Raw genomic sequence first — 40,390 nt, forward strand, 5'->3', positions numbered from 1 at the left:
AGGTGCTGGCCAGCTTGAGGGTCAGGGTAAAGGGCCGGGACAGGTGCTCTTCGAGTTCGAACTCGACCACCGCGAAGGTGTCGTCCGGCAGGCTGCCGAGGCGGGCCGTGAACTGCAGGCCGGTGGGCTGAGACATGTGCTTCGTCCTTGATACATCGACGGTGGTTTCGCATATGACCATCCTGGCCAGCGGGTAGATTACTGGAGAACGGGAGCTAATGATGTAGGTAATCTCTGAAAACGACTATCAGAGACTTCCTAAAGCCAGCCCCCGTAGATGGCGCGCAGGAAATCCACCAGCCCCGGCAGCAGAGCCGAGGTGGCGAAGGCGGACAGGGCCATGGCCAGTCCTGAGAAGGCGCCCATCTCCGGGCTTACATGAAAGGCCCGGGCCGTCCCGATGCCATGGGCGGCAACCCCCATGGCAATGCCCTTCACGCGGTCATCGCGAATCCGCAGCAGGGCAAACAGGCGAGTGCCCATCAGGGCTCCGAGTATTCCCGTCACCACCACCAGCACCGCCGTCAGCGATGGGATCCCGCCGATCTGTTCGGAAATGCCCATGGCGACCGGAGCGGTCACGGATTTTGGCGCCAGTGACAGCTGGGTTTCCGGCGAGGCGCCGAACAGCCAGGCGATGGTTATCGAGCTCAATGCACCGACGACCACGCCGATCAGCAGGGCAACCACCACCGGAACAAGTACCGCCCGTAGCCGCGAGAACTGCTGGTACAGCGGCACCGCCAGGGCGACCGTCGCCGGACCCAGCAGGAAGTGGACGAACTGGCCGCCCTCAAAATAGTCCTCGTAGGAGGTGCCGGTCAGTTTGAGAAACGCGATCAGCATCAGGATCGCCGTAATCACCGGATTGAGCAGCGGGTTCTGGTGGGCCAGCATATAGATACGGTGCGCGGCCAGGTAGGCCACCAGGGTCACTGTCAGTCCCAGCAGGGGCGAGGCGGACAGGTAGACCCAGATTTTCGTCAGGTCCGTCTCAACCATCGCGGCGCGGCCTCCTTGCCAGGAGTCTTTGTGTGGCCAGCATGGCGCCGGCCGTTACGATCATGGTGATAGCGGTGCCGAGGACCAGCGACAGCGCAATCGGTAGCCACTCATCGAGGATGCGGCTGAAATACACCATCATGCCCACGCCGGCCGGCACGAACAGCAGGGACAGGTGACTGAGCAGGCCGTTAGCAGCCGTGTCCAGGGCGCCGCCGCTGCGCTTGCGGATCACCAGCGTCAGGAACAGCAGGACCATGCCCAGCACCGGGCCGGGAATCGGCAGGCCGAACAGGCGGACGGTAATTTCGCCCACCAACTGGTAAACCAGCAGGAGGGTGATGCCATTGAGGAATTGCATGCGGGGTCTCTTCCGGCAGACGGTCTGATACCCGCCTATGAAACCACTGCGGCCGAAGGATGTCACCCCGGCCCCTGATCGGAGCCTCAGGGGCCGGGGTGACGGAGAGGCTTAATCCTCGTCTTCCAGGTGACGCGGAGGAATGTGGAATTCCTCGACCACGGTGCCGTCGTCGACACTCTCCAGGTGCACGTCGAAGCCCCACAGGCGATGGACGTGACGGATCACCTCCACCGTACTGTCGCCCAGCGGCACACCGTCGACCGGCACATGGCGCAGGGTCAGTGAGCGGTCACCCCGCAGATCCACGTTCCACACCTGGATGTTGGGTTCCCGGTAACTGAGGTTGTATTGCCGGGCGAGTTTCTCCCGCAGGACGCGGTAGCCCATTTCGTCGTGGATGGCGGTAATGCGGTAGACGTCTTCGTCTTCATCGCTGGAAATGGCGAACAGCTTGAGGTCCCGCATCACCTTGGGCGACAGGAACTGCTGGATGAAGCTCTCGTCCTTGAAGTTCTTCATCGCGAAATGCAGCGTTTCCACCCAGTCGGAGCCGGCGATATCCGGGAACCATTGCCGGTCCTCGTCCGTCGGCTCCTCGCAGATGCGGCGCAGATCGGAATAGATGGAGAAGCCCAGGGTGTACGGGTTGATGCCCGAATACCAGGGGCTGTCGAACGGCGGCTGGTAGATGACCGCGGTGTGGCTCTGCAGGAATTCCAGCATGAAGCCGTCGGTGACCAGACCTTTCTCGTACATCCGGTGGAGCAGGGTGTAATGCCAGAAGCTGGCCCAGCCCTCGTTCATCACCTGGGTCTGACGCTGGGGATAGAAGTACTGGCCGATCTTGCGCACGATGCGGATCAGTTCCCGTTGCCAGGTTTCCAGCAGCGGCGCGTTCTTCTCGATAAAGTAGAGCAGGTTCTCCTGCGGCTCCGGCGGGTAGCGCTTGCGGCGGCGTTCGTCTTCATCGTCGTCACCGGCCATTCGGGGGATGGTCCGCCACAGGTCGTTGAGCTGGCGTTGCAGGTATTCCTCGCGTTCCTTCTGGCGGCGCTGTTCCTCGGCGGCGGATATCGGCGAGGGCCGCTTGTAGCGATCGACGCCGTAGTTCATCAGGGCATGGCAGGAGTCCAGGATCTGCTCCACCGCATCCACCCCATAACGCTCCTCGCACTCGGCGACGTAGTTACGGGCGAACACCAGGTAATCGATGATGGCGCTGGCATCGGTCCAGGTACGGAACAGGTAGTTGCCCTTGAAGAAGGAATTGTGACCGTAACAGGCGTGGGCGATGACCAGCGCCTGCATGGGCAGGGTGTTTTCCTCCATCAGGTAGGCGATGCAGGGATCGGAGTTGATCACGATCTCGTACGCCAGGCCCATCTGTCCGCGCTGGTAGCCCTTCGAGGTGTTCAGGAACTGCTTGCCGAACGACCAGTGATGGTAGCCCACCGGCATCCCCACCGAGCTGTAGGCGTCCATCATCTGCTCGGCGCTGATCACCTCGATCTGGTTGGGATAGGTATCCAGACCGAACTCCGCGGCGCACTTGGCGATTTCCTCGTCGTATTCGCGAATGAGATCGAACGTCCACTCGGACGTGGTCGATATCGGCTTGTTACCAACGGGCGGTTTTTCAGCGGTACCGGTCATGCGGCTTTCCTCTCGAACAACTGGCGGAAGACCGGGTAAATGTCCCCCGGATCCGCGATCTGCTGCATGGCGAAACTGTTCGGGTCCTGCTTGAGGATCTTCTCGTACTCGTACCACAGCATCTGGTGATCCTGCGGCGTGATTTCCACATAGGCGTAGTACTGCACCAGCGGCAGGATCTGCTCGGCCAGGATCTTGCCGCAAATGGGGGAGTCGTCGTTCCAGTTATCCCCATCCGACGCCTGCGCCGCGTAGATGTTCCATTCCGACGGCGAGTAGCGGGCGTCCACGATCTGCTTCATCAGCTTCAGCGCGCTGGAGACGATGGTCCCGCCGGTTTCCCGGGAGTAGAAGAACTCTTCCTCGTCCACTTCCTTGGCGCTGGTGTGGTGACGGATGAAGACGACTTCGATGCGCTTGTAGTTCTTCTTCAGGAACAGGTACAGCAAAATGAAGAAGCGCTTGGCGATGTCCTTGTGTACCTGCGTCATGGAGCCGGAGACGTCCATCAGGCAGAACATGACGGCGCTGGTGGCGGGCTTCGGCTTCTTGACGTGCTGGCGGTAGCGCAGGTCGATTTCGTCGATCCACGGAATGCGCCGGAGGTTGCCCTTGAGGCGTTTGATCTCCGCTTCCAGCGCATCGATCTGGTCCTGCGGACTAAACGCGGGATCCGGCTCGTTCGGATGAGCCTTGAGCTCGGCCAGTTGGGCTTCCAGTTCCCGCAGCTTGCGCTTGCGGGCTCCCCCCAATCCCAGCCGGCGGGCATGGGCGCCGCGCAGGGAGCGGACCACATCCAGCTTGGCCGGGATTCCCTGGGAGGTGAAGCCGGCCCGTTGGTACTTGAATGCCTCGGTGTCCTTCAGCTTCTTGCGGGCGAGGTTGGGCAATTCCAGGTCGTCGAACAGGAAGTCCAGGAACTCGTCCTGGGTGATCTGGAAGGCAAACTCGTCCATGCCTTCGCCGTCTGGACTGGCTCCGCCTTGTCCCTGGCCGCCACCGCCGCCCTGGGGTTTGGGCACGGTATCGCCGGCCACGAACTCCTTGTTGCCCGGATGCACCACCTCACGGTGGCCGCCCGTGCCGTGATGGAAAATGGGTTCGTCAATGTCCTTCGACGGGATGCTGACGTGCTCACCCCGTTCAATATCGGTAATCGACCGGCGTTGGACGGCATCCGCCACGGCTTTCTTGATGTGGTGGCGGTAACGGCGCAGGAAGCGTTCGCGGTTCACTGCGCTTTTGTTCTTGCCGTTCAGTCGGCGGTCGACGACATGAGTCATCCCCATAACACTCTCCAGTTCTCGGTGGAGGTCGTCCCTGAAGGCGCAAATTGCTGCGTTGCGCAGTGGTTGTGCGCAACCCCGGTCAGCTCAACTACCGGGCAGGTATGCCTCGCGTGTTGCGCGCTGGGCGCCTTGCACTTTGCACCTTCATGAACGCCCCGGACCTCGAGTCAATTCCAGGGAGCTTCACCTTTCCTTTTTGCTGACTCCCAACCTGGTTCAGGGTCGGGCCGCGGCTGCGGTTAAGCGGCGAGCGGCCGTTCCGTTACTGGGACTTCCTGACCCGCAGGTACCATTCGGCGAGCAGGCGGACCTGCTTCTCGGTGTACCCGCGTTCGACCATCCTTTCGACGAACTGTTTGTGTTTCTTCTGGTCTTCCTGCGAGGCCTTCGGGTTGAAGGAGATGACCGGAAGCAGGTCCTCGGTGTTGGAGAACATTTTCTTCTCGATCACGCTGCGCAGTTTTTCGTAGCTGAGCCAGGATGGGTTCTGGCCCTGGTTGTTGGCGCGTGCCCGCAGCACGAAGTTGACCACTTCGTTGCGGAAATCTTTCGGGTTGCTGATGCCGGCCGGCTTCTCGATCTTCTCCAACTCGTCGTTGATGGCGGAGCGGTTGAGGATCTCGCCGGTTTCCGGATCGCGGTATTCCTGGTCCTGGATCCAGAAGTCCGCATAGGTCACGTAGCGGTCGAACAGGTTCTGGCCATACTCGCTGTAGCTCTCCAGGTACGCGGTCTGGATTTCCTTGCCGATGAACTCGACGTAGTGCGGCGCCAGGTATTCCTTGATAAAGCGCAGGTAGCGTTCCTGCACCTCATTGGGGAACTGCTCCTGTTCGATCTGTTTCTCGAGGACATAGAGCAGGTGCACCGGGTTGGCCGCGATTTCCGTGGTGTCGAAGTTGAACACCTTGGACAGGATCTTGAAGGCGAAGCGGGTGGACAGGCCGTCCATGCCCTCGTTCACGCCGGCCGCATCCCGGTACTCCTGGATCGACTTGGCCTTGGGATCCGTGTCCTTGATGTTCTGGCCATCGTAGACCCGCATCTTGGAGAAGATGCTGGAGTTTTCCGGCTCTTTGAGGCGGGACAGCACCGTGAACTGGGCCAGCATGTCCAGGGTGTCCGGTGCGCATGGGGCGCCCTGCAGCGAACTGTGGCGCAACAGCTTGCGGTAGATGTCGATTTCCTCGGTGACCCGCACACAGTAGGGCACCTTGACGATGTAGACCCGGTCGAGGAACGCCTCATTGTGTTTGTTGTTGCGGAAGGTCTGCCATTCGGACTCATTGGAGTGGGCCAGGATGATGCCGTCGAACGGTACCGAGCCCATCCCTTCGGTGGTGTTGTAGTTGCCTTCCTGGGTGGCGGTCAGCAGCGGATGCAGGACCTTGATGGGCGCCTTGAACATCTCGACGAATTCCATCAGACCCTGGTTGGCCTTGCTCAGGCCGCCGGAGAAGCTGTAGGCGTCCGGGTCATCCTGGGAGAACTCTTCCAGCATGCGGATGTTGACCTTGCCCACCAGGGCGGAGATGTCCTGGTTGTTGTCGTCACCGGGCTCGGTCTTGGAAATGCCGATCTGATCCAGCACCGAGGGATAGCGCTTGACCACCTTGAACTGGCTGATGTCGCCGCCGAACTCATGCAGCCGCTTCACCGCCCAGGGCGACATAATGGGCTTTAGGTAGCGGGTGGGGATGCCGTATTCCTCTTCCAGAATAGCGCCGTCCTCGTCCGGGTCGAACAGCCCCAGGGGGGATTCGTTCACCGGTGAGCCCTTGATGGCGTAGAAGGGGACCTTCTGCATCAACTGCTTGAGCTTTTCAGCCAGGGAGGATTTGCCGCCCCCGACCGGACCCAGCAGATAAAGGATCTGTTTCTTCTCTTCCAGGCCCTGGGCCGCATGCTTGAAGAAGGAGACGATGTTTTCAACGGCGTCTTCCATGCCGTAGAACTCGTCGAATTCCGGGTAGCGCTTGATGACCTTGTTGGAAAAGATGCGGGACAGTCTCGGATCGCGAGAGGTGTCTATGTGTTCCGGTTCGCCGATCGCCATCAGCATCCGCTCGGCAGCAGTGGCGTATGCCGACTTGTCGCGTTTGCAGATCTCCAGGTATTCCTCAAGAGAGAATTCCTCCTCCTGAGTTGATTCATACCGGTCTTTGAAGTGCTGCAGAATGCTCATATAGGCCCCTCGCTCGCAATGTGGTCACACAACTACACGTATCAGTTCCCCGATTCAGATCGTCAGGCTTGCCTTATACCGGCGCCCAGTAGGTGGATGGAAACGTCAGGAAATGGGAATGTCGAACCCGAATGCGCCGGTCGTCGGATTCCGGCTCGACTGCTTTCAGCTTAGTTCAGCTTCTGCGCCTTTGACAGTTACGAAAGGTTTTTGTTTCAGGTTTATTGCTGAGTAAATTTGAAGCGTTATGTAAGCCACCTGAAGATAAACCGAACGCTACTCAGTTCATAGTAGTCCGGGATAAGTCCGTGCAGGATAGAACCTTTTAATAGCTTTGATAAGGATTGCCGGATGGAGTTCATTGATGCCATGGCGCGGCGACTGATTCCGAACCGGTACACGCTGCTGTGCGGTATTTCCATCGGCTATCCATCCGATCACAGGACCAACGGATTCCAGCCTGAAAAGCTGGGCGTGGACGCACTGACGATACCCATACCGTCATAAGTCGCCCACTTTCATCCCGTTCTGCCTTGCCTTCGTATACGGGTCGCTTAGACTTGAAAGCTGACGGCCCTGAAAACAACCAGATACTGGAACCCGCAAGGAGAGTGTCCGTGTCCCTCATTTCGCGTATTCGTCGTAGCCTGCCTGCGCTGCTGTTGCTCGTTGCCGGACCGGTGCTGGCCGCCGAACCGGTCGTGGTGTCCTCCAAGATCGACACCGAGGGCTCGGTGCTGGGGCAGATGATCCTGCAGAGCCTGGAACGGGCCGATATCCCCGTGGAAAACCGGATCCAGCTCGGGGCCACCAATATCGTGCGCAACGCCATCAAGGCCGGCGAGATCGACATCTATCCCGAGTACACCGGCAACGCCGCCTTCTTTTACGACAAGGCCGACAGCGACGTGTGGAACAAGGCCGACAAGGCCTATGACATGGCGAAGAAGCTGGACTATGACGCCGAGAAAATCGTCTGGCTGACCCCGGCCGACGCCAACAACACCTGGGCCATGAGCGTGCGCGGTGACCTGGCGCGCAAGGAGAACCTGGAAACCCTCGAAGACCTGGCCGCCTACATCAACCAGGGCGGTGCCTTCCGCTTTGCGGCCAGCGCCGAGTTCGTGGAGTCCCCCAGTGCACTGCCGGCGTTCCAGAAGGCCTATGGCTTCAAGCTGAAATCCAGCCAGTTGCTGATCCTGTCCGGCGGTAACACGGCCGCCACCATGCGCGCGGCGGCTCTCAACGATAATGACGTCAACGGCGCCATGACCTACGGCACGGACGGCGGCCTCAACGCCCTGGACCTGAAAGTGATGACCGACACCAAGGGCGTCCAGCCGGTGTACCAGCCGACGCCGATCATCCGCGAAGCGGTGCTCAAGGCCTATCCGCAGATCCGTGACATCCTCAAGCCGGTGTTCGAGTCCCTCGACCTGGAAACCCTGCAGCGCCTGAACGGTGAAGTGGCCGTCAACGGCGCACCGGCCGAGAAAGTTGCGCGGGATTACCTGGACTCCCTCGAACAGGATTGAGTTTGTCTTCCCTCGACGAACCGCCCAACCGGGTCATTACCGCACTGGGGCTGCTGGCCCTGGTGCTCGTATGGGTGCTGGACCTGGGCACGGTGCAGCCCAACCGTATCGTGTCCGGCACCGGGTATGGCCTGTTTGACGCCGCCGGCTGGTTCGGCGCCGTCACCGTCTCGGTCGGACTGTGCGCCTTGATGGCGCTGGCGATCCTGCCGCTGCGCCGGCGCTATGCCCTGCTCGGGGTACTGCTGACGCTGGCGCTGACGGCGTTGCCGGACCTACTGGTTGTCTTCACCTCCGCCCACCTTCCCAGGGAGTCCCCTTACGCCCGTACCGCGGTTGGCGCCGGGTTCTGGTCGCTGCTGTTCCTGCTCGTGCTGATGCTGATCGAGGTCGTGGGCCGGCTACGGCTGGGACGGCGTGGCCAGTTGGGCATCCTGGTGGTGATCCTGGCGGGTTGGGCCTTGCTCGTCCGCCAGGGCGGGCTCGACAGCTTATCCCTGATGCGCGAGTTCGAAAGCCGGCCCGACGAGTTCCTCCAGGCACTCCGGGCCCACCTCGCATTGGCGCTGGGTGCCGTAGCGATCAGCTTTGTGCTGGCGTTTGCCCTGGTGCTGAAAATGATGCGCTCGGAAGGCTGGCGCCGTCCGGTCTTCGGCGTGGTCAGCTTTCTGCAGACCATTCCCAGCCTGGCCCTGTTCGGCCTGCTGATTGCCCCGCTCAGCGCATTGACCGCGGCCTTTCCCGTTCTCCAGGGGCTGGGCATCCGCGGTATCGGTTGGGCACCGGCACTGCTGGCGCTGATCGCCTACAGCCTGCTGCCGATGGTGCGCAACACCTTTGTGGCTTTGACGGAAGTCCCCGAAGCGGTGATCGATGCGGGGCGGGGTATGGGCATGACCGAGCGTCAGCTGTTCCTGCAGGCGCGCCTGCCGCTGGCGATGCCGGTCATCATCGAGGGCGTTCGCATAACCACGATCCAGGCCATGGGGCTGACCGCCGTGGCGGCCCTGATTGGCGCCGGCGGTTTCGGCACCTTTATTTTCCAGGGGCTGGGGCAGGCGGCCATGGATCTGGTCCTGCTCGGCGCACTGCCGACGATTGGCCTGGCGCTCGCCGCCGACGTGGTGCTGTCTGCCCTCGCCACCGCCCTGCAACCCCGGCCCGCAGCCGTACTCCAGCATAAGAGGACATCCAGCGGATGATCGAACTGAAAAACGTCACCCGCCGATTCGGCCAGACCGTGGCCGTGGATCACATCGACCTGACGGTGGAAACCGGCGAAGTCTGTGTGTTGGTCGGCAGCTCGGGGTGCGGCAAATCCACCACCCTGCGCATGATCAACCGACTGCTGCCGACCAGCAGCGGTGAGATCCAGGTCGACGGCGAGGACATCGCCGGCATGGACCTGCAACGCCTGCGCCTGAATATGGGCTACGCCATCCAGGGCACCGGCCTGTTTCCACACTGGACGGTGGCCCGCAATATCGCGCTGGTGCCCAGGCTCCTGAAGTGGCCGAAGGCGCGTATCCAGGCCCGTGTCAGCGAGCTGCTGGAGATGCTGGATATGGATCCGGCCCGCTTTGCCGGTGCCTACCCCCAGCAACTGTCCGGTGGACAGGCCCAGCGGGTCGGTGTGGCGCGGGCACTGGCGGCGGATCCCAATATCCTGCTGATGGACGAGCCGTTCGGTGCGCTCGACGCCATCACCCGGGAGAACCTGCAGCTGGAGATGCTGCGCCTGCAGCGCCAGTTGAAGAAAACCACCGTCTTCGTCACCCACGATATCGACGAGGCCCTGCGACTCGCCACGCGGATTGCCGTCATGGACCAGGGCCGCATCATCCAGCACGACACGCCGGAAAACATCCTGCGCCGGCCGGCGTCGGACTTCGTGGAAAACCTGGTCGGCAGGCAGGATCGCGGGCTCAAGCTGATGGCCCTGCGGCCGGTACGGGACCTGATGACCCCCCATGACAAACCGCATCCCGCCGAGCCCGGCGCGGACGGCCTGAAGGAAGACGACAGCCTGCGTCTGGCCCTGTCGGTGATGCTCTGGCAGGACCTGCAGCAGGTGGCGGTTTTCGACCACCTGGGCAACGAAACCGGTGTCCTGTTACGCCAACGCCTGATCGAGGGAGGCGTGTGATGCGCACCTGGCGGACGCCGATCCTGTGGCTGGCTGTGCTGCTGGCCCTGGTGCTGGGTATGGAGGCGCTGGAACCCCTGTTCCGTCTGATCCAGCCGGATACGCAAGGCGTGATCTACCGGCGGGAGAGTTTTCTCTTTCTGCTGGGCAACCACGTCCTGCTGGTTCTGGTTTCAGCGACGATTGGCACCCTGGCCGCGGTCGCCGGCGGTATTTTTGCAACCCGGCCGTTGGGCCGGGACTTCCTGCCACTGGTCAGTCAGATCGCCTCCATCGGCCAGACGTTCCCCCCGGTGGCGGTCCTCGCGCTGGCGGTGCCGGTGCTGGGATTCGGGGAAGGGCCGACGCTGGTGGCGCTGGTGTTGTATGGTCTGCTGCCGGTGCTGCGCAACACCCTGGCGGGACTGGACGGTCTCGATCCCGCCGTCACCGAGGCAGCCCGGGGCATGGGCATGTCGGCCCGCCAGGTGCTGTTCCAGGTGGAAATCCCGCTGGCGGGTCGCGTGATCCTGGCGGGCATCCGCACGTCGGTCACCATCAACATCGCCACTGCGGCCATCGGCTCCACCATCGGCGCCCGCACCCTGGGGGATCCGGTGATCGCTGGATTGGTCAACGGCAATACCGCTTACGTGTTGCAGGGCGCGTTGCTGATCGGCCTACTGGCGCTGATGACGGACAGCCTGTTTGAAGCCCTGGAAAATGTTTGGGCGAGGCGGGTAGCGTCTCCACAGCCTGTTGCTTAGTGATAGCTGGGATCGAGAGCCCGTCTGGCCGGCTCAACGAGCTGCAAATTCCAGTACTTTCTGCTGATCCGTATGCAACACGACCTGGATATCGGCATCCGCCAGAGCTTTCCGGGTTTCTCTAAAGGCTTCTATCCGGATACTGGATGGCGATGCATCCTCCGGACCCTGTACCGGAAATAACACTGGTCCGTCGAGCAGATTCCGGTTTCTCAACTGTTCCACTTTCAGTTTCCAGCGACCGCCATGCTCAATAATGGCTGTGGAATCTGACTGGCCAAGGAACAGGGGCTTGATAATTCGGATTGCCTTTTCATTGCCCTGCTCGACAAACGGAAACGTTACCCCGTAAAGCTGATCCTCGATACGACGCTTGGTGAAGCGGCGTGCGAGATCACGCTGCTCAAGCAGCCTCCGGACCCCTTTCTCAAGAATCGTTTCCTGATACTCTTTGGTGACAAAGTTCCTGCCTACGTAATGATCGTATAGGTCCTGCAGGGTTTGTTCGGGATTTTCCGTCAACACGGCCCGCTGTTCACTGAATCGAATAATGGTTTCGCGAGGGCGAATCAGTTCCTGGAACAGCCCCTTATGGAAACCGTATTCCCGGCTGTCAGATTGGGAGATGGTGTCTCTGACCATATCCTGGACACGATGCAACTCCGCATCCAAGTTGGCCATGGTTTTGAGGTAGACCCCCCGGTCCATTTCTTCAAAGAACTGGGTAATCCGGGCGTGTTTGCGACGTAACAGCTTAAAACCCAGGTAACGGGTTTTGGGCGCCCACAGCAATATGCCAACGTTGGCGAACTCGCCCGTCTCGATGTATGGCATGAAACGCACGATGGCGTATTGGCACGCTAGCCGGGTCATTTCCAGTTCCAGAATGTATTGCTGTTAAAGCGTTGCAAGTGTTTGAGCATCGACGCGGGACGAAAATCCAATGGCATTGTCATTTCAGGGTCCCGGTACAGCCATTCCTCAGGGATAGATGCGACGATGCCATTCCAGTCTTTCAAGGCCTGCTCCATTTTCGAAGTATAGTGTTCTCGCTCGACCAAGTCATCGAACACGCCGGACATACTATCCCTGAACGCGTGGTAGCTGCAGAAATCATCCGCCTTGAATTCCGGGTCGAAGGATTGATTGTGATCGATGACGACCAGCTGCTGGGCCCGGGGCTCCCAAAACAGGTTTGGATTTCCGCCGTTCTCGGTGAGTTGGCGATCACCATTCGATATCCACCAATCAAATATCAGCAAGGAACGGCGTAGCTCAACGGGCACCCCGGATACCTGGGAATACGTCAGTTCAGTAATTCTTTGTTCTTTCGAACCAAAAGCTGGTCCTTGGCCTAACGCGACTGCATCGTCTGGTGAGAGTACCTCCAGCAGATCCTCGGGAACCTGTACAAGTCTGAAAGGGGCGATGGGAATGTCGAAAGCCAGGGCAAGGTTTCCGGAAATCCATTCGTTAATCTGACTGACACGGCCAGCGCCAAACCCCTTTACGAAATAGACTTCATCGTCGCTTCCCCGGCAGATGAAAGGCAGCGTCATGCCATGCTCGGATCGACGCAAGACCTCGACTATTTCGACAGCGGGCACATGTTGGTTGGGCAAGGCTTCCGGGTTCCTTTCCGAGCAGTAAAATCGACAAACCATTGTATTTTAAGGCTGGGCCATTCAATAACCGTAACTTATCTTTGCATCTCAGGGAAGCAGTTGCGGTATATGGTGAATGCGTTCCAGCGCCGGCAATCAGCGCCTATGATGGCGGGGTATTCAACCGATAGGGAGACCACCATGAAATACATCTTCGAAGTCCGTATCAAGGAAGGGCATACCGCCGAGGAATACGCAGATGCCTGGGTGCGCGCCAGTGAGTTGATCCAGCAGGCGCCGGGTGCGCGGGGCACCGAACTGCACCGGATGATCGGCGATCCCATGCGCCTGATCGCCATCGCCCAGTGGGACAGCAAGGCCAGCCGGGATGCAATGGAAGGTCAGCCCAACGAGGAGATCCGGGCCATCATCCACAGCGCGGCGCCGTTCGTGGAAATCCGGCGTATCGGTGAATTCGAGGACCCGGAATGGGTGGTCATGCCGGACAAGTCGAAAAATTGAACAGCAGTTCACGGTCAAACGGCTGATTGTGTGTACAGTTGCGATAGATTTCAACTGTGCTGGTAAGCCGTCCGGCTGGGCCGGCGATATCACAGGGATGCGACATGACCACCAGCTTCTGGGTGACCTTTGCTGAAATTCTTACGCTGCTGTTGCTCGCGCTGCTGTGCGGGCAGGTGTACCGGCTATGGCGTGCCGAGCACAAGGCGCTTACCCCCTTGCCGACGGCCCCGCCCGTGGTTCCCGACCTGTCCGGTCAACCGGACGCTGTCCTTGCGGACTACATCGGCGAGCTGATGGCCGGAACGCAGGAACCCGTACCCGGATACGCCCGACCGGAGCGGGCCCAGTTGACACGGGCAGTAGCGGAAACACACCCGAAACCGGCGCCCGGGAAACCGGAGGCCGCTGTCCGGCAGCCTGACTATCCTTCGGTGGCGGTCCTGCTGGCCCGTCGCTGCGATACCTCATCCGCCTGACCGGTCTGACCCGTTGGCACACCAGGCCCCGCCGCGCTGCTCCCGGTCTCGATCTCCATGACAGAATCGTCAGGTGGCGCAGGTTCAGGTTTGCACCTGTTTGTGGGTTACACTGAAAGCAAGGTCGTCGGCATCCCCTCCGTTGAGGGGCCGGCAAACGTCGACGTCAGACTGCGGAGGACGCCGAATGGAAATCAAGACGTTTGAGGACCTCATCGACTGGGCGCGTCAGCTTCATGCGCACCTGGCCCGCTCCCTCGGGGAGTCGGTCGATGGCAACCGGAACGAGCGTGCGAGCGCGTTGCTCAGCTACCTGTCCCAACACGAGTCGGAGCTGGAACGGATCACGGCGGAATTCGAGAAACAGGCGGATCCCAAGGTGATGAAGACCCGCCTGTATGATTTCTACAACCACAAGCCGTTCGACTCCTACCGCAAGCCGGATCACTATTACGCCAAACTCAGCTTCGACGAGATTGCGGTGGAGATCTTCTATTTCCACGATGAGCTGATGGCGCTATACCGGTCGCTGCTGCGCAAGGCGGAGTTGCGTGAAGTCGCGGATCTGGTGGAAGAGCTCCTGGAAATGGAGGAGAACGAATCCATGCGACTGGCACGCCAGGTGCGTAGCATGGATGACATCTGAGAACACCCGTCCGGCCGGCGCCCGTCTCACCAGGCTACGCTGCCGGTGAGGCGGGCCCGTCCATTCACCCCTGCACGCACCGGAAGGAGCGGGCATGGCCAGAGAGACTGCAGCAGCCACTGAACACACGGCCGACATCGATGCCCTGGTCGCCGCCCTGGAGGCGGTTATCGACGGCGAGGTCCGTTTCGAAATGGGCAGTCGTGCCCTGTACGCCACCGACGCCTCCAATTACCGCCAGGTCCCGACCGGCGTCGTCATTCCCCGTCACGAGCAGGATATCGAGCAGGCTGTGGCCATCGCCCGGCGGTTCGACGCGCCCATATTAATGCGCGGCGCCGGGACCAGCCTGGCCGGCCAGACCTGCAACGCCGCCGTGGTGCTGGATACCTCGAAGTACATGAACCGTGTGCTGGCGGTGGAGCCGGAAGATCGTACCGCGGTGATCCAGCCCGGTGTCGTCTGCGACGTCCTGCGGGACGCCGCCGAGCAGCACGGGCTGACCTTCGGGCCGGATCCCTCGACCCATACCCAGTGCACCCTGGGCGGCATGATCGGCAACAACTCCTGCGGGGCGCACTCGGTCATGGCGGGCAAGACCGACGACAACACCGAATCCCTGGATATCCTGACCTACGACGGCGTGCGCATGACGGTCGGCCCGACGTCCGAAGACGAATTGGCCGACATCATCCGCGCCGGCGGCCGCAAGGGCGAGATCTACCAGGCCCTGCGAGACCTCCGGGACCGCTACGCCGAGCACATCCGCAGCGGCTTTCCCGATATCCGCCGGCGGGTCTCCGGCTACAACCTGGACGCGCTATTGCCGGAGAACGGCTTTAATGTGGCCCGCGCACTGGTCGGCAGCGAAGGCACCTGTGCGGTGACCCTGTCTGCCCGGATGCGGTTGGTGGACAGCCCGCCACACCGGGTACTGGTGGTGCTGGGTTACGAGGATATCTGCCAGGCGGGCGACCAGGCGCCGGCGATCCTGAAAACCGGGCCGCTCTCGGTGGAAGGCCTCGACGAGCGCATTGTCGAGGACATGCGCAAGAAAGGTTGGGGGCTGCATGCCATCGAGGGCCTGCCGGACGGCAATGGCTGGATCCTGTCGGAATTCGGCGGGAATACCGTCGAAGAGGCGACCCGGGCGGCGCAGAAGGCCATCGATAGCCAGCAGGCGCACTGCGTCGACAGCAAGCTCTATACCGATCCTGACGAAGCCAACCGGGTCTGGAACGTGCGCAAGAGCGGGTCGGCGGCCACCAACGCGCTGCCCGGCGAGGACGAGAGCTACCCCGGTTGGGAGGACGCCGCGGTCGACCCGGAGCGGGTCGGCGACTACCTGCGTGACTTCCGCAGGCTGCTGGAAAAGTATGGCTATCGCTCTTCACTCTACGGGCACTTCGGCGATGGCTGCATCCACGGGCGGATGACCTTCGATCTTTCCAGCCATGAGGGCGTCGCCAAATGGCGCCGTTTTCTCGATGAAGCGGCCGACCTGGTGGTGGCCTATGGCGGCTCCCTGTCGGGCGAGCACGGCGACGGGCAGGCGCGGGCCGAGCTCTGGCCCAGGATGTTCAGCCCGCAACTGATGGACGCCTTCCGGGAATTCAAGACGATCTGGGACCCACAAGGCCGGCTCAACCCCCACAAGCTGATCGATCCCTACCGCATCGATGAGCACCTGCGAACCGGCCCCGAGCACGACCCCATCGAGCCGGAACCGTTGTACTTCAGCTTCCACCGGGACCAGGGCCGTTTCTCCTCCGCGGCGCATCGCTGTGTCGGCGTGGGCAAGTGCCGCAGCTATGCCGGGGGCACCATGTGCCCGAGTTACCGGGGCACCCAGGAAGAGAAACATTCCACCCGGGGCCGCGCGCGGCTACTGTTCGAGATGCTCCACGGCGACACGCTGGAGGGTGTCTGGGACAACGAGTCTGTGCATGAAGCCCTGGACCTCTGTCTCGCCTGCAAAGCCTGCCGGCAGGAGTGCCCGGTGCAGGTGGACATGGCCACCTACAAGGCCGAGTTCATGGCGCACTACTACGAACATCACCGGCGCCCAAGACAGGCCTGGACGCTGGGTATGATCCACGAGTGGTCCCGGCTGGCCGGCCGGGCGCCGCGCCTGTTCAATGGCCTCACGCGTGTGCCCGGGGCGGCAGCCATCGTCAGGCAATTGACGGGCATGACCCCGGAGCGGGATCTGCCGCGGTTTTCGCCACGGCCGTTTACGCGGGATTACCGATCGGACCCGATGTCGGGGCATCGCCCAGCCGTCATGCTGTGGCCTGACACGTTCAACAATTTCCTGCAATCCGACTGCCTGCGGTCAGCATCGCGGGTGTTGGAGCGACTGGGCTATGCCGTCCAGTTGCCGGGACGACCGGTCTGTTGCGGCCGGCCGCTATACGACCACGGCCTGCTCGAGCGTGCCCGCTGGCGCCTGAAGCAGGTGCTGGAAACCCTGGCGCCGGCGATCGAGGCCGGCATTCCGGTGGTGGGTCTGGAGCCCTCGTGCCTGAGCACCTTCCGCGAGGAACTGTTGAACTTCTTTCCGGACGACCGGCGGGCCCAGTGGCTGGCGCAGAACAGCTGGCTGTTCCCGGACTTCCTGGCGAAGCAGACCGATTTATCACTGCCGCAGCTCGACGGTCATGCCTGGGTACACGGCCACTGTCACCAGAAAGCGCTGGCCGGCATGGCGGGCACCCGCTCACTGCTCGAGGGGCTGGGCCTCGATGTGAGCCTGCCGGACAACGGCTGTTGCGGGATGGCCGGAGCCTTCGGTTTCGATGCCGACAAGTACCCGGTGTCCATGCGCATTGCCGAATCGGCGATGTTGCCGTCGCTCCGGCAGACATCGGCGGACACCGTCCTGGTCGCGGATGGTTTCAGCTGTCGCGAGCAGATCCGGCACGGCAGCGGACGCACGGTGCTGCACACCGCCCAGTTGCTGGACCGGGCGATGCAGGGCGGCGGCCAGTGACAGCTTCATGACCACCTGTCCCGCAGTCCGGGGGAGTGCCGCGGACGCAGTGAAAACGAACGGGCCTGCGCCCTGCTGCATGACCTGGCTGAAAACGGGGCGGAACCGGAGCTCGTCACCGCTGAACTCGCGCGCCAGGCCCGACGTTATGAACTGGCCTTGATGTGGGTGGTTACCGCATCCACCACATCGGGATGCCAGAGCAGGCGATGATGACCCAGTCCGCGGGTCTGGAATACGGCGGCGCCGGACCAGGCGGTTCGCACGCGCTCACTCTGGGCCGGCGGCACGTGCTGGTCATCGCTATCATAAACCACCAGCCCGTTGCCGGGTAAGCCGGGGGCCAGTTGCGGAAGCGACAGCTGGTTCCACAGGTCCTCGCCAAAACGTGCCTCCATCAGTTGGCGATGATCCCGCAACACGCCGGCAGGGATTCCCAGCCTGGCCCCCAGACCATTGACCACCGATGACAGGTCGGACGGCGGCGCCAGCAGCACCAGGTATTCGGCGCCGAGGCCCCGCGTCAGTGCCCGGGCGGCGGCCACGGCCCCCAGGGAGTGGGCCAGGATGGCCTGCACGGGCCCGCTGCCCAGGCCGACACGCCGAACCACCTCCGCCATTTCAAAAAGATCGGTCTGCGAGCCCTGGGCGCGACCGTGGCCCGGCGCATCGAACAGCACCACCCGGTAGCCGGCGGCCACTAATGGTTTGACGTAGGCACCGAACTGGATACCCGCGCCGGACCAGCCATGCACGCCCAGCACCGTCGGCCCTTCGCCCCAGCTGTAGACCGGAATCGTATTGCTAACGTGGTGGAGCTGGGTGTGACTGTCGGCTTCATCCAGCAGGTATTCGTAGCGGGAGGGCATTGGCAGTCGCGAAGGACGGAAGAATTGCCGGTTCACCAGGCGGGCGGCTCCGGCCGGAGAGACACGGGCGTAAAGCGAGAGGCCCAGTTGGCGCAGTTGGTGTTTCAGCGCTGGTTTGTCGGTTCGGGGCTTGTCAGGCAGACGGGTAACGGCCGGAAAGGTTTTGACGGGAAGGTTCATGTTAAGTGCTCCTGGCGGGATCCGCAGGGGATCTCAGTGGATGACAGGATCAGGGTACGGCTTGCCCGGGATCGTCAGGAGTGTCATATTTGACATATAAAATGCGAAATAGGTCATTGCGCCATGATCACGGTTGCCATCGTTGCCCAGCCCTATTGCCATGCCAGCGGTGTCCACGGCGTGATGGATTTCTTTGCCACAGCGAACTACTGCGGCCGCAGGACCTCCGAGCAGCCCCTGTTTGAATGCCACATCGTGACGGCGGACGATGAGCCGGTGCGGGGCTACAGCGGCGCGCTGGTGACGCCGACGACACGCCGCGAAGCCCTCAAGCCGGATCTGATCGTGGTGGGGTCCGCGTTGGAAGCGGTGGTGGTCGAGAGTTATGTCGAGCGCTCGCTGGCCCATGCCCGGCCCCTGTTCGACTGGCTGCGTTCGGCGTCGGACCAGGGCGCCCTCCTGGCAAGTGTCTGTACCGGCAGTTTCGTGCTTGCGGAGGCGGGGCTGCTGGAAGGCGTGGCCGCCACGACTCATTGGCGCGCAGCGGGCCTTTTCCGCCAGCGCTACCCGGGCGTGCGACTGGAAGTGGACCAGATCCTTGTGGATAACGGCCAGGTGATCTGCGCCGGTGGCGCGTCGGCGTTTTCCGACCTGTGCCTGTACCTGGTGGAGCGGCTCGCCTCGCCGGCGGTGGCGCTGGCCTGCAGCAAGCTGCTGGTGCTGGATAACCGGCGGATGGAGCAGACGCCCTACATGCGCTTCTACGGTCACAAGGCGCATCAGGACGCGTCGATCCTCAAGGCGCAGGCCTGGCTGGAAGCCCATTACGCGGAGCCGGTGGCCATCGACCAGGTGGCCGATATCGCCGCGCTGGGGCCGAGAACGTTCAAGCGACGCTTCAAGGACGCTACCGGGGAGCCCCCCATCGGCTACCTGCAGCAACTGCGGATCGAAGCCGCCAAGCATTTCCTGGAGTCGAGCCGGGACCAGACGGCACAGATCATCTGGCGGGTCGGCTACGAAGACGCCTCGTCCTTCCGCCGCCTGTTCAAACGTTCCGTCGGCTGCACGATGGAGCAATACCGAAAACGGTTCAGCTACGTGGTGCCCTCGACATTGGCGGCTGCCGGGTAGGGCTGGCGGCTTGGGATGGCCCAGGTGGGCTTGTACTGAAGATGGCGTCGGCCTAATCTTCCTGAACAGGCCAAGGGGAAGTTGCCTGCAACCGTGTCCGAAATGTCACCATGTCACCGTACATCCTCCACGGAAAAGGAGTGGTTGCCATGCCCGATGTTCCCGTTACATCCATTCTGGTTATCGCCTCAACATCCACAGCCGCCAATGCGGGATCCAACATGTTCCTGGAGGTTATGATCCCGCAGGTCGCAGCCTCCGAAGTCTCGCTGCCCGGCTCGCCGGGATCGACCCAGGTCATTACCATGCCGGCCTCCGGCACCAAGACGTTCAGCGAAATCACGCCGGCGGATATCACGCTCAGTACCGAACCACCAAATGAAGGGGATGCCTGGCTGCCGTCGGCGTTCTATGTTCTCGGCAAGGGGGATACCGGCGATTACGAAGTGATCTGCGCCATCCCGGTGTGGCCCACCGATGTCTGGCTGAGCGAGGATCCCAACGATCCCAATGCCTATTCGGCCGTGACGCTGGACCAGGTGTTGAGCCACGTGTGAGCCGGGCGCTCGTCCCGGCCTGTTGACCGATGCCGTTGCCGACGGCCGGCGTTAACGCCGGCTGTCGGTCATGCCTTGCGACGCAAACGGAATACGCTTTCGGATCCGTTGTTCAGCCCTTTGCGTTTGGCAAACGGGTGATCTTTCTCCAGCGGGTTGGTCAGGATGTGGTCGATCTCGAATTCATCGCCGAACAGGGCGTGAACCTCGTCCGGACTGACGTTGAACGGCGGGCCTTTCATCTCGCCCGGGTCGTAATCCAGGGTGATCAGCAGGATGGCAGCCTGATCCGGCAGGATGGCCTCGAGGTGTTCGGCATAGTCCCGGCGCATGGCCGGGGGCAGGGCGATGAGTGCTGCCCGGTCATAGACCAGACGCACGTGGCGGACATCGTCGGGGACCAACTGGAAGAAATCGCCGCACCAGAGTTGCAGCTCATCGTCGTGGATGTAGCGGGTGAAAGGTTGCGCCGGCAATACGCGGGCCTTGGCTCCGGCTTCCTCGAAGAAGTCCTTGCAGGCGATGGCACTCAGCTCGATGCCTATCACCGGATGCCCCCTGTCGTGCAGCCACCACAGGTCCTTTGATTTGCCACACAGGGGAACGAGGACCGTCTCGTTGCCGTGGTGGACCATTTCGGGCCAGTGCTCGTGAAGATAGCGGTTGACTGTCCCCTCGTGGAAACCGATTTCCTGGTTTTCCCAGCGGGCGTGCCAGAATTCATGCTCCATCGGCCAACCTCCTGCTTGTGATTTGCCAAACAGTATGGACCCGGATCGCGTCCGGTGTAAGTGGGTACCGGAACATTCAGATCAACGATCCGGTCAGGCGTTCCATGATTGGGTCTGCCACGAATGCTTCTGTCGTTTTTGTCATGATGGAGGACGTGAAGCCGACCTGGCGAGCGTGTAATCTGTTGGCAATACTGACATTTGCCGCCAGGGACACCTGCCTATGAAAGCCGTTTTCCTCGATGCCGCCACACTGGGTCACGATGTCGATCTCGCGCCGATCCGGGAGGCTGTCGACGAGTTGGTCCAGTACGAACAGACCTCGCCGGATCAGGTGGACGAGCGGATCGCGGGCTTCGATACCGTGATCACCAACAAGGTGGTGCTGGGTGAGGCAAACTTCGACGCTCATCCTGAAGTGCGCCATGTTGTGGTCACCGCTACGGGTACCAACAACATCGATCTGGAGGCGGCCAGGACACGTGGAATCAAGGTGGTCAATGCCATCCGCTACGGCCGCGCGTCCGTCGCCCAGCACACCATGACCCTGATCCTGGCGCTGGCCACGCGGCTGATCGACTACCACCAGGATGTCGGCGCGGGGTGCTGGGAGCAAAGTAGCCAGTTCTGCCTGATGGACCACCCCATCATGGAGCTGGAAGGCAAGACCCTGGGCATTGTCGGTTATGGTGACCTGGGGCAGGGGGTTGCCGAGCTGGCAAAGGCTTTCGGCATGAACATCCTGCTGGCCACCCGGCCGGGGCAGACGCCGGGCGAAGTGGACGGTTATCCCCGCATCCCACTGGACGACCTGTTGCCGAGGGTTGATGTGCTGTCCCTGCATTGCCTGCTGACTGAAGAGACCCGCAACCTGATCGATGCCGACGCGCTGTCGAACATGCAGACGCACGCGTTGCTGATAAACACCAGTCGCGGCGGCCTGGTGGACGAGAAGGCGCTGGCCGACGCCCTGCGCAAGGGCCGTATCGGCGGCGCCGGCTTCGACGTACTCACCGAGGAGCCGCCGGCCAATGGCAATGTGCTGCTGTCGCCGGACATTCCCAACCTCATCGTCACACCGCATTGCGCCTGGGCGAGCAAGGAGGCTCGCCAGCGAATGGTGCAGTTGACGGCGCAGAATCTGGAAGGGATCAGGAGTGGCTCCCAGTCGCGCTGGGTGGTGTGAAAGGGATTGGGAGGCGGCCCTGTCAAAGTCCGTTGGGTGATTTTTGCGCAAAATTTGCATTCAGACGCTAGACTTGGCAACACAGGACAGTATCGTAACGGAATCTCGGACGGGTCATCCTTTAACGCCGGATCTGTTACGCTGCCCGTTGAATGATGCAGTCAGGCCTTCGGTGCTGACGGACCACCACAGGAGAAACGCGTGTGAAGCGGATGATTTGGCCATTACTGGGTTGCTTGGTCGCCCCCTTCGTCCAGGCTGCTGGCGATCAGGTCCAAATGCGGACGCAAGTGGATACGGACTACACGCTCAGCGAATTCACCGGGTCTCGTGGTCACACTCTTTATTTGCCGCAGCAGTCCGGTGCCGATCTGGTCTGGCGGGAACGGAATACCAGCGGCGGTGTCTACATCGGGCCCCGGGTGGGAGCCTCGCACATGGCAGATCACGATGTCGACGATGCGACTCTCAGTTCGGCCCTCGGTGTCGAAGCGGGCTACCTGCAATCCCTGGCGCCTCTGGATCCACAGTTGAAAACGCTTCAATTTGGCCTTTATTTTCGTCAGATCTACTCGAACCTCCACAATCAACGGTCCATCAGCGCCGGCTCGGTTGGGCAGGATGTCGATGGCGACGGTCAGTCCGAACTGGGCCTGCAATTCCTCTGGCAGCCTGAATAGGGCTGCCGCCAATCCTGGGTCATTGCGGCTGTTGCTGGTGATGATCCGGGGTTGCGCCCCTGCGACGACACTCTACGCCGGTAACCTACCCCCACTTTAATCCTTCCGGAATGGCGCGGGTCTTGTGCGTCGCCCCATACACTGACTCCCTGGCGCACTCCGGGACGATAACGCCTGGCTTTGCGCTCCCATGACAATAACAAGACCGGTGTGTCCGGGCCTGCCCGCCACACCAAGGCGACTGTTGTGCCGGGGATGGTGCAAGACCTCCACTTGAGCCGTTCCGCGTTCGCGCAATGGATCGCCGGCTATCGGTGGAGTCAACCATGCGTATCGCAAGCATCCGTTTTTCCCGCGTCCTGCTTTTTTTCCTCAGCGCGCTCGCTCGAGAACTACCTGCTGCGACGTCTCGATTCGATGCGCGGCTGGAACCGTCGCCACTACCTCGTCCGGTCATTGGTTCGTGCAGTAACGAGAAGGCGTCCCCATGCGTCCGTTCGCTCCTTCCGCCCGGGGCCGTTCTCGGGTACTTTCATACTATCTCTGGGCGCCCACGGGATAACCGGGGGGCGTAGCGTAGACCTGGGTTGTTGGGCTTCCCGCGTCAGCCCAACATTGTATCTGTCCATAAAAAAGCCCCGGAGATCTTGCCGACTTCCGGGGCTTTTCAGTTACCCAACCAATCAGGTACGGCTGGTCACTTCCAAAAGGTGATAGCCAAATTGCGTCTTGATCGGCCCCTGAACCGTATTCACTTCACCGTTGAAGACCGCCTTGTCGAACTCCGGCACCATCTGGCCCGGGCCAAAGGAGCCCAGGTCGCCGCCGTTGCGGCCGGACGGGCAGTTGGAGTGGGCACGGGCGATTTCGGCAAAATCGGCGCCGTCTTCAATCTGCTTTTTCAGGTCGTTGCACTGGGCTTCGGTGTCGACGAGGATGTGGCGTGCGGTTGCTTGTGCCATGATGAGGTACCTTTTCTCGATCGTTGCTGGTTGAACCGGGAATGCTGCCGCGCCATGGCGCCAGTGGCAAGCGGTTTGTGAACCAATAACGTGGATTGGCTGTCTAGCAACCTGATAAATCGCCCATTTCCCGGAATCAACGCCGAAGGACCCGGATCACCCGAGCATGACGTTTTACTCGAGATCACACCGTTTGCTGGCGGCCCTGGCGCTGATCGGCCTGCTGTCCGGCTGCTCTGTGTTCCAGCAGCGGGACGAGATGGCCCGCTTCAACAGCGCCTATGACCGGGGCAACTACGGGCTGGCGGCCAGTGTCATGGCGGTCAGCGACAAGGGCGATTCCGAGAGCAAGCACGTGCTGCAATACCTCCACCGGGGCGAGGCCCTGCGACTGGAGGGGGATTATCAGCAGTCCATCGATGCCTTCGACCGCGCCGAAGCCGGCATGAAATACCTGGACACCGAAGGTTTCGCCTCGACCGCCTCGGAAAACGTCATGTCGGTGCTGGTCAATGAGTCCACCCGGGATTATCGCGCGCTGATGTCCGAAGCTATCCTTGTGAACACCTACAAGGCGCTGTCCTTCCTGGCATTGGGCAACGACGACTACGCCCGGGTCGAGTTCAACCGGGCGGACGATCGCACCCGCCGGGCGGTGGATTTCTTCTCCGAGGAAATTGCCGAACAGAAGCGAGCCCTGCAGAACGATCCGGTCAATGCCCGCACCGTCCAGCGCAGCATCGACAGCGGCAGCATGCGCTCCGTGATCCAGAGCAACTACGGCAATCCCTCGGCCTGGAGTGTGTACCCCGACTACATCGTGCCCGCCAGCACCTACCTTTATGGCCTCTACTTCCTGGCCAACGACGGCTCCGATGTCCAGCGTGCGGTGACGTCACTGCAGCGGGTATCGGACATGGCACCGGGTAATGCTACGGTGAAAGCCGACGCGGATCTCGCGGAGGGTCTGGCCTCGGGTAAACTGTCGCGCCAGGATCAGCCGGACCGGGTCTGGGTGGTGTATGAGAATGGCCTGGGACCGGTACTGGAGGAGGTCCGTTTCGACGTGCCGCTGTTCTATTCCTATCACGGCGAGCCCCAGGTGATCCTGACCGGCATTGCCCTGCCGCGTTACCGGGACCGGACTGCGGTCAGTGGTCACCTGAGCGCCAACGCGCAGGCGACGACGGCGGATTTTGCCCAGATGGGCAAAGTGATCCGGACCGAAATGCAGGAGCGGTTTCCCAGCATCCTGACCCGCGCCATTTCGGCGGCGGTGGTCAAGGGGCTGATCCAGCACAAGGCGAGTGAGTCGTTTGGCGTGGCGGGCCAACTCGGATCGATCATCTACACCCTGGCCACCACCCAGGCGGACCTGCGCGGCTGGCAAGCCATGCCCGATCACTGGGAAGTGGCCCGGCTGGAACGTCCGGCGGACGGGCGTGTCGAACTAACGGACACGTTGCGCGGGGATCTGGGAACGGTGAATGTCCCGGATCAACCCTACACCCTGATCTACGTGAAACGGCCTACCGCGGAAGGGCCGGCTACAGTAATGTTACTGGACCTGCAGGGAAAACGGCCGGGCGAATGCCTGCAAATGACCGGCGGTGGTACACCGGCCCGACCCTGTGCATCGTGACTGGAGGATCTCATGACACGAGTGAAAGCCCTGATAGGCGTGATCTGCCTGTCGTTGTTGATGGCGGCCTGCGCCCCGGTGCAGCCGAAACGGGAATACGTCCAGCGGGACGACCTGAAGGTGGACCCGGAAATTCGCCAGTCGGTCCAGGTCCAGGAGTTGCTGGACAAGCGGGTGAGCCTGCCCAATGGCGGTAGCCTGCTCCGCATCCAGTTCTCGGTCCAGGCCTATCAGGACACCGACATGGAATGGGCGGTCACCTGGTTCGACGAGGATGGCATGGTCGTGCCGGGCGTCGGCGAAGGTTACCGTCCGGTCCGCATCCTGCGGGACCAGACCCGCTTCTTTACCGCGACGGCGCCCCAGGAAAAGGCCGTCAGCTACCAGTTGCACCTGCGTGAGGACAGAGCACCATGACGTTGAATGGAACCAGAAGCCTGATGGTGGCCGCCGTAGCCTCGTTGATGCTGTCGGCCTGTGCCACGCATACCCGCTATGTGGATCCGGCCGCGGATGATGGTCCTGTCGCGATGACCCTGGATTACCGGGACTTCGAGCGGGCCGCCGACAACGCGGTGCAGGATCTGCTGTCCAGTGGCGCCGTGGATAACCCCTCCGGTGAGCGGTACATCATGGCGGTCAGCCGCATCACCAACGACACCATGCAGCGCATCGATACCGACCAGCTCACCAAGAAAATCCGCGTGGCCCTGCTGCGCTCCGGCAAGGTGGTCACCACCACCGCCGTGGGTGTGGACGGTGCCGAGGACCAGATGAACCAGCAGGCCCGGGAGCTGCGTAACAACGATGAATTCGACCAGTCCGGGGTGCAGCAGAAAGGCACCCTGAAAGCGCCGGACCTGAGCCTGTCGGGCAAGATCATCCAGCGCAATCACAAGGTTGAGGACGAGCAGCAGGTGGAATACTACTTCCAGCTCAGCCTGACCGATCTCAAGAGCGGCCTGGCCATCTGGGAAAACGAAACGCCGATCATCAAGCGCGGTCCCAACGACACCGTCGCCTGGTAACCGGCGACGTCTCAGGCAGTCTCGAGCGTAAAGCCCTGCTGGGGCAGGTGAATATTCACCGTCCCCACGCGGGGATGGTCGTGGGCGACGATCCAGCCCTGGCCGTCGTCCGCCACCAGGGTGCCGGTGACCGGAATGCGGCCGTAATCGTCCGGGGTGATGGTGACGGCCTGGCCAATGGCGGCATTTGCCTGTGATTCCGGCAGCGCGCGGGCCTGGCTCTTGTAGGCTTCGCGGATGGCGGTTTCGGCACTGATTGCCTCCTCGGTACCGTGCCCGAAGGCGCGCATACGATCCATCCAGGCCTTGACGCGGGGCGCGTTGTCCAGCACCGGTCTGCCTGCCAGGTCAACCACGAACCAGAGCCCGTGATACGCGGAAAAGTCGGCTACGCACGGTGTATCGCCAAACAGGAAGTCATGGGTCAGCCGGTGCTCCAGATCGGCCACATGCTCCGCCACCCGCTGCTTGGCCTGTTTCGGGTTCATCGCCCGCACCCGGGATTGCTTGCCCATGGCAATACGGTCCTTCAGGAAGCGGTAGGTGTGCAGGATGGACGTGCTGCGCACCAGCTTGAACAGCAGGCCGCCACCACTGGCAGAGATCACGCAGGCGAGAAAGACTTCCAGGTCCACCACCCGGACGAAGTCCTGAACCTCGGCCGGATTGTTGTCCAGCGCCAGCTCCGGCTTGCCGGCCAGGCGGGCGATTTCGCGGGTAATGGTGCGGGTATCGCAGAACACATCGGCGCCGATCTGGGCCACCGGAATCTTGCGGTAGCCGGAGGCCAGCGGTTCCAGTTCCGGTCGCGGGGGCATCTCCTGCACAGTGACGGATTGCCATTTCAAACCTGCGTAGCCCAGCATGGCCCGGATCTTTTCCGAGAATGGGGAGAGGGCATAGTGATGCAGGATCAAGTCTGGCATGGTGCACTCCGGGGAGGTGGCTTGGGTTGATGACATTACACAGGACCCAAACAGGAATCATCCGTTCCCGGGAGAGTTTGCCCTGATTTTTGAACGATTCGCTGTTTTTGGCCTCCATTCCCATACGTCCCGGTCATCGATGACCGGCCAAGCGAACGCGGCGTCGCACTTGTTCGAGTGCGCGCATCCACCAGGTAGAGGAGTGTGCTGATGTACATCGCCATGAACCGCTTCCGGATTGCCCCGGGCAAAGAGGAGGAATTCATCGAAATCTGGCGCAACCGGGAAACCCATCTCGACGAGGTGCCCGGTTTCAAGAGTTTCAATCTGCTGCAGGGGCCGAGCCACGAGGATCACACCCTGTTTTCCTCCCACAGCGTCTGGGAATCGGAAGAGGCCTTTATCAACTGGACCAAGTCCGAGGCCTTCCGCAAGGCGCACGCCAACGCCAAACCGGCGAAGGACATCTACCTGGGGCCGCCGCAGTTTGAAGGGTTCAAGTCGGTGCTGTGACCAGGGGTAGGGGATTTCGCCAGGGTCTGCGACGGCAATTCGCCGAACAGCTGCTTGTAGTCCGCCGAGAACTGACTGAGATGGTAGAAGCCGTTGTAACCCGCGGCGTCGGACACTGAATCGGAACCGCCGGTGCTGAGCATCCGCTTGACCCGGTTCAGGCGTGTGACCCGCAGGAACTGCAAGGGACTGATACCGAGGATGGACTCGAAGCTGTATTGCAGGGTCCGGCGGCTGACGCAGGCCAGTTCGCACAATTCCGCCATGGTCACCGGCAGGTCGCAGGCCTGCTCGACGTAATCCTTGATGCGCTCCACCACCGCCTTGCGGTGCAGATAGCTGGGCGGCACCGCGCCGTTCGGGGTTTCCCGCTCCAGGGTTTCCAGCAGGGCCATCATCAGCAGGTCGCGGTGAATGCAGCCGTCGATGCGCTCCGGAGTGGACTGCACGATCCGGCGGATCAGGTAGCGCACGTTCGTCAGCGTCTGTTCGGGCAGGCGCAGGCGGGCCACCTGACGGGCGTCCTCGGTGGAGATGTCGATGCCCTGGGCTGCGGCGGCGCTCATCAGGTCCTTCTCCCGCACCACGATCCCGAGCATGTCGAATGCGGCCGGTGTCACCAGTTCGAACTGGGTGCTGCCCGGCCGGCACAGGATGTCGGTCGCCTCCAGGCTCTGGCCGTTGACCCGGCAATCCTCCCAGTTGCTCGGAATACCGAACCAGATGGCATCGGGCCAGACCAGGCACTGCTGGCGCAGGGCGTGGCTGCTGTGTTCGTTGTAGACCTGCATGGCGCCCAGGTGCAGCTCGTCGATGCGGCCGTAGAAACGGCCGGGGCTGACCTGGTCGTATTGCTGGTCCCAGTTGGTCAGGTTGTCGGCCTGTTCATGGGCATCGTCGGTAATGGCGGTGCACCGAACCGGTGCGACCTTTTTTGTTTTATGGTGCACGATCACCTCCGGGGCTTCGCTGGCTGGTGTCCCTTAATACAAGTTCGCAGCATTTCAGAGCCTGTATCAGACTCTACGGCAAGGCGCGCTCCGCCGGGAATAGTGGCTCTATTGCCAAGGGGCGCAACGCCGTCGTAGTGCCTGATACAGGCTCCCGAAGGGCGAGCCATACGAAGCCCCTGGCGGTGTTGCGACTCTTGGCAAGGGCTACGGCCATTCCCGGCGAGCCGCGCCTTGCCAGGGACTTCGTATGGCACGCTGAAATGCTGCGAACTTGTATTAAGGGACACAACTAGCATGGTCTTCATTGCTCCCCTCCGCCACCGCGCCTTTATGCCTAATGACATAGCACTTTAGTGCCATTTCAACTTTGCCAAATTTCGATAACCCGCCTCCGGAGCCGGCGTTACCCTGAAATAACAGGCAAGTTCTGTTCCCCTGGCTCACGCGATCTTCGGGGAACTCACACACAGGACAACGCTATGCAACACACCTATTCCTACACGCTTGGCCCGCGGACCTGGCAGTTCCGGGACCTGGCCGACCTGATGGCCAAGGCCACGCCGGCCCGGTCCGGCGACCGTCTGGCGGGCGTCATGGCGGCTTCGGCCGAAGAGCGGGTCATCGCCCAGATGTGCCTGGCGGAGGTGCCGCTGAAGACGTTCCTGTCCGAGGCATTGGTGCCCTATGAAGACGACGAGATTACCCGGCTGATCCTGGACACCCATGACGCCGACGCCTTCGCACCGGTCAGTCACCTCACCGTGGGCGACTTCCGCAACTGGCTGCTGGGGGATGCCGCCTCCAGCGAGATGCTCACCCGCATCCGCCCCGGCCTGACGCCGGAGATGGTCGCCGCGGTCAGCAAGATCATGCGCAACCAGGACCTCATCCTCGTGGCCCGTAAGTGCCGGGTGGAGACCGCGTTCCGGGACACCATCGGCCTCTCGGGCCACTTGTCCACGCGGCTGCAGCCCAACCATCCCACCGACGACATGACCGGGATCGCCGCCAGCATTCTCGACGGTCTGCTCTACGGCAACGGCGATGCGGTCATCGGCATCAATCCGGCTACCGACAATGTGGCCCAGGCCACGAAGCTGATGCGGATGATGGATGAGGTCATCCGGAAATATGAGATTCCCACCCAGTCCTGCGTGCTGACCCACGTCACCAACACGCTGGAGGCGATCGAGCAGGGCGCGCCGGTGGACCTGGTGTTCCAGTCCATCGGCGGCACCGAGGCCACCAACCGCAGCTTCGGTTTCGGCCTGTCCACGCTGAAGGAGGCCCGTGACGCAGCCCTGGGGCTCAAGCGCGGCACCGTGGGCCAGAACGTCATGTACTTCGAGACCGGCCAGGGCAGCTCCCTGTCCGCCGATGCCCATCACGGTCTGGACCAGCAAACCTGCGAGGCTCGCGCCTACGCCGTGGCCCGGGCGTTCGATCCGCTGCTGGTGAACACGGTGGTGGGGTTCATTGGCCCCGAGTACCTGTTCGACGGCAAGGAAATCATCCGCGCCGGGCTGGAAGACCATTTCTGCGGCAAGCTGATGGGCGTGCCCATGGGCTGTGACATCTGCTACACCAACCACGCCGAAGCCGACCAGAACGACATGGACAACCTGCTGACCCTGCTGGGCGTGGCCGGTTGCACGTTCATCATGGGCATCCCGGGGTCGGACGACATCATGCTCAACTACCAGACCACCTCCTTCCACGACGCGCTCTACGCGCGCCGGGCCCTGGACCTGCGTCCGGCACCTGAATTCGAGGCCTGGCTGGAGACAATGGGCGTGTTCGACGACGTACGCCGCCACGAACCCAGCGCCGGCGTGCCCGGCCTGTTCGGACCCAGTCTCAAGGGCCTGACCGGTGGAGGTGCCGCATGAGCGATCAACCCAAGCCGCCCGTGATCGATAACCCCTGGCGCGTGCTGCGCCAGTACACCGACGCCCGCATCGGCCTAGGCCGCGCCGGCATCAGCCTGCCCACGTCCGAGATGCTCGAGTTCCAGTTGGCCCACGCGCGGGCCCGGGACGCGGTGCATTTCCCCCTGGACGTGGAACCGCTGCTGGCCGAACTCACCGCGCTGGAAGACAAGCACCTCACCGGGCTGCCGATGCGTCTGCACAGCCAGTCGGAGGACCGGTTCACCTACCTGCAGCGGCCGGATCTGGGGCGAAAGCTGTCCGAGGCCTCCCGCAACGAGGTGGCGGCTGCGGCAGACGATGCCGGTGAAGCCTTTGATCTGGCGCTGGTGGTGGTCGATGGCCTGTCGTCCTCCGCGGTGCAGAACAACGCCGTGCCGTTCATCCGCGCGTTCCTGGCGGATCTGGAGCGGGAACCGGTGGATCTCAAGCTGGCCCCCATCACCGTCGTGGAGCAGGGCCGCGTGGCCATCGGGGATGAGATCGGCGGAGCCCTGAATGCCCGGGCGGTGGCGGTCCTGATCGGGGAGCGCCCGGGGCTCAGTTCGCCGGACAGTCTCGGCGTGTACCTCACCTGGAATCCGCGGCCCGGCCTCAACGACGCCGACCGTAACTGCATTTCCAACGTGCGTCCGGCGGGGCTGCGATTTGAGTCCGCCAGTCAGCGCCTCCTCTACCTCGTGCGCGAGGCGTTCCGCCTCAAGCTGTCCGGGGTCGGTCTGAAGGATCGGACCGAAGAGGCGGCGGTGGTCGATGCGTCCTCTGATAACAAGAACTTCCTCACGAACTAAAAAATTAACGCTTCTCGGAGAATGATCATGACAACACCCCATGTAGATGACGATTACCTGGCCAAGCGCCAGCTCAAGAAGGGCTCGGCCGGCTGGATCCTGCTGGCGGGCCTGGGCGTGTCCTATGTGATTTCCGGCGACTTCGCCGGCTGGAACTTCGGTATTGGCGAGGCGGGCTGGGGCGGCTTTGCCATCGCCATGGTGCTGATGGCAGTGATGTACTTTGCGCTGGTGCTGTCACTGGCGGAGATGTCTGCGGCCATTCCCGCGGCCGGCGGCGGCTACAGTTTTGCCCGCCACGCCATGGGCGCGACCGGTGGCTACCTGACCGGCCTGGCCGTGTTGATCGAGTACGCGCTGGCGCCCGCCGCCATCGTGATCTTTATCGGCGCCGCGGTGGAAGAACTGCTCGGCGTCAACGGGCCCTGGGTCTACGCGCTGTTCTATGCGGTGTTCGTGGGCATTCACCTGGCCGGTGTGGGCGAGGCCCTCAAGGTGATGATGGTGATCAGCGGCCTGGCGGTGTTTGCCATTCTCGCCACGGCCGTCGCGCTGGTGGGTGACTTCGATGCCGCCAACCTGTTCGACATTGCGCCGTCGGCCGCTGCGGGCGCCAGCGATGTGCTGCCGTTTGGCTGGTACGGGGTCTGGGCGGCGCTGCCGTTCGCCATGTGGTTGTTCCTTGCCGTGGAAGGTGTTCCGCTGGCGGCCGAGGAGTCCAAGGATCCGACCCGCGACATGCCCCGCGGCATCATTGGCGCCATGATTTTCCTACTGTTCACGGCGGTTCTGGTGGTCTTCCTGCTGGCCGGGGCGTCCGGGGCCGAGATGATCGGCGCGAGTGGCGTGCCGCTGGTGGATGCGCTGAAGGCGACCGGGCAGGGCACACTGGCGACGGTGATCAACGTGCTGGGCCTGGCGGGTCTGATCGCGTCCTTCTTCTCGATCATTTTCGGCTACAGCCGACTGGTGTTTGCCCTGTCCCGGGCCGGCTACCTGCCCAAGGCCCTGTCGCTGACCAGCAAACGCAAGGCGCCGGTCTGGGCGCTGATTGTGCCGGGTCTGTTCGGCTTCCTGGTGTCGTTGACCGGGGAAGGCGACCTGATCCTGGGCATGGCCGTGGTGGGGGCCACCATCTCCTACGCGCTCATGGCGGGCAGCCACATCCTGCTGCGCCTGCATAAGCCGGATCTGGAACGCCCCTACAAGACACCGGGCGGCATGTTCACCTCCGGCATTGCGCTGGCGCTGTCCCTGGTGGCCATGACCGGTGTCTACGCGTTCGATCCGCGCGCCTTCAACTACACCATCGTGCTGTTCGTGATCGGTGCCGTGTACTTCTTCGTCTACGGCAAGAACCACCTGGTGGCCAAGACGGCGGAGGAAGAATTGGCGCTGGTCCTGGATGCCGAGCATGCGCTGGATGAAGAGGGTGAGGCGAGTCCGGAGGTGCGGGCGGCTCAGGCCTGAAGGGCAGTATGAACAAAAAGGCCGGCGGGGAAACCTGCCGGCCTTTTTGGTTGTAGAGCAACAGGTCGAAAGTACCGGTTTTCGAAAGTTCCGGGGATAGGTGGCTATTTCGTTAAGAATTGTAAGCTTGCCTTGCTTGCTATGTCCTTCGCTGATAAAAAGATTAAATTCTGTACATTAAGGCAGTGAAGGGTACAAGGATTGACCAACTCTTCTACTGAATCTGGCAATCAGGAAAGGTTATTGTCAGCTTCCTTATCGTTTTGCCGCTTTGCGCCGTAGAGTCTGAAAAGTTCCGTGATATGAGCTTTCAGGTCTCTCGGGAATACAGTGCTCAGGATTTGCACATCGATATTTCAGGGAATGAATGTGAATAATCTGTTTAAGAATGCCTTTGCCAAAGTTCTCTTTGTATTACTGACTCTGGGGGCTTCTGCGGCTTCGGCAGATTCATTTGACTGCGATGAAAATCACTGCAATTTGTTTGCTCATGGCACCTATCCAAATCTTGTTGTTGGTGAAGTGGCCGCAGTAGCCAGTGATAAAGAGGCGATTAAGGTTTTTCGGTGGGCGAAATCGCATGGCTATTGGCCGACACTCCCCGATGATGAATCAGCTTTCGTTAAGCTTGTACAGGTCATGTCCATTGCTGTGCCAAATGACGGCGAGACAACTGAGTTGACGCTGTTAATGTCTCGAGAGGAATTTGAGACAAGCGAAATTTATCCCGGTGATTTTGCGCGCTATACATCCCACCTTTTTGACGAACCCATGTCGGCCACATTCAAGAGTAAGACGGCTCGCCTGTACTGGGATTTGTTTGGTTGTATTGCCGTTCTCTGCCGCGCCGATGATAAAGATTGCCCGAATCGATACGCTCCCGGCGTCTACCGAGTCAAGGATGGCATCGGCCTTGATCCAGAAACCGGGAAGCCTTTGACGCCGGTCAGGAAGGTAGACCCCGAAACCTATTTCCCGTTGTAGTCGCAAAATTCGTAAATCGTGTATTGAATGCAGAAAGGACTCTGAATCATGAAGTGGATACTTCGCTCTTCCCTCTTGGGGTTGCTCATCGCTCTTCCCCTGTCGACCTACGGCAATACCGTAGACCAAGCCGATGCGCCGGAATCGTCAAGGTTTGGTGTCTTCTACGAGCCGCTGGTGGCATTCGATAAACCAAGCCCTGCTCAGCGCCAACTGCTGAATCAGGCTGTTGAGCGTTATCGAAAAGGCGGCGATCCTGCCGACATCAAATCACTGAGGTCTTATCTTGCGTTGTCGCCGGATAGTCCTTGGAAAGCGTCCTTGATGTTCAACATGGGTATTGCCAAGGAGCAGGCGGGCTACTACTCGGATGCCATAGAGTTGCTAGAGGGCGCCGTTCGCGCTGGTGAGTCTGCGGATCGTCGAAGTGAACAGGTGATTGCAGAGCGTGCCCTTGGCGAGCTGCTTGCGCTGCATACGAAATTCGGGCATCGGGAAAAGGTCGCTGAGCTTTTAAAGCGAGTTGATCAATCACCGGCATCAGCCTCTATTACTGAGTTGGTTGCCCAGGCCCGTTCCGGGCTGTGGGAAATGGACAATGTGCCTGAAGCGGTTTTGCGTTGCGGTATCGTTGCGCTTGATACGTTTTTGGCGAAACAGGGCGGGCGCGATCTTTTCTCCCCCACGTTGGACCAGTTCGATGCTGGACCAAGTGGCACGTCACTGGCCCAGCTCCAGTCGATTGCCCAAACCCAAGGTACCAAAACACGCGCGGTTCACCGTGATCCTGCAGCAGCGATCCCAGTGCCCTCTGTTATGCACCTGCGAGTGGGTCACTTCGCCACGGTCTTGGATGATAAAAAGGGCCGGTATCAAGTCTTTGACCCTGCCTTCAATAAGCTTCGATGGATGAAGAAAGCGGCTTTGGAAGCAGAATCAAGCGGCTATTTCCTGGTTGAAGATAATTCAAGTGAATGGAAAACGGTTCCTGCCCAAACCGCAGCCCAGGTTATGGGGGCAGGCAATACTTCAAGCAGCCAGCCCGACCAGTTGACAACGGATGACGTGACGGAGTGTGACGACCCATGTTCCGATAGCAAAGGCATGCCGCGTTATCGCGTTCACTCAATGCTCGTGAGCTTGAACATAATCGATACGCCGCTGAGTTATTCGCCGCCCGTCGGCCCCCAAATCGGGATGTCTCTCTCCTATATTCAACGCGCGGCCAACCAACCAGCGACGTATACGTTCAGCAACCTGGGGCCAAAGTGGACGTTTAACTGGCTGTCTTATGTTCAGGACGATCCCCAAAGCGCAGGCCGTCGTGTTCGCGCCTATTTGCCGGGTGGTGGCAGTCGGGATTACTCCGGTTACAGTTCCGGTTCCGGGGCTTTTGCCAGTGAGCAGCGTACCGGTGCCCGGCTTGTCATGACCTCGGCATCGCCGGTGACCTATGAGCGTCGCATGCCTGATGGTCGCGTTTATGTCTATGGGCACTCGGACGACAGCACCTACTATCCACGAAGAATCTTTCTCACTCAGGTCATTGATGCCCACGGCAATGCCGTTCAGCTCGAATATGACGAGCAGCAACGCCTCACAAAGATCACGGATGCAATTGGCAGGAGCAGCGAGCTTCAATACAAGGAGCCTGAGAATCCTTTACTGATCTCGGGTGTCACAGATCCTTTTGGACGCTCCACCGCATTTGAGTATGACGATAGCGGTCGCCTGGCCAGCATTACTGATGCCGTTGGGATGACGTCCAGTTTCGTCTATGACGGTACGTTTATAGAAAAGATGGTGACGCCGTACGGGGAAACCCGTTTCAGTTCGGGCCAGAGTGGTACGCGCCGTTGGCTGGTGGTTACCGACCCTGAAGGTCACAAGGAACGGGTTGAATATCGGCATTCTGCCAGCGGTATTCCCTTTAGCGAATCAAAAGTCCCTTCCGGGATCAGTGCTTTCAACCGGTATATAAACAGCCGGAACACGTTCTACTGGGACAAGGAAGCGATGGAGCGGGCGCCAGGGGATTACTCCAAGGCCAGGATTCGTCATTGGTTCCATAAGCGCACCAACACGTCAATGACAATAGGGGTTCAGGAGAGCATCAAGGAACCGCTTGAAAGCCGGGTTTGGTTTAATTACCCCGGACAAAATTGGGAAGGCGCAGAAGGGACTTTCGATAAGCCATCCAAGATTGCTCGTGTGCTTCCGGATGGTTCCACACAGCTAACCCAGAAATCCTACAACGACTATGGAAACCTGACACGTCAGGTTGATCCTGAGGGGCGGGAACTCACCTACGAGTACGCCGAAAATCAGATTGATTTGCTCCGTGTTAAGCGGAAAAGCAGCAACGGTTACATCACGCTGGCCAGCTATACCTATAATGAGCAGCATCAACCTCTTTCCTACACCGATGCCAACTCCAATAAGACTCAGTACACCTACAATGAAGCCGGGCAACTGACGTCTGTAACCAATGCGCTCGGCCAGAAAACGGTGTTTTCATACGATAGTGAAGGCTATCTGCTCAGCGTCACCGATCCGAACAATGTCGTTGTCGCCAAATACTCCCATGACAATGTCGGTCGCGTTCAGTCATATACAGACGCGAATAATTACACATTGAGCTACCAGTATGACGGACTGGATCGCCTCACAAAGGTGACCTATCCCGACGGAACGTCAGAGTCGGTTGAGTGGGATCGCCTGGATCGTCATTCCTACACGGATCGCTATGGCCAGGTGACAACGTATGCGCACGATGCCGTCAGGAACCTGGTCAAGGTGGTCAATCCGTCTGGCCACCAGAATCAGTTTGGCTATTTTGCGAATGGCCTTCGTTCAGGCGCGACGGACGGTGAGGGCAACGTCACTGCGTTTACCCGGGACATTCAAGGTCGGCTGACACAGACATTGCGTCCGGATCAGAAAACTCTGAACAGAAGTTTCGACTCTAGCGGGCGTTTGGAATCCGAGACGAATGCCGCCGATGGCATCACCCGTTACGGGTATGCGCACGACAATCAGCTGCAAAGTGTTACAGCTCCGAATTCGGCATCGACGACGTATCAATATGATGCGTACACCGGATTGCTGATCGAGCGTCAAAGTCCTGATAGCGGCGAGACAGCCTATAGCTACGACGATGCTGGGAACCTGGTCTCAAAGACAGATGGCGACGGTCTCACGACCACTTACGAATACGACGCCCTAAACCGTATATCGCAGGTCGTCTATGAAGATGGACAGTCTGTCGAATACATCTACGACACGGCGGTTAACGGCATTGGTCGTGTTGCCTCGATTAGGGATTCATCGGGGACAACCTATTTTACCTATGACCAGGCGGGCAGGGTTGCAGCCCGGCGGCATGTTTCCACTGATGGCGTCGAACTATCGATGAGCTATCAGTACACACCATCCGGGAAACTTTCCCGTCTGACTTATCCCTCTGGCGCTGTTGCTGAATACCACTACGACCGCGACCGACTGGAGAGCGTGTCCGTCAATGGCCAAACATTGTTGGGTGGCGTGGAGTATGCTCCGTTCGGACCGATTAGTGGCTGGGCCTGGGGCAACGGTCTCTCCATGAACAGGGCATTCGACAACAATGGTCGGATTAGTAACCTGAAAACAGCAACGAATGAGTCCCGTAACTTCGAATACGACGCGCTCGGCAACATCGTTTCGATTCTCGGCAACGACGAGCAACACTTCGAATACGATGCCGAAAACCGGTTGAAGGTGGCGCTGTCAAGTGACTTCAGCCTGGGGTACGACTACGACGCCAATGGCAATCGCACCTGGGAAACCGTCGACGGCGCCGAGAATGAACTGACTTACTCGCCGGAAAGCAACGTTCTCAAAACCGTCGGCGGCATCGCCTACAGCTATGATGGCCGCGGAAACACGGTGAACGATGGCGAACATACCTACCAGTATGACGCCAGAAACCGATTGGTCAGCGTCGACGGCGGCGATACGGCAGAGTACGGATACAACGCCATGGGCGCGCGGGCGTTCAAGCGAAGCCAGGAAACCTATCAGATTAGCGCAGACCTCAACCAGGATGGCCGTAAATCCGTTGCGGATTTGTTGACACTGCTGGAGATCATTCATCACAGAGAGTCACCGGTCCGAGCCGACCTTAATCAGGATGGCAAGGTGAACCATCGGGACATTTCCTGCATGGCCACCCATCTCACCCATAACTGGTTCCTTGAGCGGTTCCTGCATTGTCGGTTTGGTCAACAGATTGAAAGAGAGGCCAAGACTCGCTTCGTCTATGACAGTGCAAACCTGATGGGGGAATACGACGATCAGGGGAATGCTCGCCAGGAGTTCGTCTGGGCAGGAAGCAAGCCAGTTGGTCTGCTTGAAGACGGTGAGCTCTACTACGTCAGTTCAAACCAGATTGATGCGCCTGTAGCCATAACGGATCAGTCTGGTGAGCTTGTATGGCAATGGGAACCACGTCCGTTTGGGGATAGCTTGCCAGACATGGATGTCGACAGAGATGGTCGCGATCTCAAATTTAGCCTGCGTTTCCCTGGGCAATATCGAGACGAAGAAACTGGCCTTAATTATAACTTCTATCGGAATTATGACTCGGTACTTGGAAGGTATATTCAGAATGACCCGATTGGGCTGAATGGAGGGGTGAACACCTACGGGTACGTTGGACAGAATCCGCTAGTTTTCTCTGATCCTTCTGGTTTAGCAGCAAGAGGTGCGGCTGTCGGTGGTGCCATTGGGGGCGTTATCGGAGGAGCACTCGGTGGTCTTGCTGGTGGAGCGGGAGGAACTGTCGTTGCTCCGGGAGTAGGAACTGTGGGTGGCGGCTATGCTGGAGCCTCTAGTGGCGCAGCCTGGGGGCTTGCTGCAGGAGCCGCCGTAGGAAGCATCATCGAAGATGTAATGTCAATGTGGGGTGACGATGATGACTTCTACGCTGATCCTTATGGTGGCTACGATCCCGTTGATGAAGGCGATGCTTTAGATTTGGCTGATAACCCAGCAGGAGCATCATGTGCTGCGATACAAGAAGCTATAGTGGCTCTGCAGAACCGTATTCGGGGAAGGGAACAAAATGCTGCAGAGCATTGTGGTGGCGATGCAGGGCATCGTCAAAGAATTCAACGCCTGAAAGATGCTTTGCGAAAGCTTGAGCAAGCGTTGAGTGCTTGCCAATAGTAAAGCAAATGTTGGGGATGGGGCAGATATGGCATTTGGATCATATATAGATGAGTTGCAGGGCTATTTGAAAGCTCTTCAAAGAATAGCGGGGCCAGCCTTTGCTTTTGGTGTTCGGTATGAGAAAACGCCTAAGGATTTGAATGCATTTATTGCTGAAAAGGTTGGCGATAAAGAGTCGATACTTTATGGGGAAAAGATTGATGAAAAGCGAGAAATAAAATATAGAGACTTGATGTCAAAAATTAACCACATGATTTTTGATGGGCAAAGCCCACTAAAAGAATCAAAAGACTCTACGGCGATTTCCTATTTGGAGAGAAGTTTTTCTGAAGATATAAATGAGTATTATGGCCTTGAATCGAGCCTTTTGACGGAGGGAGCTTTTCATCCCTTGGTTGAAGGGCCAGTACACTTTCTAAAAATAGAGAAAGATTCGGAAGCAAAGTCCTTTTGCTTTTTGGTTAGGATCGGCGAATACTGGATTTTGACATATTTTTTTAAATCCGTAGTCGCTTGAGCTCTTCCTGGCCCTCTTTATATAGGCTTATGGATTTGGTCATGCATTCGAGCATATAACTGTGTCAACTAATTTCGTTTGGCATGGAATGGAGCCGGTAGCGTAATGTGCATAGTTTCAACTGGTTATGTTCTGGGTTGCTGAGGGGTTGAGCGGTAATCGAATTATAGGCTAGCGAATTTTTTGAGTACATGAACCTAAAGAAATGATTAAGAGTGCGATTTTATGGTGTGCTATGTTGAGCGCTATTTCCTTTTGTGCTGGCTACTGGTTTGCTGAATGTAAAGTGCCAAGTTCGCTGGTGTATGAGTTGAGGCGCCCTGTTAGGCTGCAGATTACGCCTGATGATAAAGGTTCATTGCCGAAAGGCACACAGCTATATTTTTATAGGGAGCTTCCAGAAATTACGACATACTATGTTTATGTGAATTTAAAGGAAAGAGACTTGGTTGTCAGGAATGATGGTGGTGATAGGGTGATTGACCCTATTGCTGCTTATCCTGTGGACTGACGAAGGTTTTAGATGTGATCATTGAAATGCTCGTATAAGTAAAATGAAATATATTTCTCATGAGGTAATGTAAGGCTATTTAGTGATGTTGGGTTGGTTTAGGGGCGAGTCAAGGGGTGATGGTAAGTTTGAAACCATGCAAACTACATAGCCTTGGTGCTGCCATTCGAATAGTGATCATCAAAAGATGAACAGCAAGCGTTTCATGCCAAGTGATAGGCAGCTTAATGGTCTGATCATTTCTTTAGTGTTTTCTACCACCTATCTGCTGGCAGCTATCGCGGGAACATGGTGGCTAGATGGCGACCTGCTGCGCGGCGCAATGGCTATTGAAGTGGACCCCGAAATTTGGACAGGTGCCTGAGCTCTGATTCATCATCTCCACAAGGAGGAGAATCATGAGCAAGAAACGCAAGCAATACAGCGCATCATTCAAATCCAAAGTCGCCCTGGCCGC

The 40,390-nt window shown here is 60.0% G+C and carries 37 protein-coding genes; 25 read left to right on the forward strand and 12 right to left on the reverse strand.

Going from position 1 to position 40,390, the window contains the following annotated elements:
* Positions 1 to 258: 258 nt before the first annotated feature.
* The 5 genes from EZI54_RS20520 to EZI54_RS20540 all read right to left on the reverse strand — a co-directional run bounded on the left by EZI54_RS20520 (position 259) and on the right by EZI54_RS20540 (position 6,493).
* Entirely contained in the window at positions 259 to 1,002 is a 744-nt protein-coding gene (locus EZI54_RS20520) for an LrgB family protein (RefSeq protein WP_131483770.1), read from the reverse strand.
* Positions 995 to 1,363: a CidA/LrgA family protein gene (locus tag EZI54_RS20525; protein ID WP_131483771.1), complete on the reverse strand. Its 369-nt coding sequence runs from the start codon at positions 1,361 to 1,363 to the stop codon at positions 995 to 997. Before EZI54_RS20525 ends, EZI54_RS20520 begins: the two co-directional genes overlap by 8 nt.
* Before the next feature lie 111 nt (positions 1,364 to 1,474).
* Complete coding sequence (locus EZI54_RS20530) at positions 1,475 to 3,019, reverse strand: SpoVR family protein (protein WP_131483772.1); 1,545 nt, start codon at positions 3,017 to 3,019, stop codon at positions 1,475 to 1,477.
* The gene (locus EZI54_RS20535) at positions 3,016 to 4,308 is read right to left on the reverse strand and encodes a YeaH/YhbH family protein (RefSeq protein ID WP_131483773.1); all 1,293 of its coding nucleotides are present in this window, start codon (positions 4,306 to 4,308) and stop codon (positions 3,016 to 3,018) included. Before EZI54_RS20535 ends, EZI54_RS20530 begins: the two co-directional genes overlap by 4 nt.
* A gap of 262 nt (positions 4,309 to 4,570) precedes the next feature.
* On the reverse strand, positions 4,571 to 6,493 hold the full coding sequence (locus tag EZI54_RS20540) for a PrkA family serine protein kinase (RefSeq protein WP_131483774.1): 1,923 nt from the start codon (positions 6,491 to 6,493) through the stop codon (positions 4,571 to 4,573).
* A gap of 351 nt (positions 6,494 to 6,844) precedes the next feature.
* Between EZI54_RS20540 and EZI54_RS20545 the strand changes: the two genes are divergently transcribed.
* From EZI54_RS20545 to EZI54_RS20565, 5 genes are all read left to right on the forward strand, one after another.
* A complete protein-coding gene (locus tag EZI54_RS20545; RefSeq protein ID WP_207389291.1) occupies positions 6,845 to 7,000 on the forward strand; it encodes a nitroreductase family protein in 156 nt (51 codons plus the stop codon).
* A gap of 110 nt (positions 7,001 to 7,110) precedes the next feature.
* Positions 7,111 to 8,028, forward strand: coding sequence for a glycine betaine ABC transporter substrate-binding protein OsmF (gene osmF / locus EZI54_RS20550; RefSeq protein ID WP_131483775.1), 918 nt, complete (start codon positions 7,111 to 7,113; stop codon positions 8,026 to 8,028).
* Positions 8,029 to 8,030: 2 nt separating this feature from the next.
* Positions 8,031 to 9,230, forward strand: a complete 1,200-nt coding sequence (locus EZI54_RS20555) for an ABC transporter permease (RefSeq protein WP_165495824.1) — start codon at positions 8,031 to 8,033, stop codon at positions 9,228 to 9,230.
* On the forward strand, positions 9,227 to 10,174 hold the full coding sequence (locus tag EZI54_RS20560) for an ABC transporter ATP-binding protein (protein ID WP_131483777.1): 948 nt from the start codon (positions 9,227 to 9,229) through the stop codon (positions 10,172 to 10,174). The genes EZI54_RS20555 and EZI54_RS20560 overlap by 4 nt, the downstream gene beginning before the upstream one ends.
* Positions 10,174 to 10,920 (forward strand): ABC transporter permease, encoded by a 747-nt coding sequence (locus tag EZI54_RS20565; protein ID WP_131483778.1) that lies wholly within the window; start codon positions 10,174 to 10,176, stop codon positions 10,918 to 10,920. The genes EZI54_RS20560 and EZI54_RS20565 overlap by 1 nt, the downstream gene beginning before the upstream one ends.
* Positions 10,921 to 10,953: 33 nt before the next feature.
* On the opposite strand, the gene EZI54_RS20570 is transcribed toward EZI54_RS20565, so the two are convergent.
* Together EZI54_RS20570 and EZI54_RS20575 are read right to left on the reverse strand one after the other, a co-directional pair.
* Positions 10,954 to 11,793, reverse strand: a complete 840-nt coding sequence (locus EZI54_RS20570; protein ID WP_242674539.1) for a DUF3037 domain-containing protein — start codon at positions 11,791 to 11,793, stop codon at positions 10,954 to 10,956.
* Positions 11,790 to 12,542: a HipA family kinase gene (locus EZI54_RS20575; protein WP_131483779.1), complete on the reverse strand. Its 753-nt coding sequence runs from the start codon at positions 12,540 to 12,542 to the stop codon at positions 11,790 to 11,792. The genes EZI54_RS20570 and EZI54_RS20575 overlap by 4 nt, the downstream gene beginning before the upstream one ends.
* A 183-nt stretch (positions 12,543 to 12,725) precedes the next feature.
* Here EZI54_RS20575 and EZI54_RS20580 point away from each other — a divergent pair, with 183 nt between their 5' ends.
* The 4 genes from EZI54_RS20580 (at position 12,726) to EZI54_RS20595 (ending at position 17,163) form a co-directional block, all read left to right on the forward strand.
* On the forward strand, positions 12,726 to 13,046 hold the full coding sequence (locus EZI54_RS20580) for an antibiotic biosynthesis monooxygenase family protein (RefSeq protein WP_131483780.1): 321 nt from the start codon (positions 12,726 to 12,728) through the stop codon (positions 13,044 to 13,046).
* A 104-nt stretch (positions 13,047 to 13,150) separates the two neighbouring features.
* Positions 13,151 to 13,525, forward strand: coding sequence for a hypothetical protein (locus EZI54_RS20585; RefSeq protein WP_131483781.1), 375 nt, complete (start codon positions 13,151 to 13,153; stop codon positions 13,523 to 13,525).
* Between the two features lie 187 nt (positions 13,526 to 13,712).
* Complete coding sequence (locus EZI54_RS20590; protein WP_131483782.1) at positions 13,713 to 14,171, forward strand: ATPase; 459 nt, start codon at positions 13,713 to 13,715, stop codon at positions 14,169 to 14,171.
* Positions 14,172 to 14,265: 94 nt separating this feature from the next.
* Positions 14,266 to 17,163, forward strand: a complete 2,898-nt coding sequence (locus tag EZI54_RS20595; RefSeq protein ID WP_131483783.1) for an FAD-binding and (Fe-S)-binding domain-containing protein — start codon at positions 14,266 to 14,268, stop codon at positions 17,161 to 17,163.
* Positions 17,164 to 17,309: 146 nt separating this feature from the next.
* Here EZI54_RS20595 and EZI54_RS20600 read toward each other — a convergent pair whose 3' ends face one another.
* Positions 17,310 to 18,212: an alpha/beta hydrolase gene (locus tag EZI54_RS20600; protein WP_131483784.1), complete on the reverse strand. Its 903-nt coding sequence runs from the start codon at positions 18,210 to 18,212 to the stop codon at positions 17,310 to 17,312.
* 123 nt (positions 18,213 to 18,335) lie between these two features.
* Between EZI54_RS20600 and EZI54_RS20605 the strand changes: the two genes are divergently transcribed.
* Positions 18,336 to 19,346: a GlxA family transcriptional regulator gene (locus EZI54_RS20605; RefSeq protein ID WP_131483785.1), complete on the forward strand. Its 1,011-nt coding sequence runs from the start codon at positions 18,336 to 18,338 to the stop codon at positions 19,344 to 19,346.
* Positions 19,347 to 19,495: 149 nt separating this feature from the next.
* Positions 19,496 to 19,903, forward strand: coding sequence for a hypothetical protein (locus tag EZI54_RS20610; RefSeq protein ID WP_131483786.1), 408 nt, complete (start codon positions 19,496 to 19,498; stop codon positions 19,901 to 19,903).
* A 68-nt stretch (positions 19,904 to 19,971) separates the two neighbouring features.
* Here the strand turns inward: EZI54_RS20610 and tmpT are convergent, their stop codons facing one another.
* Positions 19,972 to 20,634, reverse strand: coding sequence for a thiopurine S-methyltransferase (gene tmpT / locus EZI54_RS20615; protein WP_131483787.1), 663 nt, complete (start codon positions 20,632 to 20,634; stop codon positions 19,972 to 19,974).
* A 223-nt stretch (positions 20,635 to 20,857) separates the two neighbouring features.
* Here tmpT and EZI54_RS20620 point away from each other — a divergent pair, with 223 nt between their 5' ends.
* Positions 20,858 to 21,820, forward strand: a complete 963-nt coding sequence (locus tag EZI54_RS20620) for a D-2-hydroxyacid dehydrogenase (RefSeq protein ID WP_131483788.1) — start codon at positions 20,858 to 20,860, stop codon at positions 21,818 to 21,820.
* Between the two features lie 203 nt (positions 21,821 to 22,023).
* Positions 22,024 to 22,500, forward strand: coding sequence for a hypothetical protein (locus tag EZI54_RS20625; protein WP_131483789.1), 477 nt, complete (start codon positions 22,024 to 22,026; stop codon positions 22,498 to 22,500).
* Positions 22,501 to 23,183: 683 nt separating this feature from the next.
* Here EZI54_RS20625 and EZI54_RS20630 read toward each other — a convergent pair.
* The gene (locus EZI54_RS20630; protein ID WP_123635035.1) at positions 23,184 to 23,462 is read right to left on the reverse strand and encodes a peptidylprolyl isomerase; all 279 of its coding nucleotides are present in this window, start codon (positions 23,460 to 23,462) and stop codon (positions 23,184 to 23,186) included.
* Positions 23,463 to 23,628: 166 nt separating this feature from the next.
* Here EZI54_RS20630 and EZI54_RS20635 point away from each other — a divergent pair, with 166 nt between their 5' ends.
* The 3 genes from EZI54_RS20635 to lpoB are packed head-to-tail and all read left to right on the forward strand — an operon-like array spanning position 23,629 to position 26,132.
* Positions 23,629 to 25,104, forward strand: a complete 1,476-nt coding sequence (locus tag EZI54_RS20635) for a COG3014 family protein (RefSeq protein WP_242674540.1) — start codon at positions 23,629 to 23,631, stop codon at positions 25,102 to 25,104.
* 12 nt (positions 25,105 to 25,116) lie between these two features.
* Positions 25,117 to 25,521, forward strand: coding sequence for a YcfL family putative periplasmic lipoprotein (locus EZI54_RS20640; protein ID WP_131483790.1), 405 nt, complete (start codon positions 25,117 to 25,119; stop codon positions 25,519 to 25,521).
* Complete coding sequence (gene lpoB, locus EZI54_RS20645) at positions 25,518 to 26,132, forward strand: penicillin-binding protein activator LpoB (protein ID WP_165495825.1); 615 nt, start codon at positions 25,518 to 25,520, stop codon at positions 26,130 to 26,132. Before EZI54_RS20640 ends, lpoB begins: the two co-directional genes overlap by 4 nt.
* A gap of 11 nt (positions 26,133 to 26,143) precedes the next feature.
* Here lpoB and EZI54_RS20650 read toward each other — a convergent pair whose 3' ends face one another.
* Entirely contained in the window at positions 26,144 to 27,058 is a 915-nt protein-coding gene (locus tag EZI54_RS20650; protein ID WP_131483791.1) for a glutathione S-transferase family protein, read from the reverse strand.
* A gap of 210 nt (positions 27,059 to 27,268) precedes the next feature.
* Between EZI54_RS20650 and hmuQ the strand changes: the two genes are divergently transcribed.
* Positions 27,269 to 27,571, forward strand: a complete 303-nt coding sequence (hmuQ, locus tag EZI54_RS20655; RefSeq protein ID WP_131483792.1) for a heme-degrading protein HmuQ — start codon at positions 27,269 to 27,271, stop codon at positions 27,569 to 27,571.
* On the opposite strand, the gene EZI54_RS20660 is transcribed toward hmuQ, so the two are convergent.
* Positions 27,526 to 28,521, reverse strand: coding sequence for a helix-turn-helix domain-containing protein (locus tag EZI54_RS20660; protein ID WP_131483793.1), 996 nt, complete (start codon positions 28,519 to 28,521; stop codon positions 27,526 to 27,528). The genes hmuQ and EZI54_RS20660 overlap by 46 nt on opposite strands.
* A gap of 482 nt (positions 28,522 to 29,003) precedes the next feature.
* Between EZI54_RS20660 and EZI54_RS20665 the strand changes: the two genes are divergently transcribed.
* The 8 genes from EZI54_RS20665 to EZI54_RS24535 all read left to right on the forward strand — a co-directional run bounded on the left by EZI54_RS20665 (position 29,004) and on the right by EZI54_RS24535 (position 40,297).
* The gene (locus EZI54_RS20665; RefSeq protein ID WP_131483794.1) at positions 29,004 to 30,413 is read left to right on the forward strand and encodes an ethanolamine ammonia-lyase subunit EutB; all 1,410 of its coding nucleotides are present in this window, start codon (positions 29,004 to 29,006) and stop codon (positions 30,411 to 30,413) included.
* Positions 30,410 to 31,243, forward strand: a complete 834-nt coding sequence (eutC, locus tag EZI54_RS20670; RefSeq protein WP_131483795.1) for an ethanolamine ammonia-lyase subunit EutC — start codon at positions 30,410 to 30,412, stop codon at positions 31,241 to 31,243. Before EZI54_RS20665 ends, eutC begins: the two co-directional genes overlap by 4 nt.
* A gap of 27 nt (positions 31,244 to 31,270) precedes the next feature.
* Positions 31,271 to 32,713 carry an ethanolamine permease gene (gene eat, locus EZI54_RS20675; RefSeq protein WP_131483796.1) on the forward strand — a complete coding sequence of 481 codons (1,443 nt, stop codon included), beginning with the start codon at positions 31,271 to 31,273 and terminating at the stop codon, positions 32,711 to 32,713.
* 369 nt (positions 32,714 to 33,082) lie between these two features.
* Positions 33,083 to 33,697 (forward strand): hypothetical protein, encoded by a 615-nt coding sequence (locus tag EZI54_RS20680; protein WP_131483797.1) that lies wholly within the window; start codon positions 33,083 to 33,085, stop codon positions 33,695 to 33,697.
* 48 nt (positions 33,698 to 33,745) lie between these two features.
* The gene (locus EZI54_RS20685; protein ID WP_131483798.1) at positions 33,746 to 38,902 is read left to right on the forward strand and encodes an RHS repeat-associated core domain-containing protein; all 5,157 of its coding nucleotides are present in this window, start codon (positions 33,746 to 33,748) and stop codon (positions 38,900 to 38,902) included.
* Positions 38,889 to 39,422, forward strand: coding sequence for a hypothetical protein (locus EZI54_RS20690; protein WP_131483799.1), 534 nt, complete (start codon positions 38,889 to 38,891; stop codon positions 39,420 to 39,422). Before EZI54_RS20685 ends, EZI54_RS20690 begins: the two co-directional genes overlap by 14 nt.
* Before the next feature lie 205 nt (positions 39,423 to 39,627).
* The gene (locus EZI54_RS20695) at positions 39,628 to 39,933 is read left to right on the forward strand and encodes a hypothetical protein (protein ID WP_131483800.1); all 306 of its coding nucleotides are present in this window, start codon (positions 39,628 to 39,630) and stop codon (positions 39,931 to 39,933) included.
* A gap of 187 nt (positions 39,934 to 40,120) precedes the next feature.
* On the forward strand, positions 40,121 to 40,297 hold the full coding sequence (locus EZI54_RS24535) for a hypothetical protein (RefSeq protein WP_165495826.1): 177 nt from the start codon (positions 40,121 to 40,123) through the stop codon (positions 40,295 to 40,297).
* Positions 40,298 to 40,390 lie beyond the last annotated feature (93 nt).

Origin of the sequence: Marinobacter halodurans, from assembly GCF_004327985.1 — a bacterium.
GTDB classification, from domain to species: domain Bacteria; phylum Pseudomonadota; class Gammaproteobacteria; order Pseudomonadales; family Oleiphilaceae; genus Marinobacter_A; species Marinobacter_A halodurans.

Coding starts and splice junctions, on each gene's coding strand:
- EZI54_RS20640 (WP_131483790.1), top strand. CDS start 25,117: ATGACACGAGTGAAAGCCCTGATAGGCGTGATCTGCCTGTCGTTGTTG.
- EZI54_RS20610 (WP_131483786.1), top strand. CDS start 19,496: ATGCCCGATGTTCCCGTTACATCCATTCTGGTTATCGCCTCAACATCC.
- EZI54_RS20630 (WP_123635035.1), bottom strand. CDS start 23,462: ATGGCACAAGCAACCGCACGCCACATCCTCGTCGACACCGAAGCCCAG.
- EZI54_RS24535 (WP_165495826.1), top strand. CDS start 40,121: ATGAACAGCAAGCGTTTCATGCCAAGTGATAGGCAGCTTAATGGTCTG.
- EZI54_RS20650 (WP_131483791.1), bottom strand. CDS start 27,058: ATGCCAGACTTGATCCTGCATCACTATGCCCTCTCCCCATTCTCGGAA.
- tmpT (WP_131483787.1), bottom strand. CDS start 20,634: ATGGAGCATGAATTCTGGCACGCCCGCTGGGAAAACCAGGAAATCGGT.
- EZI54_RS20620 (WP_131483788.1), top strand. CDS start 20,858: ATGAAAGCCGTTTTCCTCGATGCCGCCACACTGGGTCACGATGTCGAT.
- EZI54_RS20570 (WP_242674539.1), bottom strand. CDS start 11,793: ATGACCCGGCTAGCGTGCCAATACGCCATCGTGCGTTTCATGCCATAC.
- EZI54_RS20595 (WP_131483783.1), top strand. CDS start 14,266: ATGGCCAGAGAGACTGCAGCAGCCACTGAACACACGGCCGACATCGAT.
- eat (WP_131483796.1), top strand. CDS start 31,271: ATGACAACACCCCATGTAGATGACGATTACCTGGCCAAGCGCCAGCTC.
- EZI54_RS20585 (WP_131483781.1), top strand. CDS start 13,151: ATGACCACCAGCTTCTGGGTGACCTTTGCTGAAATTCTTACGCTGCTG.
- EZI54_RS20545 (WP_207389291.1), top strand. CDS start 6,845: ATGGAGTTCATTGATGCCATGGCGCGGCGACTGATTCCGAACCGGTAC.
- EZI54_RS20635 (WP_242674540.1), top strand. CDS start 23,629: ATGACGTTTTACTCGAGATCACACCGTTTGCTGGCGGCCCTGGCGCTG.
- EZI54_RS20540 (WP_131483774.1), bottom strand. CDS start 6,493: ATGAGCATTCTGCAGCACTTCAAAGACCGGTATGAATCAACTCAGGAG.
- hmuQ (WP_131483792.1), top strand. CDS start 27,269: ATGTACATCGCCATGAACCGCTTCCGGATTGCCCCGGGCAAAGAGGAG.
- EZI54_RS20695 (WP_131483800.1), top strand. CDS start 39,628: ATGATTAAGAGTGCGATTTTATGGTGTGCTATGTTGAGCGCTATTTCC.
- lpoB (WP_165495825.1), top strand. CDS start 25,518: ATGACGTTGAATGGAACCAGAAGCCTGATGGTGGCCGCCGTAGCCTCG.
- EZI54_RS20565 (WP_131483778.1), top strand. CDS start 10,174: ATGCGCACCTGGCGGACGCCGATCCTGTGGCTGGCTGTGCTGCTGGCC.
- EZI54_RS20580 (WP_131483780.1), top strand. CDS start 12,726: ATGAAATACATCTTCGAAGTCCGTATCAAGGAAGGGCATACCGCCGAG.
- EZI54_RS20530 (WP_131483772.1), bottom strand. CDS start 3,019: ATGACCGGTACCGCTGAAAAACCGCCCGTTGGTAACAAGCCGATATCG.
- EZI54_RS20685 (WP_131483798.1), top strand. CDS start 33,746: ATGAAGTGGATACTTCGCTCTTCCCTCTTGGGGTTGCTCATCGCTCTT.
- EZI54_RS20590 (WP_131483782.1), top strand. CDS start 13,713: ATGGAAATCAAGACGTTTGAGGACCTCATCGACTGGGCGCGTCAGCTT.
- EZI54_RS20535 (WP_131483773.1), bottom strand. CDS start 4,308: ATGGGGATGACTCATGTCGTCGACCGCCGACTGAACGGCAAGAACAAA.
- EZI54_RS20605 (WP_131483785.1), top strand. CDS start 18,336: ATGATCACGGTTGCCATCGTTGCCCAGCCCTATTGCCATGCCAGCGGT.
- EZI54_RS20520 (WP_131483770.1), bottom strand. CDS start 1,002: ATGGTTGAGACGGACCTGACGAAAATCTGGGTCTACCTGTCCGCCTCG.
- EZI54_RS20525 (WP_131483771.1), bottom strand. CDS start 1,363: ATGCAATTCCTCAATGGCATCACCCTCCTGCTGGTTTACCAGTTGGTG.
- EZI54_RS20665 (WP_131483794.1), top strand. CDS start 29,004: ATGCAACACACCTATTCCTACACGCTTGGCCCGCGGACCTGGCAGTTC.
- EZI54_RS20560 (WP_131483777.1), top strand. CDS start 9,227: ATGATCGAACTGAAAAACGTCACCCGCCGATTCGGCCAGACCGTGGCC.
- eutC (WP_131483795.1), top strand. CDS start 30,410: ATGAGCGATCAACCCAAGCCGCCCGTGATCGATAACCCCTGGCGCGTG.
- EZI54_RS20600 (WP_131483784.1), bottom strand. CDS start 18,212: ATGAACCTTCCCGTCAAAACCTTTCCGGCCGTTACCCGTCTGCCTGAC.